This window comes from Scytonema sp. NUACC21, assembly GCF_054684315.1.
Genome location: NZ_BAAFZH010000092.1, coordinates 115,343 through 172,798 on the forward strand (window position 1 = coordinate 115,343; position 57,456 = coordinate 172,798).

General features: G+C 41.6%; 44 protein-coding genes and 4 pseudogenes (1 of these 48 running past the window's edge). 23 read left to right on the plus strand and 25 right to left on the minus strand.

Annotated elements, in window-relative coordinates; all coding sequences use genetic code 11:
- A protein-coding gene (locus tag ACYRY3_RS25675) for a ferrochelatase (RefSeq protein ID WP_460204456.1) crosses the window boundary here: on the minus strand, positions 1 to 910 show its 5' portion. Its footprint begins 206 nt before the window's first position; 910 of the gene's 1,116 nt are visible here — the first part of the coding sequence; the start codon lies at positions 908 to 910; its stop codon lies beyond the left edge, outside the window.
- Positions 911 to 1,180: 270 nt separating this feature from the next.
- On the opposite strand from ACYRY3_RS25675, the gene ACYRY3_RS25680 reads away from it, so the two are divergent.
- The 6 genes and pseudogenes from ACYRY3_RS25680 to ACYRY3_RS25705 all read left to right on the plus strand — a co-directional run bounded on the left by ACYRY3_RS25680 (position 1,181) and on the right by ACYRY3_RS25705 (position 6,663).
- Positions 1,181 to 1,756 carry a hypothetical protein gene (locus ACYRY3_RS25680; protein ID WP_460204457.1) on the plus strand — a complete coding sequence of 192 codons (576 nt, stop codon included), beginning with the start codon at positions 1,181 to 1,183 and terminating at the stop codon, positions 1,754 to 1,756.
- A gap of 115 nt (positions 1,757 to 1,871) precedes the next feature.
- Positions 1,872 to 3,134 carry an MFS transporter gene (locus ACYRY3_RS25685; protein ID WP_460204458.1) on the plus strand — a complete coding sequence of 421 codons (1,263 nt, stop codon included), beginning with the start codon at positions 1,872 to 1,874 and terminating at the stop codon, positions 3,132 to 3,134.
- 131 nt (positions 3,135 to 3,265) lie between these two features.
- Positions 3,266 to 4,747 (plus strand): annotated as a pseudogene (gene ilvB, locus ACYRY3_RS25690) (biosynthetic-type acetolactate synthase large subunit); the annotation flags it as partial.
- Between the two features lie 217 nt (positions 4,748 to 4,964).
- Positions 4,965 to 5,186, plus strand: a complete 222-nt coding sequence (locus ACYRY3_RS25695) for a hypothetical protein (RefSeq protein ID WP_460204459.1) — start codon at positions 4,965 to 4,967, stop codon at positions 5,184 to 5,186.
- 199 nt (positions 5,187 to 5,385) lie between these two features.
- A complete protein-coding gene (locus ACYRY3_RS25700; protein ID WP_460204460.1) occupies positions 5,386 to 6,054 on the plus strand; it encodes a Fe2+-dependent dioxygenase in 669 nt (222 codons plus the stop codon).
- Between the two features lie 33 nt (positions 6,055 to 6,087).
- Positions 6,088 to 6,663: a PepSY domain-containing protein gene (locus ACYRY3_RS25705; protein WP_460204461.1), complete on the plus strand. Its 576-nt coding sequence runs from the start codon at positions 6,088 to 6,090 to the stop codon at positions 6,661 to 6,663.
- Positions 6,664 to 6,667: 4 nt separating this feature from the next.
- Here the strand turns inward: ACYRY3_RS25705 and ACYRY3_RS25710 are convergent, their stop codons facing one another.
- Positions 6,668 to 7,564 (minus strand): YihY/virulence factor BrkB family protein, encoded by an 897-nt coding sequence (locus ACYRY3_RS25710; RefSeq protein ID WP_460204462.1) that lies wholly within the window; start codon positions 7,562 to 7,564, stop codon positions 6,668 to 6,670.
- A gap of 437 nt (positions 7,565 to 8,001) precedes the next feature.
- Positions 8,002 to 10,254, minus strand: coding sequence for a CHAT domain-containing protein (locus tag ACYRY3_RS25715; RefSeq protein ID WP_460204463.1), 2,253 nt, complete (start codon positions 10,252 to 10,254; stop codon positions 8,002 to 8,004).
- A gap of 226 nt (positions 10,255 to 10,480) precedes the next feature.
- Between ACYRY3_RS25715 and ACYRY3_RS25720 the strand changes: the two genes are divergently transcribed.
- On the plus strand, positions 10,481 to 10,666 hold the full coding sequence (locus tag ACYRY3_RS25720; RefSeq protein WP_460204464.1) for a hypothetical protein: 186 nt from the start codon (positions 10,481 to 10,483) through the stop codon (positions 10,664 to 10,666).
- Positions 10,667 to 11,033: 367 nt separating this feature from the next.
- Here the strand turns inward: ACYRY3_RS25720 and ACYRY3_RS25725 are convergent.
- Positions 11,034 to 11,174: pseudogene (locus ACYRY3_RS25725) on the minus strand (ArsR family transcriptional regulator); the annotation flags it as partial.
- A gap of 129 nt (positions 11,175 to 11,303) precedes the next feature.
- Between ACYRY3_RS25725 and ACYRY3_RS25730 the strand changes: the two are divergent.
- Positions 11,304 to 12,317, plus strand: coding sequence for a M23 family metallopeptidase (locus ACYRY3_RS25730; RefSeq protein ID WP_460204465.1), 1,014 nt, complete (start codon positions 11,304 to 11,306; stop codon positions 12,315 to 12,317).
- Positions 12,318 to 12,481: 164 nt separating this feature from the next.
- A complete protein-coding gene (locus tag ACYRY3_RS25735; protein ID WP_460204466.1) occupies positions 12,482 to 13,201 on the plus strand; it encodes a hypothetical protein in 720 nt (239 codons plus the stop codon).
- Positions 13,202 to 13,262: 61 nt separating this feature from the next.
- On the opposite strand, the gene ACYRY3_RS25740 is transcribed toward ACYRY3_RS25735, so the two are convergent.
- From ACYRY3_RS25740 to ACYRY3_RS25750, 3 genes are all read right to left on the minus strand, one after another.
- Complete coding sequence (locus ACYRY3_RS25740) at positions 13,263 to 13,634, minus strand: hypothetical protein (RefSeq protein WP_460204467.1); 372 nt, start codon at positions 13,632 to 13,634, stop codon at positions 13,263 to 13,265.
- A 750-nt stretch (positions 13,635 to 14,384) separates the two neighbouring features.
- Entirely contained in the window at positions 14,385 to 15,629 is a 1,245-nt protein-coding gene (locus ACYRY3_RS25745; RefSeq protein WP_460204468.1) for a cytochrome P450, read from the minus strand.
- Between the two features lie 138 nt (positions 15,630 to 15,767).
- Complete coding sequence (locus tag ACYRY3_RS25750) at positions 15,768 to 17,612, minus strand: WD40 repeat domain-containing protein (RefSeq protein WP_460204469.1); 1,845 nt, start codon at positions 17,610 to 17,612, stop codon at positions 15,768 to 15,770.
- A 264-nt stretch (positions 17,613 to 17,876) separates the two neighbouring features.
- Between ACYRY3_RS25750 and ACYRY3_RS25755 the strand changes: the two genes are divergently transcribed.
- Entirely contained in the window at positions 17,877 to 18,170 is a 294-nt protein-coding gene (locus ACYRY3_RS25755) for a hypothetical protein (RefSeq protein WP_460204470.1), read from the plus strand.
- Between the two features lie 75 nt (positions 18,171 to 18,245).
- On the opposite strand, the gene ACYRY3_RS25760 is transcribed toward ACYRY3_RS25755, so the two are convergent.
- The gene (locus ACYRY3_RS25760; RefSeq protein ID WP_460204471.1) at positions 18,246 to 19,226 is read right to left on the minus strand and encodes a methyltransferase domain-containing protein; all 981 of its coding nucleotides are present in this window, start codon (positions 19,224 to 19,226) and stop codon (positions 18,246 to 18,248) included.
- A gap of 16 nt (positions 19,227 to 19,242) precedes the next feature.
- Positions 19,243 to 19,482, minus strand: a complete 240-nt coding sequence (locus ACYRY3_RS25765; RefSeq protein ID WP_460204472.1) for a hypothetical protein — start codon at positions 19,480 to 19,482, stop codon at positions 19,243 to 19,245.
- Between the two features lie 402 nt (positions 19,483 to 19,884).
- Here ACYRY3_RS25765 and ACYRY3_RS25770 point away from each other — a divergent pair, with 402 nt between their 5' ends.
- Positions 19,885 to 20,460: a phosphotransferase enzyme family protein gene (locus ACYRY3_RS25770; protein ID WP_460204473.1), complete on the plus strand. Its 576-nt coding sequence runs from the start codon at positions 19,885 to 19,887 to the stop codon at positions 20,458 to 20,460.
- 189 nt (positions 20,461 to 20,649) lie between these two features.
- Here ACYRY3_RS25770 and ACYRY3_RS25775 read toward each other — a convergent pair whose 3' ends face one another.
- The 3 genes from ACYRY3_RS25775 to ACYRY3_RS25785 all read right to left on the minus strand — a co-directional run bounded on the left by ACYRY3_RS25775 (position 20,650) and on the right by ACYRY3_RS25785 (position 23,972).
- A complete protein-coding gene (locus ACYRY3_RS25775; RefSeq protein ID WP_460204474.1) occupies positions 20,650 to 21,084 on the minus strand; it encodes an Hsp20/alpha crystallin family protein in 435 nt (144 codons plus the stop codon).
- Between the two features lie 489 nt (positions 21,085 to 21,573).
- On the minus strand, positions 21,574 to 21,831 hold the full coding sequence (locus tag ACYRY3_RS25780; RefSeq protein WP_460204475.1) for a helix-turn-helix domain-containing protein: 258 nt from the start codon (positions 21,829 to 21,831) through the stop codon (positions 21,574 to 21,576).
- Between the two features lie 746 nt (positions 21,832 to 22,577).
- The gene (locus ACYRY3_RS25785) at positions 22,578 to 23,972 is read right to left on the minus strand and encodes an amidase (RefSeq protein ID WP_460204476.1); all 1,395 of its coding nucleotides are present in this window, start codon (positions 23,970 to 23,972) and stop codon (positions 22,578 to 22,580) included.
- Between the two features lie 213 nt (positions 23,973 to 24,185).
- Here ACYRY3_RS25785 and ACYRY3_RS25790 point away from each other — a divergent pair, with 213 nt between their 5' ends.
- The gene (locus ACYRY3_RS25790) at positions 24,186 to 25,043 is read left to right on the plus strand and encodes an oxygenase MpaB family protein (RefSeq protein ID WP_460204477.1); all 858 of its coding nucleotides are present in this window, start codon (positions 24,186 to 24,188) and stop codon (positions 25,041 to 25,043) included.
- A 311-nt stretch (positions 25,044 to 25,354) separates the two neighbouring features.
- Here the strand turns inward: ACYRY3_RS25790 and ACYRY3_RS25795 are convergent, their stop codons facing one another.
- The 5 genes from ACYRY3_RS25795 to trpS all read right to left on the minus strand — a co-directional run bounded on the left by ACYRY3_RS25795 (position 25,355) and on the right by trpS (position 30,370).
- Positions 25,355 to 25,663: a hypothetical protein gene (locus ACYRY3_RS25795; RefSeq protein ID WP_460204478.1), complete on the minus strand. Its 309-nt coding sequence runs from the start codon at positions 25,661 to 25,663 to the stop codon at positions 25,355 to 25,357.
- A gap of 3 nt (positions 25,664 to 25,666) precedes the next feature.
- Positions 25,667 to 26,779 (minus strand): AAA family ATPase, encoded by a 1,113-nt coding sequence (locus ACYRY3_RS25800; protein WP_460204479.1) that lies wholly within the window; start codon positions 26,777 to 26,779, stop codon positions 25,667 to 25,669.
- Positions 26,776 to 27,915: a DUF262 domain-containing protein gene (locus ACYRY3_RS25805; protein ID WP_460204480.1), complete on the minus strand. Its 1,140-nt coding sequence runs from the start codon at positions 27,913 to 27,915 to the stop codon at positions 26,776 to 26,778. Before ACYRY3_RS25805 ends, ACYRY3_RS25800 begins: the two co-directional genes overlap by 4 nt.
- Positions 27,916 to 28,358: 443 nt before the next feature.
- Positions 28,359 to 29,285, minus strand: coding sequence for a methylenetetrahydrofolate reductase (locus tag ACYRY3_RS25810; protein ID WP_460204481.1), 927 nt, complete (start codon positions 29,283 to 29,285; stop codon positions 28,359 to 28,361).
- Between the two features lie 74 nt (positions 29,286 to 29,359).
- Positions 29,360 to 30,370 carry a tryptophan--tRNA ligase gene (trpS, locus tag ACYRY3_RS25815; RefSeq protein WP_460204482.1) on the minus strand — a complete coding sequence of 337 codons (1,011 nt, stop codon included), beginning with the start codon at positions 30,368 to 30,370 and terminating at the stop codon, positions 29,360 to 29,362.
- 65 nt (positions 30,371 to 30,435) lie between these two features.
- Here trpS and ACYRY3_RS25820 point away from each other — a divergent pair, with 65 nt between their 5' ends.
- Positions 30,436 to 30,696 carry a hypothetical protein gene (locus tag ACYRY3_RS25820; RefSeq protein WP_460204483.1) on the plus strand — a complete coding sequence of 87 codons (261 nt, stop codon included), beginning with the start codon at positions 30,436 to 30,438 and terminating at the stop codon, positions 30,694 to 30,696.
- A 91-nt stretch (positions 30,697 to 30,787) separates the two neighbouring features.
- Here the strand turns inward: ACYRY3_RS25820 and ACYRY3_RS25825 are convergent.
- Positions 30,788 to 32,845: pseudogene (locus ACYRY3_RS25825) on the minus strand (CHASE2 domain-containing protein); the annotation flags it as partial.
- 1 nt (position 32,846) lies between these two features.
- Between ACYRY3_RS25825 and ACYRY3_RS25830 the strand changes: the two are divergent.
- Positions 32,847 to 35,219, plus strand: a complete 2,373-nt coding sequence (locus tag ACYRY3_RS25830; protein WP_460204484.1) for a CHAT domain-containing protein — start codon at positions 32,847 to 32,849, stop codon at positions 35,217 to 35,219.
- A 7-nt stretch (positions 35,220 to 35,226) separates the two neighbouring features.
- Here ACYRY3_RS25830 and ACYRY3_RS25835 read toward each other — a convergent pair whose 3' ends face one another.
- Positions 35,227 to 37,476: an ABC transporter substrate-binding protein gene (locus ACYRY3_RS25835; RefSeq protein ID WP_460204485.1), complete on the minus strand. Its 2,250-nt coding sequence runs from the start codon at positions 37,474 to 37,476 to the stop codon at positions 35,227 to 35,229.
- Positions 37,477 to 38,565: 1,089 nt separating this feature from the next.
- Between ACYRY3_RS25835 and ACYRY3_RS25840 the strand changes: the two genes are divergently transcribed.
- The 7 genes and pseudogenes from ACYRY3_RS25840 (at position 38,566) to ACYRY3_RS25870 (ending at position 44,240) form a co-directional block, all read left to right on the plus strand.
- Positions 38,566 to 39,864 carry a histidine phosphatase family protein gene (locus tag ACYRY3_RS25840; RefSeq protein WP_460204486.1) on the plus strand — a complete coding sequence of 433 codons (1,299 nt, stop codon included), beginning with the start codon at positions 38,566 to 38,568 and terminating at the stop codon, positions 39,862 to 39,864.
- Positions 39,852 to 40,568 (plus strand): annotated as a pseudogene (locus ACYRY3_RS25845) (sigma-70 family RNA polymerase sigma factor); the annotation flags it as partial. The gene ACYRY3_RS25840 and the pseudogene ACYRY3_RS25845, both read left to right, overlap by 13 nt.
- 133 nt (positions 40,569 to 40,701) lie before the next feature.
- Positions 40,702 to 41,202 carry an N-acetyltransferase family protein gene (locus ACYRY3_RS25850; RefSeq protein ID WP_460204487.1) on the plus strand — a complete coding sequence of 167 codons (501 nt, stop codon included), beginning with the start codon at positions 40,702 to 40,704 and terminating at the stop codon, positions 41,200 to 41,202.
- 169 nt (positions 41,203 to 41,371) lie between these two features.
- Positions 41,372 to 41,707, plus strand: a complete 336-nt coding sequence (gene petJ / locus ACYRY3_RS25855) for a cytochrome c6 PetJ (RefSeq protein ID WP_460204488.1) — start codon at positions 41,372 to 41,374, stop codon at positions 41,705 to 41,707.
- 541 nt (positions 41,708 to 42,248) lie between these two features.
- Entirely contained in the window at positions 42,249 to 42,662 is a 414-nt protein-coding gene (gene msrB / locus ACYRY3_RS25860) for a peptide-methionine (R)-S-oxide reductase MsrB (protein WP_460204489.1), read from the plus strand.
- 517 nt (positions 42,663 to 43,179) lie between these two features.
- On the plus strand, positions 43,180 to 43,614 hold the full coding sequence (locus ACYRY3_RS25865; protein WP_460204490.1) for a hypothetical protein: 435 nt from the start codon (positions 43,180 to 43,182) through the stop codon (positions 43,612 to 43,614).
- Between the two features lie 272 nt (positions 43,615 to 43,886).
- Positions 43,887 to 44,240 (plus strand): hypothetical protein, encoded by a 354-nt coding sequence (locus tag ACYRY3_RS25870; protein WP_460204491.1) that lies wholly within the window; start codon positions 43,887 to 43,889, stop codon positions 44,238 to 44,240.
- Positions 44,241 to 44,405: 165 nt separating this feature from the next.
- Here the strand turns inward: ACYRY3_RS25870 and modB are convergent, their stop codons facing one another.
- The 3 genes from modB to modA all read right to left on the minus strand — a co-directional run bounded on the left by modB (position 44,406) and on the right by modA (position 48,663).
- Positions 44,406 to 46,223 (minus strand): molybdate ABC transporter permease subunit, encoded by a 1,818-nt coding sequence (gene modB / locus ACYRY3_RS25875; RefSeq protein WP_460204492.1) that lies wholly within the window; start codon positions 46,221 to 46,223, stop codon positions 44,406 to 44,408.
- Between the two features lie 136 nt (positions 46,224 to 46,359).
- A complete protein-coding gene (gene iscB, locus ACYRY3_RS25880; protein WP_460204493.1) occupies positions 46,360 to 47,634 on the minus strand; it encodes an RNA-guided endonuclease IscB in 1,275 nt (424 codons plus the stop codon).
- A 183-nt stretch (positions 47,635 to 47,817) separates the two neighbouring features.
- Positions 47,818 to 48,663 carry a molybdate ABC transporter substrate-binding protein gene (modA, locus tag ACYRY3_RS25885; protein WP_460204494.1) on the minus strand — a complete coding sequence of 282 codons (846 nt, stop codon included), beginning with the start codon at positions 48,661 to 48,663 and terminating at the stop codon, positions 47,818 to 47,820.
- Between the two features lie 98 nt (positions 48,664 to 48,761).
- Here modA and ACYRY3_RS25890 point away from each other — a divergent pair, with 98 nt between their 5' ends.
- Positions 48,762 to 49,211, plus strand: a complete 450-nt coding sequence (locus ACYRY3_RS25890) for a TOBE domain-containing protein (RefSeq protein ID WP_460204495.1) — start codon at positions 48,762 to 48,764, stop codon at positions 49,209 to 49,211.
- A gap of 446 nt (positions 49,212 to 49,657) precedes the next feature.
- On the opposite strand, the gene ACYRY3_RS25895 is transcribed toward ACYRY3_RS25890, so the two are convergent.
- On the minus strand, positions 49,658 to 49,879 hold the full coding sequence (locus tag ACYRY3_RS25895; protein WP_460204496.1) for a hypothetical protein: 222 nt from the start codon (positions 49,877 to 49,879) through the stop codon (positions 49,658 to 49,660).
- 121 nt (positions 49,880 to 50,000) lie between these two features.
- On the opposite strand from ACYRY3_RS25895, the gene ACYRY3_RS25900 reads away from it, so the two are divergent.
- Entirely contained in the window at positions 50,001 to 52,247 is a 2,247-nt protein-coding gene (locus ACYRY3_RS25900; protein ID WP_460204497.1) for a hypothetical protein, read from the plus strand.
- Between the two features lie 350 nt (positions 52,248 to 52,597).
- On the opposite strand, the gene ACYRY3_RS25905 is transcribed toward ACYRY3_RS25900, so the two are convergent.
- A complete protein-coding gene (locus ACYRY3_RS25905) occupies positions 52,598 to 54,925 on the minus strand; it encodes an NB-ARC domain-containing protein (RefSeq protein ID WP_460204498.1) in 2,328 nt (775 codons plus the stop codon).
- A 1,115-nt stretch (positions 54,926 to 56,040) separates the two neighbouring features.
- A complete protein-coding gene (locus ACYRY3_RS25910; RefSeq protein ID WP_460204499.1) occupies positions 56,041 to 57,045 on the minus strand; it encodes a zinc-dependent alcohol dehydrogenase family protein in 1,005 nt (334 codons plus the stop codon).
- Positions 57,046 to 57,456: the final 411 nt, after the last annotated feature.

The window sequence follows — 57,456 nt, forward strand, 5'->3', positions numbered from 1 at the left end:
AGGTTTCGTGGTTTTCTGTTGCAAAACCAATCGGCATGAATACGATCGCTTTCGCACCCAATTGAATCAAGTTATTAGCTGCCTGTTCGACGTTTGGCTGCGTCCATTCAATTAAGGGGGTATCGTGGTTAAGCCAACCCACAGAGATGAGGGGGTAGCGGTTGATCAGGCGATCGCGAACTAGGTCGTAGAGTGCTTGACTTTCGGTAATCCCGGAGGTAAAGCCTTTGGCTTTATGGGGACAACCGTGGTTCATTAGTATGATACCGATTTGAGAAGGTAAGTAGGCATTGACTAAATCTGCACCAATTTTTTCTTCAACAAGATGTGCCAACAAATCAATGTAGGTTGGTTCGTTGTAGAAAGAGGGGATATAGCGCTGCCCTTTGACCCAATGTTCGTTACCATCTGCCATTTTGGCTAAAGCATTGTTGACTTGCTCAATGGCAATACCGCTAGTGAAGATAGAATCAACAACTAGCAATGGGTAAATGAGTATTTTGTCAAAACCTTGGTTTTTAATTTCCGCAAGGACTTGATGGGGTAGGAACGGGGCGCAGAAGTTGAAAGCTTTGAAGACTTTAACTCCTTCTCCCCACTTAGCTTGCAGGTGTTCCTCAATCCCAGCGCGTTGTTTTTCAAAAATGGAGTTATGTGGGGAAATGAAATCATGGTGTTGGTGTCCCCACTCATGACGGTCAAATAACGCCAAAAGCTTTGCTAGAGGTGGATAAACCCAAGTCGGTACTGGTGCAAATTTTGCCGTAAGTAAGTTTAAAGCCTGTTCGTTATAGTTAGCGAAATCCTCGTAACTTTCAACTTCGCCGTAGCCCATAAGCAATACAGCGACTCGTTGTCGATCTGACGCTTCCCCGTGTGATTTTTGTAGTTTTTCCGGCGTGGCAACCACAATAAATTCCTCAATACAACTTCAAGAGTGTGGTTTTTCTTACTTGTAACATTTTATCCTATCCGGGGGGATAGGATAAAAAAGTTAATTTTAGCAGTGCTTCTCAAGATATACTCCATATCCTTCTATGGAAATACACAAGCAAGCGGCTTTGGTGCGATGCACAATGATTATCAGCGATTTGCAGATTTTACCAGCGAAAAGTGTTAGATTTATAACAATTTATGTTGCGAATTAACAAATTACACAAGCTGCTACTCCAATAGATAAATGAGTATAATCCTTTGCCCAGGAATTCACGAGCCAGGTTTAACTCAAAGCTTTGTATCGGCGTGGCTAGATCGTCAAGCCCGTTATGGAGCAACAGATCGGAAAATAGGAGATATACTGGTTTTTCCAACCAACGGCTGTTTAAGTTTATCAGCACTTCACATATTTAAATTTTTACACGAATCCTTAGGGAATAGGCTAGAATCGCCAGTTGTATTCATTAGCTTTAGTGCCGGTGCAGTTGGGGCAATACTTGCCGCTCATATGTGGCAAATATTCGGAGGTCATGTTAAAGCTTTTATTGCTATAGATGGATGGGGAGTCCCTCTTTTTGGCAATTTTCCTATCTATCGGATGAGCCACGATTACTTCACTCATTGGAGTTCTTGTTTACTTGGCAGTGGTCACAGTAACTTTTATGCAGACCCATCTGTTGACCATTTAGAAATGTGGCGGTCTCCACAAACTGTTCACGGCTATTGGGTGGATTCATCTACCGGGGACTTTCTTCCCAAAGAACGCTTGAGTGCATTTGAGTTCTTACATCTGCTTGTGAAGCGTTGTGAAGAAAATTAGTCCGGAAAACAGATTTGCTATGCGGGAGTGAGAAATGATGGAGTACGGGCAACCTTCACTCCCTCACTGAGACACTCCTCACTTCCTTCAATCACTATCTCAAAATTTCTTTCTGATGTTTCCAACTGAACCCGCTGCTGTCAATACTGGGTTTGCCGCCCTGCTAAAAAACCGTAGTTTTATGCTTCTGTGGATTGGACAGTTGTTGTCCCAGCTAGCAGATAAAGTCTTGTTGGTTTTATTAGTTGCCCTGCTAAAGAATTATCAACCTCCTTTAGGATTGGCAGAAAACTCCATGTACTCCACTTTGATGGTGGCATTTACAATACCAGCGATTTTATTTGGTTCAGCTGGTGGCATCTTTGTTGACCGTTTGCCGAAAAAACTCATTTTGATTGGATCGGACGTTGTACGGGGACTCATGATATTGTTGATTCCCCTTTTGCCACGAGAGTTCCTGCTTTTATTGATCGTGACCTTCGCTATTTCGACTGTGACACAATTTTTTGCGCCAGCCGAACAAGCTGCCATTCCTCTTTTGGTCAATCGCGAGAATTTAATGGCAGCAAATGCGCTGTTTAGTAGCACAATGATGGGAGCGATGATTGTTGGCTTTGCGATCGGGGAACCAATGTTGAGTTTGGCTAAAGCCTTGATTGGAGAAGAGTACGGTCAAGAATTGACTGTTTGCGCGTTGTATCTGCTTTCTGGTGCCCTGATGCAGCCAATTCACTTCAAGGAATATCAACCAACAGCAGACCAGGAAAAGCATATCAATCCTTGGACTGACTTTAAGCAGGGCTTACGCTACCTTAAGAAAAATCGCTTGGTATTAAATGCCATGCTGCAGCTTGTCGGGTTATATTGCGTGTTTGCAGCGTTAACGGTACTGGCAATTAGGTTAGCAAAAGAGTTTGGTTTGCAAGAAAAACAGTTTGGCTTTTTTTTAGCGGCAGCTGGAGTTGGTATTGTATTGGGTGCAGCAATTTTGGGTCATTGGTGCGATAAATTGCACGGTAAGCCCTTACCGCTCATTGGATTTTTGATGATGGCGCTGGTGTTGGGAGTATTTACTTTTACTAATAGTTTAGCTTTGGCTCTAGGGCTTTGTGCCATCTTAGGTATAGGGGGCGCTCTGATTGGGGTGCCCATGCAAACTCTGATTCAGCAACATACTCCACCAGCAATGCATGGGAAAGTGTTTGGTTTCCAAAATCACGCTGTCAATATTGCTCTTTCGGCACCATTGGCAGTCACTGGACCAATAACAGACGTTTTGGGCTTGCGGGTAACGCTGGTAATTATGAGTATATTAGTCGCTGCTGTGGGAATTTGGACTTGGCACAACACCCGTCGGGTTTTGGAAAATGTACTCTGAAAATCAAGAATCTTTGACTATTTTGATGATTTAGTTAAAAAATCTGTCATTTCTGGATGAAGATTTGATTTAAAATGAAACATTAAATACTACAATCAAGCATTGTTTTCGCTATCCTGTGAGGTTTGGCTGTGCGTTCACCAAGTGTCTCCAAAGGAGATTCGCTTTCCCCAATTAGTCTTCCGCAAATAGAAAATCAAACAGATTCAAAGGTTTCTAAATCGTCAGTGGCACCAAAGCGTGTAACTGGTGGTGGTGCGCTGCTTGACAGTCTCAAGCGTCACGGCGTCGAGTATATTTTCGGTTATCCTGGTGGTGCGATTCTGCCGATTTACGATGATTTGTATAAAGCAGAAGTTGAAGGTCGCGGGATCAAGCATATCCTAGTGAGACACGAACAAGGTGCAGCACACGCTGCAGATGGCTATGCTCGTGCAACGGGAAAGGTAGGGATATGCTTTGGAACTTCTGGTCCTGGGGCAACCAATTTGGTCACGGGCATTGCCACTGCTTATATGGATTCTATCCCTATGATTATTGTTACCGGGCAGGTACCACGTCCGGCAATTGGCACAGATGCCTTTCAGGAAACTGATATTTATGGAATTACCCTACCAATCGTCAAGCACTCCTATGTCGTGCGCGATCCCAGAGACATGGCACGCGTTGTTGCTGAAGCATTCCACATTGCCAGCACTGGACGCCCCGGACCTGTTTTGATTGATGTACCCAAAGATGTTGCTTTAGAGCAATTTGACTATGTTCCTGTAGAACCGGGTTCGGTCAAATTACCAGGGTATCGTCCCACAATTAAGGGCAACCCAAAACAAATCCATGCAGCAATTCAGTTAATTCGTGAAAGTCGGCGTCCTTTGCTGTATGTAGGTGGGGGTGCGATCGCTTCGGGGGCACAACAAGAAATTAAACGCTTTGCAGAGTTATTCAACATTCCCCTGACTACGACATTAATGGGACTGGGTGTTTTTGACGAACACCATCCCCTCTCCTTGGGAATGTTGGGGATGCACGGGACTGCCTGTGCAAACTTTGCTGTCACTGACTGTGACTTGCTGATTGCTGTGGGAGCACGATTTGACGATCGCGTTACGGGCAAGTTAGATGAATTTGCCTCCCGCGCAAAAGTCATTCACATCGACATCGATCCAGCAGAAGTGGGTAAGAACCGCGTTCCCGAGGTGCCCATCGTTGGCGACGTAAAGTTGGTATTGCAAGATTTATTGCGTCGGTGCAAAGAAGGCGGCTCACCCAACCAAACCCAAGATTGGTTAAATCTGATCAACCGGTGGAAAGAAGAGTATCCTCTAGAAGTGCCCCGTCATCCTGACAGCATCTCACCTCAAGAGGTCATAGTAGAAGTTAGTCGCCAAGCACCCGAGGCAATTTACACCACAGATGTAGGTCAACATCAAATGTGGTCAGCACAATTTCTTAAGACTGGTCCCCGACGCTGGATTTCCAGTGCCGGTTTGGGAACAATGGGTTTTGGTGTCCCCGCAGCAATGGGCGCAAAAGTTGCTTTCCCCGACAAACAAGTCATCTGTATTAGCGGTGATGCCAGTTTCCAGATGAACTTGCAAGAATTGGGAACGCTAGACCCTCTCCCCATCTCCCCCTCTCCCCATCTCCCCATCTGCCTTAATGATAAGTCTTTACCCGGACATGATATTACCCCTCCCCAGCCCAGCCCCTTATAAAGGGAGGGAACTGGATCTGCTTACTTGTTTGGAATCTTATATCATTAATAAATTGCCACTGTACTTATTAAGAAACTTCTAGCAAAACAAGTTACCGAATCAGGAGTGTATTGCAATGGGTTCCAAAAAAGCGATCGCGTTGTTTCTTTCTTTAGGTTTAGCAGCTACCATCAGTGGGTGTAATGAGGCATCTAACGGTGGCGGTGAAGGTGTTAAAAATAACCCGAACACCCAGCAGTCACCCAAACAATCCAATGAAGGTGGTGAAGGTGGTGAAGGTGGTGAAGGTGGCGAAGATGATGACAATCAAGGTGGTGAAGGTGGCGAAGGCAATTGAAGTATGAAGTATAAAGGATAAAGTATAAAATGAATAAATTGAGAGGCAAGAAAATCGGTTGGGAATTTGTTCTTAACCATCAATAAATTCAGGAGGCAGTGCCTTAGCTTTCTCTGCCGATCCTAAAGCAACTGCCATCATCTTGTATCCATCCATCAAGCCATCTTTCATACTTTATCCTTCATCCTTCATCCTTTCTATGATTCTTTGCATTGAGAATGTTCTTACAACTGATGAACTAGATTTTATTGTTGGTAAGCTCAAGAATGCTGAATTTATCGATGGTAAAACCACAGCCGGATGGCACGCTAAGCTAGTTAAGAATAACAAGCAGTTACCAAACAATGCACTTACCGAAGAAATCAGAAGTATTGTGACACGGGCACTAAAACGCAATCATCTATTCCAAGCCGCTGTCAGACCAAAAGTTATCCGTCCTATCATATTTAGTTGTTATGAACCAGGTATGTCCTACGGTTCCCATACTGATAACGCCTTGATGGGAGATGAGGTTGTCACTCGTTCTGATGTGTCATTAACTCTCTTTCTTAGCCCTGCTTCTAGTTATACAGGTGGGGAGTTGGTTATTGACACGTCTTTGGGTGAGCAAGCTTTTAAACCAGAAGCAGGTTCGATGATTGTTTATCCATCTTCAACGCTGCATCAAGTAGAAACGGTGACAGAGGGCACAAGACTTGCGGCTGTCACCTGGGTACAAAGTCTTATCCGCGATTCTGGAGAACGAGAAATTTTGTTCGATTTAGAGACTGTGCGGCAAGTTATGTTTCAGAAGTATGGGAAAACACCAGAATTTGATTTAATTAGCAAAACCCATGCCAATTTGTTGCGGAAATGGGTAGATTTGTGAATAAGGCTTATAAAAAATGATTGGAGATAATAAATGGCATTAAATTTTCGTAAGATACATAGAAAAATAGCTCCTATTGTTTTCTTGCCGCTATTAGCTAGTGCTTTAACTGGAATTGCCTATCGGGTAGGAAGAAGTTGGTTTAATATACCGAATCAATTGGCAAATTTTTTCATGGTGATTCACCAAGGAGAATATCTCGGTCAACCACTTGTACCTATTTATGTTCTCTTAGTTGGGCTGGGACTTATAGCGATGATTGTAACTGGTTTGAGTATGACCAAATTATTTGATAGCAATCGTTCTTCACCAAAAACTTCAAAGCTTAATTTCCGAAAAGTTCATCGAATTCTTGCGCCTATTGCTTTTTTACCCTTGGCTGTCAGTGCCCTAACAGGTATTATCTACAAATTGGGTAGAACCTGGTTTGGAATGCCTGGGGAACAAGCTGCACTTTTTTTAAGAATTCACCAAGGAACATATTTAGGTCCCGCTCTCAGAACATTTTACGTGCTTTTAGTTGGGTTGGGACTATTAGTCATGTCAATCACGGGTATCCGTATTAGTGGTATATTCCGCAAGCGTCCGGCTTCAAACGTCGGTAGTTAACATTCTATTGCTTAAAAAATTGACTGGCTTTGTCTGCCTTCATGGCTTTGTCAACGGTTACGTTCAACTGAGCCCCAATCAGCATGCATAAGGAGCTGAGATTGAGCCAAAGGAGTAACACAACCCCTGCGCTGAGGGTTCCATATGTCAGGTTATAATTATTAAAATAAGTTACTATATAAATGCGGAATATTTTGGAAAAGAGTTCCCATAGCAATGCAGCAATAATTGCTCCTGGTAGCAAAGGCGCTCCTTTACGCCACCGACTCGGACCAAATCGGTAGACAAAGCTAAATGCAACAGCTAGTATGACGAGTGTTAAAGCCCAACAAAAAAGATTCCAGAGCGATAACAAGCCCCATGCTGGAATTAGAGCGATCGCCAACCCAAACTTAATTAACCAATTGCTAACAAATACCAGAAACGAGGCGGACATTATTAAAATAATAGTACCAATTGTTAGACTCAGAGAAACTAATTTTGCTTTCCAAAAAGGTCGTCGTTGTTTTATGGGGATTTGATAAATCCGATCTAATGCGTTCATAGCAGCATTAAGAGCGCCGGATGCAACCCAAAGTGCTACCAGACAACTGACGAAAACAACCTTTCCACCCTGGGGCAGTCTAATTCTGTGAATAAATTCTTGAATCAGATATATAACGGGTTCAGGCGCAACACTTAGGACTTGGCGTGCTAAAAAGTCAACCTTTTCTTGAGAAATTTCTAACATCCCAATCGCTGCAAGAATTGCTATAAGGGTAGGAAACAGTGCTAACAAATTGTTGTATGCCATTTCCGCTGATAGACCAAGCAATCGTTGTTTGCCAATTTCCACAACGACCTGTTTGAGAGTTTTCAAATTGAGATAGCAAAAGAAGCGAAAAAAACGAATAGATGGCATTGTGTCAGAATTTTAAATAACAACCACAGCTTAGCGACACAACTTCCATCTCGTGTTCTATCTAACAGTAGGGTAATGCAAGCGATCGCATACCTGACAGGTGGAGTACTGTTTCAGGCCCCTTACAGGGAATTAGTTAGCGGAAAGTCTCTGAAAACTCGCAACCCTAATAGCGGTAAACAGCACAGTAGCAACTAGTTATCTGTGGTCATACGAATACGCCCTAGTAAGCTGTAGAGGAAAAACCTCTACAACTTGGCTTAAGAAATCCTCCTAGAAGTTCCTAAGACTTCAACACTTTGACAAAAGCAGTTAAAGAGCGGAACAACAGAACTAAAACCAGAAGAGTTGTAATTGCAACGCCTTCAGTCTGCAATAACTGCATCTCTCCAATACTGCATAGACTTGTTGGTACAGCTATCTCTGTCCCACTAAACTCATTGCCATTCTCCTTGAAGGACAAAGCCAGCCCAGTAATACGGTGACTGCCATCGCTTCTGCTGTAACATTTCTAGCTGCGCTTTTCTCAATGCTGCTGCTGGCATAAGACCTTCTTTTAGCATTGCCGAGTAGAATTTTTGCATTAACATCGCTGTCCCTTGGTCATTGACATTCCACAAACTAACTAAGACGCGTGGTGAACCAGCATACATAAAGCCACGCGTTAGCCCTATTAATCCTTCACCCCTAACTTCTTGACCCAATCCAGTTTCACAAGCACTCAGCACGACCAGTTCGGCTTTCAAGGAGAGATTGAATATGTCATGCAGTCGCAAAAAGCCGTTTTGGGGAGAACCTAATGCGTCTACGAGAGATAGCACAAGCCCAGATAATTCGGGATGTGCGCTGTTAAGGATTCCATGAGTTGCAAAATGTACAATGCGGTATTGCGACAAGTCAGAGCTAATTGCTTGCCCTCGATTTGCCTCAAAATCAAGTGCTTTTAAGCTGGCTGCTGTTGGCACAAGTTGCAAAATCTGTTGGGCTTCTTGGCGCGTAAAGGTTAGGCGACTAAACTTAATGCCTAATTCTCTGGCAGACCGTAAGAGCTCTTGCAGTGCTTGGGTTTGCTCATCGACACCGGCAGCGCCTGTGCCTGTCTGCTTCAAAAACTCAACTGGAGTTTTCTGCAATCGCTCATCATCTTTATTAAAGACTGGATCTGCCAGCACTGCGATTGTTTTGGGAGCAGTTCGGCGGAAAATGCGTTCTTGCCTCAGTACTGCTAAGGTAGAAGCTGAGGGTAAATAAACAATTTCATGTTTGGCAAACAGTGGTATTGTCTGTGTTCCTGATGTTCTGGGTAGAGGTAATGCTGCAAAGGGTAGATACTGTAAAGCACCGTCACTAACGATAAGCAAGCGTTTCTTGCCCAATTTATCAGCCACTGGTTGCAGGAGCGTCTGAGTGAGTTGAGCAACTACTGTAGAGCTATTGAAAGAACCAACACCAGAGTCTGCTCCTATTTCCGTGTCCGAGTTAAAGTAATAATCGGGCATTTTCAAAAGATAGTAGAACTGCTGCGCGAGGGCTTCGATGTCTGCGCGTTTGGGTAGTTCATAACTGGTGATGCTTGTTTTGGTAACAGCCCAGAGGTAACTGCGCTCTTTTCCAAGGGAGTATTCCAAAAGTAGGGTGTTTTCATCAAGTACTGAGGTTTGAATTTCTGCTAATGTCAGTGGCTTTGGTTGAGTTAGTGCTGCATAGCGCGGGCTGGTGGTGCGAATTTTTGTCTGAAGTTGCTGGTATTTTTCTAAAAGTACCTCAATATCTTTTTCTAAAGTTTGCATCTGTTGTTCGTTGTTGTGCTCGCTCAGTAGTTTTGCACGATGTTGCTCAAGTGCATCGAATTGAGAACGCAATTCGCGTTCTTGTTCCAATAAACTCGCCTTGACACCCTGACGAATGTCAACTTTAGCCTCAGCCAGGATTTCTAAAAGAGTTCGAGCACGCGTGCTTTCACTCATTTGCAATGCTAAGGCGTCGTATCCTTGTGATGGTTGCTGTTTATGTAGCTGCATCAGCAAGTCAATGTAAAACTCGTAACAATTTTGCACCGAGGCAAAGTAGGAAGTACGTTGTTTAAGACTGGTTATCTTAATGCGTGATGACTCGATAATTTTAATTGCTGCTTCAATTTGAATGCGAGCTTCATTGAGATTGCCGCGATCGCGTTCAATATTAGCGATACTGTAAAGTACTTTGGTTTGACTGGAGTAATCTCGTAAGATTGGATCGCGAAAAAGGCGCAGCGCTTTTTTATAGTACTTCAGTGCCTGCTGTTTGTCGCCTAAATCGTCGTAGGTTCTGCCAGTATAATCAAGAGTAACAGCTTCACGATCTGGACGACCGCACAATCTCCCTAGCTTCCACTCTCGAAGTGCCTTTAGAAACTTCTGAAGTGCCAGCTGTCGAGATTGTGTCGTTCCTTGCTCAAGCAGTTGTATGCCATTTGCTAACAATTTTTTGGCAGAGGTACGAGCCCCCTCGCATATACCTATCTGTACAGCAGCATTAGAAATAGAATTTAGAACAGATTGATCTAGTGCAATCTTCGTACCTTTTGCCTCAGGAGTTGCTACAACTGGCTTTGAAAACAGCATAACGCCGAGCGAGACGGTTAAACTCCAATAGACAAAACCGAAAAACCTTCGTCTTTCAGTTAAGAAGGAATTTATTTTATGAGCCATATCCCCCTTCCTGTTTACCTTTTCAGGGTTATTGGTGTACGCGGTTCATTAGGGCTACTTACTTTTCAGTAGACTGCATCGCATTTTCAAAAAATAACTGTTTTTTGTAACAAATCTTGACAGCAAAAGATTCAAGCTCATCATCACAAGAGTGGCAATTGATGCAACTCACTGAGGGGTTACTTGGCTTAGCCAGAGTTGTCTCAAGTAGTGCCAGCGATCGCATATGTGTCAATATGACGAGATGCATCTGGAAGTGCTCCCCAATGCCGGAGATTTCGAGCCAATCGTCCCCACCTCAGCCGTGTGGCCCGCAGTGCGACAGGCTGTCTTGTCTCTTGTGAAGCCCACTCCTAACTACACTCGTTTGTTTTCAGTGCCAGCATTGAATATTAATCGACCAAAGCGTTGAAGAACAGTCAACTCGCACCTGCTCCAATTCGTAATTCATGGATTTTTAATTACGAATTACGAAGAAAATTTCCCATGACAGGTGAGTCTCTGTTCTCCAGCAAACTGCTTGCAGTCAGTCTGGGAGTACGTCACAAGCGGTAACTGCATAAGTTAACTCTATTTTCACCAATAAATATCTGAAACCTCCTCTTAAGCTATACAAAGCATTAGGTAAAAATACCCTGGATGTCACAGCATTCAAGGGTTTTTATTTTAGTATGGCGATCGCTCCCCAATACTGCTTGGTTAAAAAGATTGTCTATTGAATGAACTCAAAAAATAATTTTGAAACTTACGGCAGCCTTTACCATCAGGCAATTGGCTGTCTAACTATTGGACGAATCTAAATGTTCTACCGAACAACGATACAGGTTGACAAGATGACTATCAGCCAAGGTGTAATAAACGTTTTGACTTTCCCGACGGTAGTTAACTAAACGCATTGCTTCTAATAATCGCAGTTGATGACGAAATATGACCTCTCATTTCTAATTTATATGACTTTTTCTGACTGATTGTACTTAACAGCTATGCTTTAATTCTTTTTGTAACAAGTAAAGTGCAATAGTTCAATAAGTTTGAACAATACTATCCCTATGATAAATATCTCCAAAAGTTTAATCGCGATGCCACTAACCTTTTTCGTTTTCACTGCTCCAGCAGCAGCTAGCTGTGACATGAGCAACTATACTGTGACCAACATAAATGGAACCAGGATAAATTATGGCAATACACAGTGGCCAGTTAGCAGTATCAACATATCAGATCCCTTTGGTCCAAGACGCCTAACTGAAAATTCTAATAATTATGATTTTCATAGAGGCTTAGATTTCCAAGACCAAGAAGGAGTTCCCGTTTATGCCATTGCCGATGGTACAGTGAATAGAGTTCAGGCAGATTGTACTTCTTGTGCTTTCCCAAATGGCGGAAATGTTGTTGTTATTAAGCACTCACTACCTTCAGGAGTAAACTATGTTTTAAATGGTCAGTCCTTTACCGAATATTACTCAATTTACTCTCACTTAAAAGACTTTAAAATTGACGATGTAGGAACAACTTTAACAACTGGAACAACAATTACAAAAGGGAGTCGTATAGGTAGTCTTGGTGCTACAGATGCCAACTATCCTCATTTACATTTAGAGACAAGAGTTGGTACTACTTGCTCGGCAGAATCGCAGCAGAATTCTAGTAGTTCCTGCTATCAGAGATTTGGTTCGCAGGTAATAGACCCTAGTGTTCATCCGCTCTATTTTTTAAATTATGTGAATGATGTTTACGTTGAAAATAATGCTTATGATGTTTGTGTGGCAAAAGCTCCCAATGTCAAAGTTAAATTGGAGAGCCCAAGAAATGAACTAGACTTTAATGAAATCGAAATTATTTCTGGCGGGCAAAGCAAGAAAATTAATTTTACCACGAAAGCAGGAATTAATTTAAGTAATATCGACCAAACCCCCTATGATGGAGTGACAATAATTCCACCCGATTTTAACTCTAGTAGTCCTAAATATACTATTGAATTTGATTTTGCAAATTTCACCAATTTTGACGAAATTACAGTCAGAGATATATGGGGGAATGGCAAAAAAATAGTCCCTAGACCTTAATCTTGATAGTTAAGTAAGTTGGTGTGAATAAACATAACTTGGTATTAAGGCTTATAGTGGTTAGTAGTTAGTGGGCTTGAAAACATCTCAACATTTGTTTATTGATATAGATAGGTTTATTTGCACCCACCTACTTAGTCGTTAAAGCCAACATACAAACTAATATGGATTGTTATCCACTGATTCACAAACCTAAAAGCGATCTCAGGAGCCTTCCACAGGTGCAAACCTCGGTTATTGGTGAAGGTATGTATATCCGTGCAGATGGCAACGGTTACGGACACGTCATTCTTCAGTTGGAACCGAATCAAAATGCAGATGGGTGTTTTATGTTGTGGTCAGTCACCCACGACCAAATCCCAAATTTGAATCGCGAATACTTAATTACAGAGTATTATTTGAAGGATGTTTATCAAGGGTTGTGTGAAGCGATCGCTGAAGAAGTTCAAAATTATCGCTACACGCAATATGTACCCTTTCCTTATGAAAACACAAATGTGAGAATTATAGGAGGCTCTTACCATCCCATTGATTCCAGAGCTTCCTCCTTTCAAATAGCTGCTTATATTGCTCTAGCTCGGGCAGTTTCACAGTTACCAGATAGCCCTTCATACTTGCAGGAAATTCCCAGCTTACAACCGAGACGTAAACCTCAACCAAACCTGTTAATGCCTGAATTTAACAACATTCAAGAAAAGTACCGCAATTTGCACTCCTTTTTGCAAGCCAGAAGATGGAAGAATGCTGATATTGAAACTCGCAAGCTGATGTTTGAATTGGCTGGAGGAGAATATTCGATTCGCGATGATTACTGGCTACCGTTGAAAGGGATTTTCAAAATCCCTGAAGCAGTCAGCTCTAAAATTACCAATTTTTGTAACTAGGTCTACGAAGTCAGAAGCCTACACCGACCTATTGTACGGTGTAGGTATTTCGCACCATACTCTAGTACACCAGGTTACCAGTACCGCGTAACTGCCGCAATGAATTTATGCAAGCGGGACAATCGCACCCAAATAACTGAATTGCAGCATCACTTTCCTCGTCAGTAAACTCCAACGAGGCAACATTTTGGGCTGCTTGTCCTGTGGTAACAGTTGATGCAGGTGCTTCACCGGGAGGAAGCTTCCTTTCCGAATCTCGAATGCACACAAGTTTGTTAACAGCGTGGGGGCTGATAATACAGGTACTATCATTTTGGTGTATCAATTTTTGCGTATTAGCTGCATGAGTAGGACTGATAATCCCTAATGTGGACATTAGCGATACAAAAATTGAAGAACTAGATAGTAAGTTAAGAATGAGCTTTTTGTTCATGGTCTTTCTCACAATATGTGTATGACCGCTTAGATTATTCGATTCGTTATCAAAGGTCAAGAGAATTTTCACTTGCAATAGCTAAACTGAGTTGACAATCATCACAGTAAAAAGTTTCCACCTTTTCTTTTTTTTGTAAGTTGGTATGAAAAAACTTGACAGAACAAGGTTTTGCCAAATTTTTAAATCAAGACTACCATAATTGAACTTATACCGTACTTTTTGACCTTTGTACAGCAAGGAATAAGGGTTACACATGACAGTCCATCGAAGAGGTTTTGCAGTTCTATGTTTTCTGATTCCTGAAAACCATTTGGTATTTTAAGATGGCGACTGCACTCAAAATTTATTGTTCAAAAAATAAGAAAACTCTTAATAACGGGGAACAGCCTCAACCAAAGCTTACCAATAATTAAAACCATAGGTATTTGGTTCAACAATATGGAAGAACTATAACGGAATATTTTGGTTTTTGCGCTCTCGAGTAAGGCGATTAAAGCGGTAAATGAAGTATAATTGCTGAAGATACCATGACCCATTGGCTAATTACCGGACATCTTCAGCCAACCAAAAATCGTATCTACTGTTATGTCAACGTGAGTTCGACGAAGTTAAAACAGACCTCACCCCAAACCCCTCTCCTAGGAGGAGAGGGGCTTCAAAACCTGATTCTAACCTTGTTCCTCCCCTCAACTGCTTCCACTTTAGTGCCATTGCCTGGGTAAACTAACAGCACTTTGCATAAACATCTTATCCGACCTTATCGAACTCAATATAGAGGCGGTTCAGTCCCCGCACGAGGATGTTCGGTAAGTACTGGTAATCTTCTTGTGCCAAGCGGATGTTCTTCAGTCGTTTCAGTAAACGCTCATAAGCAATCTGCATTTCTTTACGAGCAAGCATAGCGCCCAAACAATAATGAATGCCATAACCAAAAGATAGGTGGTTGCTAGCATTTTGGCGACCCACATCGAAACGCTCACCCTCTTGGAATTTTATAGGATCGCGGTTAGCAGCATCGTAGCGGAGCAGGATTAAAGACCCTGCTTTGAGCTCGACGTCTCCAAGTTTTGTATCTTGTGTTACAACTCGCCACATTCCTGCTGTCGGACTTTCCATCCTTAGAACTTCTTCAACAAAATTCTCTAGCAGGGAAAGATTGGTTTGTAACAAGTTCATTTGGTCTGGATTCTTTGCCAGCAGCAACATCCCACCCGCAAGGGCACTGGTAACAGTTTCATTGCCAGCTACTAGTATTTGCTGAATTATACTCAGCAACTCGGCAGTGTTGAGCGATCGCTCTCCGGCCACCTTTGCCTGTACCAAATCGGATATCAAATCATCCTGGGGTTGTTTTTGGCGTGACTCTATGACATCGCGAAAATAATGCTGGAAAGCAACAATATCTTTAGCACACGCGATCTTCTGCTCTCTAGAGAGTACGTGACCTAGGTTTGCAATAAAAGCATCAGACCATTGCTTGAACTGAGGCAGATCTTCCTGCGGTACACCTAATTGCTGAGCAATAACTTTGATAGGTAGAGGTACGGCAAACTCACTGACAAATTCACACTGGTTTTGAGCAATGAAATTGTCAATAAGTTCATCAACAATCTGCTGAATCAAGTCATGCATTTTGTTGATACGGGAGGAAGTGAATGCTTTATTCACCAGCGATCGGAATCGCTCGTGTTCTGGTGGATCTGCAGTAAGCAGAGTGTTCATCTGAGGCCACCCTTGAGCATAGATTTGCTGCAATTCATCATCCTGTTCTTCTTGACCAACTAGTAAAGTAGAGAAATTGCTAGAAAAGATTTTTGTATCCTTAAGAACTTCGATCGCCAAATCATAGCGCGTCACGAGAAAGAGCGAAGTGTCAGGTTTGGGACTGGGTAACTCCATAATTGGTGCTTGCTCCCGTGCCAGCTTGTAGAATTCATAAGGGCAAACAAGCACTTCAGGGTCAAAGAAGTTGTAGTCCGACAATTGCTTCATGTTTTTATTGATACTCAGGAATGATGGTTTGTTTTGAATCACTATGCAGTCGGCATCATTTTAACATCCAATGTCAGCATTGAAATTATCGTGGACTTTCAAGATAGGATGGATGCAATAGCATAGAGCGTGCGATATTTACTCCTCTTCAATTGCTCCTAACGCTTTAAGCGTTGCTTTCTCAGCTTCTGTACAACCTTTAATGCCTTTAATATTCATGCCCTCATAAGGTCTTTCACTTCTTAGTGTTTTGAGGCATAAGCCCGATTCAATATTCCAAAATTTAATTGTCTCGTCCCTACTCCCGCTAGCAAGAATCTGAGCTTTTGGACTAAAGATTGCTGAAGTTACTGCATGAGTATGACCATGCAAAGTTTTAATGCACTCACCGCTATCCACATCCCACAATTTGATTTTTTGGTCATCACTTGTACTTATAAGAATGCGACCGAAATCTGTAAAACTGACAGATCGTACCCTGTCATCATGTTGCAAAATTTTAATACATTCACCAGTATTTACATTCCATAACCTTACAGTTGCGTCTTCACTCCCACTGGCAATGATAGTACCATCATGATTAAAAGACACTGAATACACGTAATCTGTATGCCCCTGTAAAGTTTTCAAACACTCAATATTCCGAAAATCCCAAAGCATGATTGTTGCCTCACCACTACCGGTAGCAATGATAGTACCATCCGGACTAAAAGCAATTGAGAATACCTGCTTAAGATACTTCTGTATAATACCTATACATTGACCAGTTTCTACTTCCCAAAGTCTTACAGTTTTATCACCACTTGCACTGGCAAGTATAGTACCGTCCGGACTGAAAGCAACTGAATTTATCCAATCATTATGTCCCTGCAAAATTTTTAAACATTTTCCAGTTCTTATATCCCATAACCTTACTGTTTTATCAGAACTACCACTGGCAAGAGTTGTACCATTGGGATCGTAAGCTACTGAGATGACAAAACTGCCATGCCCCTGTAAAGTATTCAAACATTCTCCAGTTGTCACATCCCATAGTCGTACTTTATGGTCATAGCTACCACTGGCAAGAGTGTGACCGGAAGAAGAGAAGCTGACTGAGTTTACCCAAGCTATATTACCTTGTAAAGTTTTTAGGCACTCAGCTGTGGTAATGTCCCACAACCTTACTGTTTTGTCATCCCCACCACTGATAAGAGTTTTTCCTTTGGGATGAAATGCTATTGAACGAACCCAAGCCATATGACCGTGCAAGGTCTTTAGGCATTGACCTGTATCCAGAAATGACTGCGATTGCGCTAACTCAATAAAATCAGGTGCCAACGCTCCCAATTCTGCCGCAAATTTATAAGCAACAAAAAACTCCAATAGCGAACGATGGGCAAGAGCTATAGCCTGACAGTTGTTTTCCACTGCAGTCAATACAGCTGGCAGTGCTGGGTAATTTTGAGAAGCCAGCCTTGCCATCTCGGTACGAATTCCTTCAAGAGTTGGCAGCCTGTCTAATTGTTCGATAATAGCTGCAATTCTTTTGTGCAAAGAACTAATTTGCTGGCTCATTAGTGCGTCAGATGGCGTGCGACTGCGCTTGGCAACTTCAATAAAGACCGTCGCAAATGCTGCTACTTCTCGAATAATGTCAAGCCCCAGGGTTTTGATTTCATCCCCTAAAGCATAGGCATCAACAAATGTATCGACTTCCGATAGGAGGATTGAAGGGTTGTTGTGGTCTAAGACTTTGCGAAAGGCTTGTTTTATTTGTTCGTGGCGGAAAAGTTCCAGAAATGGCTTGGGTTTTCCAACACCGTACTCTACTAAGGCGTAGGCGTAAACCCCACTAAAATCAGCAGGCGGGTGTTCGGGAGCGAGATTAAATTGATTTAGTAATTTGATAACAATTTCATTACGCTGCAGCTTATCTTTAATTAGTGGGCTAGCGATGCCAGAAATTGCATTAATAATAGTGTCAAGGGTAGGTGGTATCACAGAAATATCTCGCTCGTTCCTTTAATCTACGTCTAGTAGGGTCAATTTGGGGGTAAAAAAAGCTTAAGATATAGGCGGCATTGTACGGAGTCAAAAGTAGAATTTCTCTGTAACTACATTGCTGTCTGGTATTATTCCGGATTCTACTGAGAAATTCTTCCTACAGTCATTATGTTTAAGTAATTTTAATACTTATCTGAAAGAGCGATCGCTCCAAGAGCAAAAAACCAAACTTTAATGCCTGACAATATCTACCCCAAATGATTGAGCCGAGATGCAATACGCGATCGCAGTTTTACATTGAATTATACTTTGACACAAACACAGGTGTCTGGCGCACAGGTCACACCAGTTGAGGATTTTGACTCCAGTGAGTTAATGGTCATGCCCGAACAATGGAGAAGAGAACTTTACCAAGCCGCCCTAGAAGTAGATGCCGATAAGATAGTTCAACTTATCGAGCAAATTGGGCCAACTCATCAAGCCTTGTCCCAGAAGCTGACAGAACTTGTGCAGAATTTCTGCTTTGACGAAATTCTCGAACTACTGCACACTTAAATTTAGCGTTAGCTCCCCGAAATTTTCCCACTCGATTGTTGAGGCAGTGTATGATTATTTATGAGTTATACATAACTATCGGGTAGGTGTGAGCCTCCTTGCTGCAATAGGTGAATTCGCCCGCACAGCGCGGAACATTCCAAATCGGCACAGCCCTGCACCAAACGCCAAACGCATCAGCAAAAATGTCGGCACCTCACGCACAGACTTAATGAAACCAGACAGTCCAAAACGCAGGAAGCCACTCGGTCGAACGATCCCTTGCCAGATCGAATCTAACCAAGAAGGAAGCGTTTCTTGTGTCCAGTCTGCCGCAATCACCTCCCCCTCGACTAATTCCGTTGCTGCTAAAAGCTCGGAAAATCCCTCAATGCTAGAAAAAGCTGGATGAGACCACTGATCTAGGAGTTGTTGCATTACTAGTTTCTCCCAAAAATTTAGCGGCTTTTGGCGGTCATCCCTTTGATTCCAGTCAGCTACAACCAACACTCCACCAGGTTTTAGCACCCGCATTAATTCTCTTGCAAAAACAGTTTTATCGGGCATGTGGGGACCTGCTTCGATTGACCAAACCACATCAAAACTGGCATCTGGAAACGACAATGCCATTGCATCATCAACTGCAAACTGGGCATTGAGCCCTTGAGGTGTTAGTTCCTGGGCGCGTTTCACCTGAATAGGACTGATGGTAATCCCTGTGACAGCAAACCCATAATCCCGCGCTAAAATCCGGCTGCTGCCTCCAATACCACAGCCAACATCTAAGACGGTAGTACCAGGAAGTAATTTATCTAAACCACCCCATTTAACCATTTCATGTACGAAATCAGATTTAGCAGCCAAAAAATCTTTCCTTCTTGGTGGCGAACCGTAGTGACCGAGGTGAATGTGTTCCCCCCAATAAAACTCTAGGATACCGTCAAGCGTCCATTGGTCATAGGAATTGGCGACTGTAGCTGAGGATTGATACTTGCGGGCAGTTAGGAAATAAGCCGCAATTCCAATTAGCAAAACCAGAAGCGAACTAATTATAAAATAAAGTAATAGATTTGACATTGCTGTGAAAGTTTTACTATGTAGCTAAGAGTTGATAGATTTGGGTTTGTTTATGGCTCATTTCCACTAAGACGAGCGATAGCTTCGCTACTGCCTTCGGCAGATCGCAATGGCAATCTTCCTGTAGGTTGAAATTGCGATATTTTGCACACCTTGAATCATTTCGGGTTTTTGTTTCTCTTGGGGTAGAGCCATTTTGTTTGACAAAGGGATGAATAGCAGTGCGAACTTCTCGGTAAAGATAAAATTTCAGCATGATGATTAACCGATGAAGATTAGATAATTAGGTACTGTTGCTATTAGGTATATCCTACCACAGCAATGACTAAAATTTATGAAAAAGCTTTCTTCTGAAAAGTTTACAGCAACAACTTTCATCCTTATCAGAAATGGGCATGGCAGACAAGGGCGCATTTTCCCACACAGTTATTATTGCGCTAACCGCTAGTGCTTTTGAATAAGAGCGAGATCGTATTCTATTATAAGGGGAGGGCTAGGGTGGGGTATTTTTTATAAGTGTTTACCCGAACATGATATTACACACTCTAAACAAGTCTTATAAGGTCAGAATTTAGGAAATAGTTCAAAGGAAAATCGATGGCTAGAAAGCTGGTTTATCATGTCGGTACTACTCTTGATAATTATATTTCTCACGAGGATGGCTCAACTGCATCGCCATAGCAGTCAGTGGAAATTACCACAAAATTTTGTACGCCCAATATTTGATGAAAATCGTCTCCGCACAGCATTATCAGCACTTTACCCAGCCGTATCCTATGGCTTGATTTCACCAGAGCATTATAAGATGCTGACAGTAGCAACCCAAAAGATTGAAAGCACGATGAAAACACTGGGTCAAGCACAAGATATTTGGGGCTTAATTCATGCAGACTTACATGAAAACAATTACCTATTTCACAATGAACAAATTCGACCCATTGATTTCGCTCGTTGTGGGTTTGGATACTACCTTTATGATATTGCTGAGTCAGTTCAATATTTACTGCCTCAAGTGAGATTCGCCTTTTTTGAAGGGTATCAAACTATTCGTAAATTACCCAAGCGTTACTTACAAATAGTAGAGGACTTCTTTATAATGGCAATAATATATAACTACTCCTTTCTTTTGAAGAATCCAGAAGAACATACATGGATTTCAGATGATATTCAACATATTGCTAAGAGGCACCTTCGTAAATATCTTGAAGGTGAACCGTTTTTGCTTGACTCTTAAAAAAACAAGATGTGTGCGGCATTTCGTTTGTTCTCCCCTTCAACAAAAGGTAGGTTTGAATTCATACACTGTTTTTTTTGTCAATGACTAAGTTCTATATTATGTAGAAAAAACCCCGGTAACTCTAATTAGACCGGGGTTGCTTGATAATTATTTACCTGCAAGGAATTTTATCACTTAAACAGTCAACTAAGCAGCAGGCTGTTCTAAATTCACTTTGACCACTTTGTTCTTTTCTTCTTCTTTCTTGGGCAGAGTCAGATTCAAAATACCGTCTTTGTATTCTGCCTTAACATCAGTATTCTGAATTTTTACAGGTAGGGGAATGACGCGTTGAAACTTACCATAGTGGAACTCCGTCCGTGTCGTACCTTTGTCTTCGGTCTTGTTTTGGGACTTGCGATCGCCACTAATGGAAACAGTTTTTTCTGTTACCTGAATATCTAAATCTTTAGCATCCATACCTGGGATTTCTAACTTCAGGTAAACCGCATCATCTGTTTGGGTAAGTTCAGCAGCAGGAACTTTAACAAAGTCTCTTGCAACGGGAACTCTTGTCTCTTCAAACAGACGCTGGATAGCGTTAATTTCTTCTTGCCAGGGATTGTAACGAATTAATACCATAGGTGTTATGAATAAGTAAAAATTACGTTTTTGTTTGCTTGATATTCTTATAATATTGCTTGTACGAGCGTGAGGAATTCGGCTTTAACTACCTCAAAATTGATAATAACCGAATAATAATTTATAACTGCGAATAAGTGGAGCTAACCGAATATCTTAATTCGGTAAACAAGACTTAAAAACCCTCAATTTTACTTGTGTGCTTGTCCGCTCCAGCTATCCCATGCTGCTCGCGTTACCCTTGCGATAGTTTTTTCCCTTGTAGACTCGTCCGCCTTTGAATCTGAGATAAAGACTGCTACAGCTAAGGTCATGCATTTGCACTGTCTGGTCAAGCGTGCAATGTCCTTTAAGGCTACTAATATCTTGCACCATCACCTTATTGCAAAAATCAAAGCCCAAAAAGCCGATCCCGATCGTAGGTAGGGCTAAAGCCCACCACCTCCTCCCACAAAGAAGGTGCAAGATGTCAGACTACGAAGTTCCCGCCTATTTTAGGTGTGCCTTCCTTGTCTGATTGGGAGGGTCAGCCGGTGGTGTATGGCTTGAAGGAATGTACTCAATTAGGTCAAATGGTGTAATCGTCTCACCAATTTTGGAAAGTTCGTTTATCCCCTCACTGATGCTCTCCCATCTGTCTCCACCAATTTCTGGTAACACATCAGCATTGCGTAGCGCTGACATCGCGTTAGCACTGATATTCAAAAAGCTTGCCAGCTCTTTGCCCTTGACCCGATGCCTAGCCATAATCTCACCTAATTTCCAACGAATCAAAGTTCTACTCTTAAACTCACCATTTTAACTTTACTATTTTAAGTTACATTTATGCTTATATATCTTATAGTATTAATAATATTTTTGATAAAGTAAATATTTGTTTCATTAGGCTTAAATTAAAGGATTGATTGTATAATAGGAAATGCGTAGGAGAAAGGCGATCGCTCTTCTTCAGTTCAGAACGTTAGCGGTTGTGTAATCAAAAAGTTTGCGACAAGGAAATCTTGGAAACTTTTGTGAAGGAGATCGCTTTACCTTGAGTGCTATGCAATTGCATATCTAAGGTAAAGCCGTAATCGCCCTATGGTTGGAAAAAGATTTGCGCTGGGATACAAAGCAGCGATGTAGGAAACCGTCGCCTTATATCATGTCCGGGTAAAGACTTATCATTAAGGCAGAGGGGGAGAGGGGGGGAGAGGGAGAGGGGGAGCGAGTTTTGAGCCATAGTTAGTTAGTGGTTAGTGGTTAGTGGTTGGTTGGTGGTTATGAGCTACTAACTATTCTCCACTAACTCTGAATTATGAGCTACCTCAAAGACAACGGAATAAATTTTTGGCAAATTAGGAATAGCATTAGAGCGGTCAATAACTGTTTCAAAATCTAAATATCTGCGTTAATCTAAGGTTGAACATTCTTACGGCTTCTATAATTCTAAATACCACCTCCTCTGCCATCTAATAAAGCCAAGTTGTTCAACGCTCGCTTGCATAATCCAATCATGGCAATGATGGACGATGCTGAATCCAAGGTTTTGCAGCTTCTATTTGCGCTGCTAAGCTGATAAGAGTAGCTTCTGCTGCTGGGCGTCCCATCAATTGTACGCCTATGGGTAAACCATTGCTATCAAAACCTACAGGAAGTGCGATCGCTGGTTGTCCGGTAGCATTAGCCGGAGGACAAGGTGCAATCCAGCCAATAATCTTTTGGAATGTCTCTTCAGGGGTTAAATCCGCCCATTCCCCAATGCGAATTGGTGAATGCAGGTAAACTGGCAATACAAGCACATCTACTGTGTCAAAAAATGCCACGATTTGTCGCGACACTGCTTGCATTTGGTAAACTGCTTTTAAATACTCACCGGCAGAACCGCTTCTTGCAAACAACCAGCGATTTAGTGGCTGTAGAATCTCAACAGGAAGCCCCGATGAGGCTGGCGAAGTTTGCCAAACAACTTGAAATGGTTCCACTATCCCACTAAAGTCCGGGCATTTCTCTTCAACTGCATGACCCAGTTGTTGTAGTAGCTCGACTGTTTGCAGAACGCCTTGCTTGCAGTTATCATCCGCTTCACCTATGGGGAGGATATTGGTAGAATAGGCAATTCGCAATTGACCCGGTTTTATCCCGGTAGCTGCAAGAAATGATGGATTTGGATCTGGTAACCAATATGGATCGCCAGTCACATAGCCAGACAGGACATCTAAAAGTGCAGCAGCATCTGCCACAGTACGCGCTAATGGTCCATTCATTGCAATACCATTCACGCGATCGCCCACTGGTGCATGAGTGACTCGTCCCCGTGATGGCTTGATTCCTACCAAACCACAACAAGCTGCAGGTCCCCGCACCGAACCACCCCCATCAGAACCTTGGGCGATCGCACACAATCCTGCTGCTACCGATGCTGCTGCGCCACCACTAGAACCGCCTGAGGTGTATTCTAAATTCCAGGGATTTCTTGCAGGAGGAAATCCCATCGGTTCGGTGTAAGGATATGAACCAAGTTCCGAAGTTGCTGTTTTACCCAAAAGAATAAACCCAGCATTTTTAATTCGCGTTACTACGCCATCATCATAATTAGGAATATTGTTGAGCAGTGCTGGGTTGCCATAGGTACAAGGGACACCTGCAACGGAGTTGAGGTCTTTAATAGAAATTGGCACTCCAAAAAATAGTGGCAGTTCGTTAGCACCTGCAAGCATTTCCGTTTTCGCTTTGGCATCTGCAATAGCTTGCTCTGCCATCACTGTAAAATAACTTCCCAAACGGGGATTTAACTGCTGAATGCGTTCTAAGTACAATTGTACCAATTCTAATGGCGACACTTCCCGGCGACGAATTAACTGCGCCTGTTCTAGGGCTGGGGTAAAAGCTAGATCCACTTGATTCATTGTGTTGTTTTAGAGTTTAATTGTATTTATTTTTGGCGTTTTCTATCATTTTTTTACCTCCAGTTCATTTTAGAACAGGAGACACTTGTATGTGTTTTCACCTTTACGACAAGCTACATAAGCTAAAATAGCCTTATTCCTGGTACTTGAAAGCCCGACGTGCTAATTTCGTATAAGTCTTGACAGTTTTATAAGGTATAGAGATTTATTGATATGTATCTTCATCGTTACGATATTCTTCACCGTATTCAGAAACTAGACCCACTGGAAGACCACTGTCAGATTTATCATCTCATGTTAGGCTACGAGTTTCCGTGGGATGTAACGAAAGCGTTGGAGATTGCACTCATGAAAACTTATTGCGTTCCCAGTATTTCTAAATTACTGGATAAAACTGGCGAGTTTCACTTGCGTCCGCAAAAGCGCTACGACGATACAGCAATAATTATTGTAGAGTTTTCTAAGTGGGGTTATGACAGCGAACGTGGTCGTCAAGCAATTCAACGGATGAATACCATTCACTCTCGCTTCAAGATTGATAATGCCGATTTCCTATACGTCCTTTCGACATTTATTTATGAACCCATCCGTTGGAATGTCCGTTTTGGCTGGCGGCTGATGTGCGAACAAGAACGATTAGCTACATTTTACTTTTGGCGGGAAGTGGGGAAGCGAATGCATATTCAGAATCTCCCCGAAACCTATGAAGAATTAGAACAGTATAATATTGATTACGAACGCACCCACTTTTGCTATACAGAAACAAATCGTCGAGTTGGTGAAGCTACCCGCGACTTATTTTTGAGTTGGTTTCCCAAGTGGATGTCTCCTATTTTGAAACCCGGAATCTACGCCTTACTTGAAGATGAAATGCTTGATGCCTTTGGTTTTGAACATCCTCCTCAATACCTGCGTTGGAGTCTTGAAACCAGTTTGAAAATCCGGGGTAGGTTGCTGCGTTTCTTTCCCCCTCGCAAGCATACTAACTTTTTTATTGACTCTCCAATCCGCAGTTATCCTAATGGTTATGAAATAGCTAATTTGGGACCACAAGAAAAAGTTAAAGGTTAAACATCCTCTAAGTAATTTAACCTAAAAAAATATAAAAGGTTCTAATAATATCTTACATTTACACCTATTTTCAGGTAAATAGACCACATGGAGTAGGGTGGGCGTCCTCGCCTGCCCTCTTATCCGGAACGGGCGAGGACGCCCGTACCACAAGAAAATGCTGTGCTTCATTTAGGTGAAAACTGCTGTAATTTGTTTGAGCTACTTGCTAAATCTACAACTTACCGTCTCATCGTTTCCTATCTTAAGGTACGTCCTGCGAACATTTCTTGAGCTCATGAACCAAAAGTCTTCTACTTCAAAGCTATGTCCTATATTTTACTGTTCTGAACTGCTGGATTTATAATTTCTGTTGAAAAGGGACTTTTGGTTACCAGAGTTATGATAAAACCTCGCTCTACTCGGTCTACTTCTTTATCGTTAAGCCAACGCCTTAGAGGATAGTTTGGTGCAAGTACTGTAGAGTAAAAATTATCTTTAGTACGAAGGCTAACCTTCACACCGTGAGCTTTTATTGCCTTTATAGTTTTAATCAACCCTGTCATCCATTGACGTGCTATTTCTTCATTAGGAGCGAGATTTTGTAAAGATAATTCGTTGAGTATGATATCAAAATCCACTTTCTATTCTCCCGCAGGTTCTAACAAAGCATCTAAGCTTTTTTCCCACTCGTCAAAGAAGCCATCGGGCCATTTGTCTATTCGTCCATTTCTATCAATTCTTGGTGAAACAACTTCAGTAAAAGCCTGTCTTCCTTTTTCCTGTCGTTGAAAGTAATGCAACTGAACATCTTCAGGAGGAAGTTTCCCGCCATGAACCGCAAGACGAATTCCGTTTAAAACATGGTCGCTGTGAGTTTCTATCACAACTTGAACACCACAACTGGCTGCTAGAGCTAGCAACTCACCCATTTTTGCTTGTCCTTGAGGATGTAGATGGGCTTCTGGATTTTCAATTATAATTAGCGTTCCTGGCTTAGAGGACAGTAATGTTACGATGATTGGCAAAGTGTAGCTAATCCCAAATCCAACATTTGTAGCACGATAAGGGTTGTTATCTCCGTAGGAATATTGAAGACTCATCAAATCTACATCTGGTTTAGAGGAGATTTTAATGCGTGTCCCAGGACTAACCTCTCCTATCCATGCTTCAACTTGATTAATAAGATTCCATGACTTTGCTTTTGGATGGCTCAGTTCTCCATTCGGAATATCTATATCTTGATAAATCGAAAGAAAATGTGCAGTGTATTCTCCCCTAGTACCAATTTGCCCAAGTCGTCGTACTTGATAATCTGACATTTCATTAAAAGGTCTCGGTTCAATACGCTCTGCTTGAAGGTAATGGAAGTTATTGCTGAAAAGACTTAACCTATAAACTTCTTGAGTAAGGCTTTTTGATGCAATATTTAATACATCAACCTCTCTGTCATAGTTGAAACGCCATATTCCTTCTATGCCATTTTCAAAAACAATATCAAAGCCAATAGGATCTTCTTTTCCTGCACCCTCAAAAAGTGCATCTTGAGCCGTACCAATACAAACCAAATCACCATTCAATGCTAAACCTATATCTGGTAACAACCCTTGTTGAAACGATTGACGTAGGAGCAGTAGAGATTGCAGTACAGAAGACTTGCCAGTACTGTTAAGACCTGAAAGTAGAGTAAGTGGTCTAAATTCAAGGAACTGATTTTCAAAAGGCTTGAAATTAATTAAGCGTAGTGAGCGAATCATCGTAGTACTTCCTGAATGATTTTTTCAATCGTACTAAATCTATATTCTACTTTGTTTGCAGCTTGAGATATAGATACTAAAAAATCTTTATCATTATCTACACAATTGATAAAATTATTAATTAATTCTTGCTTGCCTTTCTGGAGTTTTTCAATTTCTCGATCGCTAAGTTTACTTAAATTTACTGACCAGGCTTCAAATAAGGATTTATTAACAGGATAGTTTTTTTTATTTTTCTTAGAAATTTTACGAAACGCATTTTTTCCAAAAATGTCAAATGCTGTGTTCATTGCACTTTTAAATTTTTTCTCAATGTTCTCTAATTCTTCTTCTGATAAGTTATTTGTTTTAGACAAGGCTTTACTTAAAAAAGAATCTCTAGTTTCTTCTTTATAATCCTTATAGGAAGTCAGTGTAAAAGCTAAGAAACCAAGTACAAATTCTCGGTCATCCATACGCTTTTTTTTCGAATCACTAAGATTAATAACCTGCCGAAATTCCCGAGTTTCTGTAAGCTTAATCAAGAATTGGTTTGCCTTACCTGGATTTAAAGCATGACGCAGTTCTTGAGGAGAAAGAGGTACGCCTCCTGTGTTAATTCTCTTAAAAATGTTGTATTTGACTGCAATAGGTGTACCTTTCTCAATTAAATAGACAGTAACCTGGGTTTCCTCAATCCGACGCTGGTATCTGCGTTCCAGTTGATCGTAGGTTTTACCTTCAAGCTCTTTGAGGTACTCGAGTCCGCTTAGCTTCAGCTTCTTATCACTAACAAATTGCTTCAAGGCAGATAGCCGTTGCAAACCATCTACAACCAACCATTTATCTTCATTGGTGGCATCCATATAGAAAGCAGGTAGTGGAATCCGAATGAGGATAGATTCAATGAGTCGGCTTTTAACATCCTCCTTCCATATATTCGCTTGACGTTGAAAATCGGGTGCTAAATCTAGCGCTTGCTCATCAATTCGTCTCAGTAATTGTTCAATGGTAGGTTCTTTGGTAACAATGTTAATTTTCTCAGGATCGTATCGTAAAGTAGTGTCTTTTTCATTAACCTGTTCTTCTTCATTATCTTCTTCATCTAAAACGTCTTCATCAAGTAATTCTGTGTTCTGATTATTCAGAATTTCCATAACAGATACTCCTTTGTATTAATATTGATTCAGTTTATAGTCAGTCATAGTTGTATGTGCTCATTTAGCGAACTGAAGTTGTAAGGGCGAACGACCTTATTCCTACGAGCGTCGGCACGCAACAGGTTGGCGCAGCTTGTCCGCAGGGCTTACGTCCCTACCAATGTACTTCATTTACCTGAAAAATGCTTTCATAAGTAGCTCATGGGTTACTGTCTTTTAAAATCATAGCGTTTGTTTAAAAGTTGAATACATTTTGAGATAAGTTGCGATCGCCATTTTTTTAGAAAGTGTATCTTTTTCCAAAAAACCAACTTGCTAGCTAAAACAGTTTATGAAAAAGAAAGTGCTAAGTGTGAATAAGCACTGAGCACTCATAAAGCTTGCTATTTAGTAAGAAACAAGCAAATTTATTTGTCAGAAAAAACTAACCTTATTACCATTTAGGAAACAAGACTACTGAGTGGTGCAACCCCTGCTAAATCCAAAATTTGCGGAATCAAATCTTCACGCTTAACTGCCATCATATGGACACCATGACACAATTGACGCGCTATCTGCACTTGCTCGGCAGCAATTTTCATTCCTTCTTCAAGGGGGTCTTTTGCTTGTGCCAACCTATCAATGATGTGTTGGGGAATCTTCACACCCGGTACACAACGATTGATAAATTCTGCGTTTTTAGCTGATTTCAACAGGAAAATTCCTGCCAAAATCGGTTTATTACAGCCTGCAGCTATTGTGTCCATAAACTTTTCCAGCCGCTCAAAATCTGTAATCAACTGGCTTTGGAAGAACTGCGCCCCTGCTTCCAATTTGCGCTCAAATCGGCTTTGCAAACCCGACCAACTGCCACATTGGGGGTCAACTGCAGCACCAGCAAATAAATTCAGCGCCCCATCTGTTAGGGATTGCTCGTTGGAGTCAACACCGTGATTGAGTTTTTGAATCAGTTGCAGCAGCCGCACGGACTCCAAGTCAAATACGCCTTTAGCTTGCGGGTGGTCACCAGCTTTTACGGGGTCACCAGTCAAAGCTAGTATGTTATGGATACCCAAGGCATGAGCACCCATCAAATCGGCTTGCAAAGCAATACGGTTGCGATCGCGGCACGCAAGCTGACAAATTGGTTCGATACCGTTTTGCAGCAAAATTGTCGATGCTACTAGAGAACTCATCCGCAGTACAGCGCGGCTACCATCAGTTATGTTGACGGCATGAACCCTCCCCTTAAGGGTCGCCGCCATTGCGATGGTGTGTGTTGGATCTCCTCCTTTTGGAGGTGCGACCTCAGCGGTCACTAAGAACTCCCCTGCTTGCGCGGCTTTGCGGAATGAATTCAAGGGAGTGTTGTTCAGCGTATCCTGCATAAAATTGGGATTGATGAATTTGAGATTTTAGATTGACCATCAATCTAAAATCTAAAATCTAAAGTGTAAAATTGCTACAGTGGCATTGAGTAACCCATTGCAGTTTTTACTTGTGCGAGAGTTTGGTTGGCGACAGCCTCGGCTTTGTGTCTGCCATCCCGCAGTACGGATTCCAGATAGCCTTTATCGTCCATTATCGCCTGATACTTTTCTTGGATGACTTTTAGCGCTTCAATTGCCGTATCCGTTAACAAAGGCTTAAATTGACCCCAGCCCATATCTTGGCATTCAGCGGCAACTTCTTCCTTTGTCTTGCCTGAAAGCAGCATATATAGCGTTAATAAATTGTTACTTTCAGGACGTTCCGGATTGTCAAACTCCAAACCGCGCACGGGATCGGTTTTGCAGCGCTTAATTTTTTTGGCAATTTCGTCAGAAGAATCTAACAAATTAATGCGGCTCAAATCTGAAGGATCGGACTTCGACATTTTCTTAGTACCATCCGTCAAACTCATCACCCTTGCGCCTTCCTTACGAATCATCGGTTCTGGCAACTTGAGCACTGGTTTATCGGGTTTGGCAAACAGGTGGTTAAATCGATTCACAATATCCCGCGTCAATTCCAAATGTTGTTTTTGGTCTTCACCCACTGGTACCTTATCCGTTTGGTACAGCAGAATATCCGCAGCCATCAGTGCTGGGTAGTCCAACAAACCAGTATTAACGTTTTCTCCCTGCTTCACTGCCTTTTCTTTAAACTGGATCATATCTTCCAGCCAATTTAGGGGCGTGATGCAATTCAGCAACCAAGTCAGTTCGCTGTGGGCAGAAACGTGAGATTGTATAAAGATAGTAGAGTAGTTTAAATCAATACCACATGCAAGATAGAGAGCTGCAATGGTATAGCTATCAGACGCTAGTGTTGCTGGGTTGTGCGGTACGGTAATCGCGTGCAAATCCACCACACAAAAGAAGTTATCGTATTGATGTTGAATTTCTACCCAGTTGCGAATTGCACCTAAGTAGTTACCTAAGTGCAAATTGCCAGTTGGTTGAACGCCAGAAAAAACTCGTTGCTTACCCATTGATTTCCACTATAGTGTGCTCAAACCCCGCTTTGTAAAGTTGCGGTCACAAATCTCATTCAATTTTGACATTATACCCATCACCTTACGAGCCTTGGTCAGAGTATATCACTGGAGAAATGGGTAAAGCACCCCAACCATTTTGCGACCGATTAGCTTTTGCAGTGGAAGAAGCCCATCTCAGTATGGCATTCAAGGAGCATGCCGCACGCCCTCTTATTGAAAAAATGTCAGCATTTGAAAGGAGAAATTATGCCACAAAAATTTACCCAAATTGCCTTTACTCCAGCCGTCAAAGCCGCCCAAGAACAAAGGGGATCGCGTGAGACTTATGCCCGATTTGAACATTAGGTGGTAGATAACTCAGGAGTTGTTTTCTTAGACTCTTGGATGTTTCTGGCAAAGAACTCAAAACCCTCAACGGGTACAGCAACTACGTATGAAGACTTCAATCGCTCTTGGGGAAATAGCTGTAAAACTAATCAGAAAATGATATCCGTCAACCTCACATTGTTTGACGACTTTGGCATAGAAGTATTTTTCTTCTGTAGCTAGTTCTGTGTCAATTAATAACTTGAGCTTCAGATTACTGAAGATTTTTAAGGAATGTGGCGATCGCAGTTGCGCTCCTTTTTCTGAAAGGCTCACCAATTCCCCCTGAAAGACTGGTCCAACAGCCTGTTTGCCCTGCAAAACGGTATACTCTACAGGGAGTTTCCGCTCCAGATTAATGATTTCTTCATCGTCTAGAGGTAAGAACAGGTTATATTTACCACCAATGCCCCGGACTTCACAAATAGTTACCGGTTCTTTCATTCCCTTGGGTTCTATTTGTGATTGTGCGGTTATCTGAAGGTCAATATTAGCATCTTTCCGTGTATTTTCGGAAATCAAAATCTGTCCCCCCACAGTGTAAGTTTCAATTCGCGCCGCCAAATTAACATGACTGCCAATGACTGTATATTGGGCACGTTTTTGAGAACCAATATTTCCCGCGACAACCTCCCCTGTATTAATCCCAATTCCCATTTCAAGGGTTGGTAAATTCATTTGCTGAATTTGTGCATTTACTTGCTGCATGGCTAATTGCATCTCCACAGCACAGGCGATAGCTCGTTGGGAATCATCATTACGGCATATAGGCGCACCAAACATGACAAAGATGCCATCACCCATAAAATCGCTGATTGTACCTTTATATCGCTCAATAACATCCGTCATTGCCCCTAAATAAAGATTGAGAATCTTCACAACTTGTTCGGGTGGCAATTGTTCGGAAATAGCGGAGAATCCTCTCAGATCGGAGACAAGAACTGTAACTTTTTTCCGCTCTCCCCCCAGCTTTAAACCAGAAGGAGTTTCCAATATATTTGCAAGTATTTCATCGGTCAAATAGCGACCGATGGTTTTTCTCATTTCAGTAGCACTTTGGGCCACATACTGGGTAACCGCGATCGCCGATCCTCCTAATGCTAGCAGCGAAGGGACAACGGGAATCCACCAACCTCCTAGAAACGCCACAAAGCTACCACCAAGCAAACAGCAACCTACAAGGAAAATACTGACAACCATCAGGTTTTTCTGAGTGTTGTTGTGGCGTTGCAGCCAACACAAAGTAGCACCAACGATCGCACAAATCAAAATCAACAACCACTCTAGCGGCTCAGGCAAGCATTTAATAAGCTGACGATTATCCAAAGCCGCACTTAAAATTTGACTAATTAAATTGGCATGAATTGTTACACCCGCCATGCGTTTGGGGGAAGTCAATATGTGACTGCTGTAAGGCGTGTAAAATAGATCCTTCAAACTTTCAGCAGTTGTACCAATTAAGACCACCTTGCCTCGCAATAAATCCGGTGGAATGCGGTCTTCTTGCACATCTGAGAGAGAGATTCTGGTAAACTGTTGTATCCCTCCCCGGTAATTCAACAGCACTTGGTAGCTACCTGCATCTGCTCGAACGTAACCCCCATCATTAGCTTCAAAGGTATAAAAAACACTATTACCTAATTGCAAGTAATTGGGATTATTTTTTGCTGGTTTCTCGATAATACCTTCAGGTTTTAAGTACAATAATGCCAGTTTTAACGCAAAGCTTTCAAGAGTCTCCTCCTCGTTGACATTTAGGTACAATAACCCGCGTCGAATCTTACCATCGCCGTCTAATGGCAGGTCATTGGCTCCAATTTGCTGGCGTTGTTTCAGTATGGGTGAGGGATTAACTGCAGAACTGTCAGGAGTGTGAGAAACTTTTTGCACTCCAATTAAATTGGGTGTAGACTCAAAAACCTTGAGTAGTTCTTGATGACCGGGATGTACGGGTAAGTCACGATAGAGGTCTAAACCTATGGCTCTAGGTTGTTGTTGTTTGATTTTCTCTAAGACTTTAGCAAGCTCCCGATCGGATATGGGCCATTGACTTTGTTTGCGGATATCTGCTTCATTAATATCAACAATCGCAATACGGGTATCGGTGCAAACAGCACTGGACTATTTTCACCAAGCCCTTTTACTCAAGCAACAGATGGGAGATAAACTGGGGGAAGCGATTAGTCTCAACAACATTGGCAATGTCTACTTAGATTTAGGAGACTCGCAAAAAGCACTGAATTATTTTCAAAAATCCCTTTCCCTGAGGAAGCAGGTAGGAGACAAACGAGGAGAAGCTCGTACTCTCAATAACATTGGTTATGTCTATTTGGATTTTGGCGCACGGGAAAAAGCATTAGAATATTTCCGTCAATCTTTGCCTTTGTATCAACAAACGGGAGATAAGTCAGCAGAATCTCATACCCTCAACAATATTGGTACAGTCTACTTAGATTCAGGAGAAACGCAAAAAGCACTAAATTATTTTCAACAATCCCTAGTTCTCAAGCGATACGTAGGAGACAAAATAGGGGAAGCTGGTAGCCTGAACAACATTGGTACGGTTTATTTAAGTTTGGGAGAAAGACAAAAAGCGTTGGATTATTTCCTCCAATCCTTACCTCTATTTCAAACTGTGGAAAATAAATTAGGGTTAGCAGCGAATCTCAATAATATTGGCAGAGTGTATTTAAATTTGGGAGAACAGCAAAAAGCACTCAATTATTTCCACCAATCTTTGCCTCTATACCAACGAGTAGGAAACAGGGGAGGAGAAGCTCAAACCCTCTATAACATCGCCTTAGTGCAACGGAATCAAGGCAACCTTAACGCAGCCCTCACTCAAATCAAAACAGTCATCGACATTGTTGAAGATTTACGCACCAAAATTGACTCCCAAGAATTGCGTGTCTCCTATTTTGCTACAGTGCAGGATTATTATCAGTTCTACATTGATTTGCTCATGCAGTTGCACAAACAACAACCATCTCAAGGATATGATACTCTGGCACTGCAAATCAGCGAACGCGCCCGCGCCCGCAGTCTCTTGGAATTGCTGACAGAAGCTAAGGCGGATATTCGTCAAGCAGTGGAACCAAAGCTACTCTCCCAAGAGCGGAACTTACGGCAACAACTAGATGTTTTAGAAAAACGTCGAGTACAGCTATTAGGTGGTAACCATACTCAAGCACAGGTACAAGCTTTAGAACAAGCTCAGGAAGAACTTTTACAGCAGTATCAGCAAGTGCAGTCACAGATCCGCGCTACCAGTCCCCGTTATGCAGATCTCACTCAACCTCAACCTCTTTCGCTCCCAGAAATTCAGAAACAAGTCCTCGATGATAACACACTGCTTTTAGAATATTCTCTAGGAGAAAAACGCAGTTATCTTTGGGCAGTCACAAATAAGAAGATAACGAGTTACGAACTGCCCAAGCGTGCGGACATTGAAGATGCTGTCCAAAAGTTCCGTCAATCTATAACAACTCCGTATCTTAAGAACAGTCCATCTATAGATGCTCTCTCTGAGTTAATACTTGCACCAGTAGCCCAGCAACTGGGACAGAAACGCTTAGTCATTGTCAGCGATGGAGCTTTGCAGTACGTACCATTTGCCGCCCTGACTGCGCCCAACTCACAAAAAAGTAGCAACTACCAACCGTTACTGCTCAACCATGAAATTGTGACTCTACCCTCAGCCTCTACACTCGCTATCCTCCGACGCGAACACAAAGAACGCAAACCTGCGACTAAAACATTAGCTGTGTTAGCAGATCCTATCTTTAGTCGTGATGATGAGCGTCTCCAAGGTAAAGGACAAGTGTCTCGCCCACCAGATTCAGAAAACAATTTAGATAATCTCAGTTTAACCAGAGCAGCCAGAGACTCAGATATAAGCTTTGAGCGCTTGCCGTTTACCCGTCAAGAAGCAGAGCAAATTTTCGCCCTTGTTCCAACTAACGAAGGCAAGAAAGCTTTTGACTTTAGTGCTAATCGTACCACTGCTACTAGTAACGAGTTGAGTCAATATCGCCTGATTCATTTTGCCACTCATGGTATTCTCAACAGCAAGCATCCAGAACTATCAGGAATTGTATTATCCCTATTTAACGACAAAGGAACGCCGCAAAATGGGTTTTTGCGCTTGCACGATGTTTTTAACCTCAAACTGCAAGCAGAACTGGTGGTACTCAGCGCCTGTAAAACTGGATTGGGAGAGGAAGTTAAGGGAGAAGGATTAGTAGGATTAACCAGAGGGTTTATGTATGCCGGTAGTCCGCGAGTTTTGGTGAGCCTTTGGAGTGTGGATGACCGAGCAACATCGGAACTGATGACGATCTTTTACAAAAAGATGCTCAAAGAACGATTAACCCCTGCAGCAGCATTGCGAGCCGCACAGGTAGAAATTTGGCGGACTCAAAAATATGCTGCACCTTACTATTGGGCGGCTTTCACTTTACAAGGCGAATGGAATTAGTTCTCCATCAAGCAATAGTTCTTTGAAGTACTACCAACAGGAAAACACTCACAATTCCAATGATGGCTGGAAACGCTATTCTTCCGAATCTCATAAGTTGAACTGTATCAATATTGTAAATCTTTATGCGCTCGTTATTGCCCAGCACAACAAGCAGAAGTTGCAAGCCCAGTAATGCATAAACCACATAAAAGGCGTAATCCAGTAAAACTGTATAACCAACGCTATCTGGAAGCCGCTCAATGAGACTGATGTGATAAAAAACAACAGCTAACAATAATCCACTCACCGCTTCGATAGAGATGTGCTCGAAGGGCAAGAACATCAAGAAATAAGCAATTATCACGAAAAACAGCAGCGGTAGTAGATTCTTGACACTGAAGCTGACGACATCTCGCTTGATATGAATGCTGGCGTTGAACTGGGAATAGGGAATGTCTGAATTGGTATCAATGAGCTGTCGATTACCCAAAGTGGAACTATTAACCAGCGTGTTCTGATAAAATTGAACCCGCTCCACAATCCAACTAGTAATGCTTTTAAAAACGTTAGTTCGCTTTGCTTGCTCCAATATTCTCTTAGAATCTGCTCCCCGCATTCCCACTAGGTCTACCACATAAATGAGCTGATTGCGGGTAAGACTGGTGTTGCGAAATCGAATTTTTAGAATCTGTCGATCGAAGGGATATAACCGAAAGTCAAAGACTTCAGTGAAGTCGGCTTTCACCCGGTAGACTTTGTAGTTAACCCCATCTTTTTGACCTGCTTCAATCGGCTTGTCTAAGCTGAGTTTTTCACCCGAATCTAATCGTTCAACGCTATAGTTAGTAAATTCAATGTCATCCGCTGGCACATCTCCCTGGTAGCGAAACCAAAGGTAGAAATCAACAAGATAGCTGGATGTTTGTTCATCAATCTTGTCTAATTGGTTGATGTCCATACCAGCAAAGACAATATCGGTCTTTTGCAAGTAGCGCTCTCCAACTTTCAAGATTTCGCCGCTTTCAACCTTCTTAGCCAGATCGGGAACTACAGAGGGATCTCTCACAAGCTGAAGCTGGGTAAACGCAGAAACTAATTGCTGGCGATCGAACTGAGCGATATAGGCAGGGGATAATGCATTCCCACGCTTATCAAAGTAAACCAGACGACCGGCTCCCTCAAAAGCTGTTTCAGGGGAGGTAAATTTTTTGAGTCTTTCAATCAAAAGCGATCGCAATTGGGCTGTATTCTTACCACTAATATTCTCTTGCTTAAGTGCTTCAACCACAGCTACAGCCGCATCATAGAAGCTGGCACCAGTCCAGCCTGGTTCTCTACCATACTCTCGCTCGAAATCAGCCCTAAATTTCTGACCGCTGTCATCTAACACCCCAAAAATGACAGGAGTAACGCCTAGAAGATTTGAGGTAAAAAAGTCCTTTTGTTCCCGCTGTTTTACATCCTTGTCCAATTCTCGGATAACATCTAGGTCAGCAAAGGTGTCACCGCCAATAATCGGCAGCTTGATATTCGCTAACCTAATCTGCCGGATAAATTCAGCCGCGTCATCAAAGGCTACGGCTGCAAGCAACGCATCAGGTGCTTGATTCGCTGCAATAGATGCCTTTATACCTGTAATGACCTTCTGGAGATCTGTCTTCAGGTTTTCTTTTGTTCCCATAGCCCATTCATCCACAACGTTTCCACCCAGCTCTCGAAACGTTTGTGAAGCAGTTTCCCCAAGGTTTTTACCGTAGGCATCATCCGTATAAACCAACCCAACCTTAGAATATTTCAATATGTTCTTGGTGTAATAAGCCATCAAAACTGCCTGATCTTGGTTGGAAAAAACGGTGCGAAAGAACCAGTTGAAGTCAGCCAATCGGTCGGCAGTGGCTGAACCGCTGATCACTGGTACGTTGTATTGCTGATATGCCTTACTAGCAGCGAAAGTCACTCTACTGCCATCATGCCCGATAGCAGCAACTGCCTTCGAGCGCCCAATTTTGTCGCCAACCTGGAGCGCCACCTTTTCATCACTTTTATCATCGTAGGCAGTGACAACCAAACGCTTGCCATGAATTCCACCTGCCTGATTCACCGATTTGATATAGAGCTTAACGGCGTCAACATTATTTCGACATGTCGCTGTGTTCGCCGGACAGGCAACAGCAATGTCGATCGTCTCCTGAAAAGGATTGAAGGTGGCAAGTGTGACGGTGGTAATAAAAGCGAAGACTACAAGCAGAAACCAAAGCAGGAACTTTTTAGGCATAAAATTACAACAGTGCAGTCACAAATATATCAGGAGTTACATAACTGGCGCAAAATGGGGGAGGGACGAGGGCTGAGCGTGCAATAATTTCAATCAGACAAACACACATGGCGTAATTTCACGCTTCTCTTCGTTATTTTTGAGAAATTTTTCTAATAATTGCATCCACAATGCCATCCCCCGTAGTGATGTTACAAACATCAATTCCATTATTAACGAAGTTAATTAAAATATCATAAATCTTTGTCAAATAATCATAGGAAAAGTTTGACATAGATATTAAAAACTATTATTCTATTTTTTACAACTAAAGAACAAATACGATATGAGAGAATCTACGGAAATAATAAACCGCTCGATTTAATGCGATCGGTCACGAGCATGAAGACAATCAGTTTTGAAGAAGGTAGCAGGGAGAGGACAGGAGATTCTGACCACCTTTAGGAAGCGAGCCACTAAGAGCCCGTCGGTGTCGCTTGGTTAACAACCCGTAAAGTCCCCATTCCAGCTTTCTATTTCAGTATTTTCCCTGATTTTTTCAAAAAAGATTTCCTACGGTTTTTCAGCTATGAATTTATTTTATTGAGAATAAGCAGCCACTCCTTTACCAAGTGCAACATTTCCGTTCAAATTGTTCGTAAATGATTATCTAGTATTTCCTCTGAAGGCAAGTTTATTTATTTGCCTTTACGATATGGATTGACATTTGAACTCTCCCCGCTTTAAAAATCGAGGATTCCAAACTGTTGTTAATACGAGGGACAAGTGCCGCTTTGTAACGTTTTGTCTGGCTCAAGCAGATCTAAGAGGGCGTTTATAAATAAAAAATTAAAGAGAACCGCAATCATTACCCAAGACAGGTATTTTAAAATCAGACAGTAGTTGTATTTGAACGTGGTACCATGAGTCGAAACCCTTACCCCACAGAGATATCTGATACTAAATGGGATTTGAGCAAATCAAAAAAATGTTTAAATACAACTCGATATCTTTAATGGTCATGGTTCAAAAACAGAGCCGAGACTCTTTAAAGTTTCAGCTAACTCAAACTCAAATCGTCCATAACAATTATTTACGATATTAAACAGCATGACAATAACTAATAACTCTACCAACGTGACGGTTGGTGAAACGGGTAATTATCCAGGTCGTGCGTACTTTGTTCGACATGGTGAAAGTACGAGCAATGAACGCAACATTTTTGCGGGAGTACTGGATGTTGACCTTACAGCATTTGGTAGGCTGCAGGCACGCCGTGCAGGTGTTGACATTAAGAAAAAAGGTGTCAAGTTTGATGCAGTATACGTTTCTCACATGAGACGGGCGAGGCAAACTTGTGAAATCGCCCTTGCTGAAAGTCAGGCGCTGAAGTCACCCGATATTCCCATTCAAATCGACCATCGGATTAGTGAGAAATCCTTCGGTATTTTTGCGGGACGTAACCTGAATTTACTTCGTCTTGCCCTTGGCTATGAAGGCTTCGAGGAAATGTTGCATTCCCATAACGAAGCACCTCCGGCTGGTGAGAAGATTGCACAAGTTTACGCACGCGCTGCTTCTTTCTATGAGGAGCGAGTTGTACCACACTTGAAACGGGGTGAAACTGTTTTAGTAGTGTGTCATCAATATGTATTGGAGCCTTTAGCACTTTATTTAAGTGATTTACCACCGACTGCTTATAAACATCTAAAACTTCCTAATGGTAAGGCTTTGAGTGGCGAGGAGCTAGTCAAGTTCCGCGACAAGGAATCCGGTGGTGCCGCTGCCATGCGTAAACAGATCAACGATCTGTCAATTATGTGGGCAATTTTGATCTATGCTGCTGCTTTCTTACTGGGATGCTTGGTAAGAGCACTCATCGGCTCGGCAGGAATTCCGTCAGAGCTATTTCGAGGGATAATCGTTGCCTGTCTTGCGGCTTCAACGTTTTACACCTACCTAGATATTGACTTTGCAGCAAGTAAACGCAAAGTAACTGCATCGGCTAAGTATATAGTCTACGGGTCAATGTTGCTGCGATGGGTAGTTGGGCTACTTTTAATATTTTCGGGAATCTTGTATCAAGGTCCGGGCGATTTATACAAAGTCATGTGGGTGCTGTTTTGGATGGTTCCACCAGCCCTGACTTCCCCAGTTTTATCAGTACTCTGGGGCGGTAATCTTTACCCTTCAGCTCTCTTGTCAAGGATGCTATCAATCATCGTTCCAATTGCATTGATTGTGACATTTACCTTGGCAAGACAACTACCAATTAACTCTTCGAGCCTGCAATTTTTCTTTGTAATTCTCATTGCTGGTTTGGCAATACCAGGAGCGATCGCCCAATTTTGGCGTTCCAAATCTCCTGTTGAATCAAACCACCACAGTAAGAACTGGAACGCAAAATGATTCGCTCAAACCTGCGCTTAGTTGTATCCATTGCCAAACGATATTTAAATCGCGGAGTTCCTTTCCTGGATTTAATCCAAGAAGGAGCAATGGGATTAAACCGTGCTACAGAAAAATTCGATCCAGATAAAGGATATAAGTTTTCCACTTACGCCTACTGGTGGATCAGACAAGCGATTACACGTGCTATAGCGAATGATGCACGGACAATCCGCTTACCCATTCATATTGTTGAAAAACTGAATAAACTCAAAAAAGCGCAACGGGAACTCAAACAAAAACTTGGTCGCAACCCAACTGAGTTGGAGATGGCGGAAGCTTTGGAAATTCCTGCACCACAACTACGCCAGCTCCAACAATTACGACGTCAAGCACTTTCCCTGAACCACCGTGTTGGTAAAGAAGAAGACACGGAATTGATGGATTTACTGGAAGATGAAGATAACCAATCTCCAGAGGCAAAGATGAACGAAACCATGATGCGTCAGGAGATTTGGGAAGTATTGGGTGATGTCCTGACTCCAAGAGAAAAAGACGTTATCTCCCTCCGGTATGGCTTAGTTACCAGCGAACCCTGCACTTTGGAGGAAGTGGGCAATATGTTCAATCTCTCGCGTGAAAGAGTTCGGCAAATTCAAAGCAAAGCCATGCGAAAGCTCAGACGGCCTCACATCGCTAAACGCTTAAAGGGTTGGCTAATATGATAAGTCAAAAGTCGTAGAGACCCGTTATGGCGGGTCTGTACAAAAGTCAAAAGTCAACAAATGAAGACTCTTGACTATGTACTAATGTCTGTGGACTATGGACTATGGACTATTGACTGTGGACTATTAACGAATGATTACGAATAGCAAACTTATATTACGTTTTTCTGAGCCAACCGATTGTGATGTACTTTTTGAGTTAGTGCAGGCGCTAGCAGAATATGAAAAGTTATCTCATGCCGTTACTGGTAATGCCTTAGCGCTTCAAGAACACTTGTTTGGCTCACCAAAATACGCAGAAGCAATACTAGCAGAATATGAAGGGCAAGCTGTAGGGTTTGCCCTATTTTTTCACAATTATTCAACCTTTTTAACAAAGCCAGGAATTTATCTGGACGATTTGTTTGTTTTACCAGAATATCGTCGGCAAGGTATTGGCAAATCTCTCCTCACAAAAGTGGCTCAGATAGCTGTGGAACGGGGCTGCGGACGTTTAGAGTGGAGCGTTTTGGATTGGAATGAGCCAGCCATTGTATTTTACCGTCGTATGGGAGCAAGTATTTTGGAAGATTGGAGAATTTGCCGGGTTACTGGGGTAGGACTAATTCAGTTATCAGAGAACAGTAAAGAGTAAAGCGATAGCACTGCCGATAGAGTGTGTTAAAGCAGCGTCTCTATGAGACGCTATCGCTAATAACTGAATCAACGTTGATGTTTGACAACTTGTCTTTTGACAAGAACAGTTATAAATCTCAAAATTAGGCTGGGTATGGTGGCGTGAATTTATTGTAGAGAGAACACCCATGAGAAAGATTCTTTCAGTTTTGTTTGTAAGCGTAGCAATTTTCGCCTTTGCCTTTAATAGCCCAGCTTTCGCTACAGATGCAGTTAAAGGAGCCAAAGTTTTTAGTGCTAATTGCGCGTCTTGTCATGCGGGTGGTAAAAATTTAGTTCAAGCTCAAAAAAGCCTGAAGAAAGATGCTTTGGAGAAGTACGGAATGTATTCCCAAGAATCGATTATCGCTCAAGTCACAAACGGTAAAAATGCTATGCCCGCCTTTAAAGGTCGTCTCAAACCAGAGCAAATTGAGGATGTCACTGCATATGTTCTGGAACAAGCTGATAAAGGTTGGAAATAGAGTAGAGGATTAGGTTGATTTTCGTTGGTATAACTTATAACTTTTGTAGGGTAAACAAAATGCCCATCTTCATGGGTAAAGAGGCGAGTTAACGATACTAAGTTCGTAGTTGCTCTTGAGCGTTGCAAGCTTAATTCAAAAGGATTTCACGAACTTTATATTTCTTGACATATTGTTGTTGGTTCTCGCCTACTTACTTACGAAAAAATCAACACTCAACTGAAAACTCCAAAAACCCGGTTTCTCTAACAAACCGGGTTTGAGATTAAATGTTGGGTTGACTCATATCTTGCACCACCGTTTCCCAATCGAAAATAATAGGCCCAAAAGCTTATTATTACGTAGGTAGGGCTATGCCGCACACCCCTTTATTGAGAAGGTGCAAGATGTCACGATAGCGATATCTTAAGAATCTCCGTGGCTGTCTTCCCGGAGAGTGTCAAAGTAGTTGTCTACCATAGTAGTTGAGTTAGATAATCTTCTTAGCTAAATAACAAGATTTCAACAAGTTGGCTTTAATTTATTTGAGGTACCAGGAGCTATGACAACTTCAAAAAGCGAATTTGAAAGCAACAAAACTGAGCAAGAATGGAAGGAAATTTTAACAACAGAACAATTTCGCGTACTGCGCCAACACGGCACGGAACGCCCTCACACCAGCCCACTCAACAAGCAGTATGCCAAAGGAACTTACCTCTGCGCTGGTTGTGGTCTACCCCTATTCACATCTGATACTAAGTATAACAGTGGTACTGGTTGGCCTAGTTTCTTCAATCCGATTGAAGGTGCTATCGACACATCTGTAGATAGGTCATTATTTATGACCAGAGTAGAAGTTCATTGTCAACGTTGCGGCGGACATCTAGGTCATGTGTTTGATGACGGTCCCGAACCTACGGGTAAACGTTATTGTATCAACGGTGTTTCTCTGAACTTTACTCCAGAAGAATCATGAAATGAATTCTTTTGGTTCACGTAATACCAATTGTTTATGAAGCTGCACGCGATTTTACCCCTCCTAACCTCCCCAAAGTTCGGGGAGGTGCCATAGGCGGTGGGGTTTTTCTATGCATCTTCATAGAATCGGTATTAGCTAGATCTCCTAAACAAGTAGGGATCTAGCAGTTCGTCGAAATTAATATGGTGGAGTCTTAGAGATAAGCTAATTTATTAATTGCAAGCTAAGGGACTTCCAAATAAAAAAATACTCAAAAATTTCTTGTGGTACGTCTGTCTCAGACGTCGCAGGTGGCGGGCGAGGACGCCCACCCCAAAATATTGATTAATTTATTTCTTGGCGCTTATCTTCTGATTGCTTATTGAGAAAAATTCTTTAAAAGATATTGTAAAAAATTTTCTCTTTCAAGAGAAAGATGAATTGAACACCACAAATGGTGTTTAAAGAAGAAAGTTTAACTTCTTGCAAAGAATATACTATCGAAACTTCCATCAATATGGTGTAGAGGTGCAAAATGTTATCAGAACAAGAGGCAGCTAGCATACTTCAGTCAAACAATATGAACCCGAGCACACTTCAACTACAAGGGAAAAGAACTTTAGTAGCTAAGCTAATCAATAGTTATTCATTCATAATTAAGCGAGATGAATCAACACCTGGTTATTTGTGTGCCTGTTTAAATCATCAGAAAAGTGGAAATTTAATAACTTGGAATAGAATTGACAAAGATTCTCTTTTATTGGCTATTAAAAATGTGGAAGAATTTCTGGGACTCAAGCCAAGATGGAAAGTAGAAATCGATCGCTCAATGACTATTGTGACCGTAGCGTTTTTGTCTCTACTAATAAGTATAGGCTATACCTTTGGCAGTAAATTAGCTTATTGCAGTGCCCAGCGTCAAGATATACCGTTATCAGAACCCGAACAGCTATCAGTTATGAGTGAATAGCGATTGTCAGCGTTCGTCTTGTAACAATCTCTTAAATCATGCATTAGAGAGGAGACACTCGGTATTTCCAAGATACCGGGTTTTTAAGGTTGGTCACTCACGTTATACAAATAGGATGGAAATAAGTGCTATTACGTAATTGTAAACTTTTGATTTAGAATTTAAATTTTTAATTTGGAAATCGAAAAAAAACCTGGAGAAATTGACACTTCCTTATGGAAAAGTGCGAATGTTAGGAATAAGCTACCCCGTTTTTTAGGAGGGCTTCTTTAATGAGTAAATTCTTTCTTCCTCCTCTTCCTCCAGAGGATTTACCATCTCAAGATCTGCAACTTGATGTTTTACTTCTACGACAACTAGAAGAAACAGTTGGCAAACGCTTCTACCAAGCTTGCGGTCCCATAATGCGGATTTTGTTATCAAGTTGTCACTGGTATTTCACAATAAACGCTGGCACGCTAACTTTGCTCGTTATTTGCTATGACTTAGAAAGTTACTGGCATATCGCTAACATTGTTCCCGATATTGTTAAAAGGTTAAAACTGTTTTCTAATAGTGCCAAAATCCGTTTGTGTCCCCCAGTAGACAAAGGAATTGCCAGGGAATTTGGGATGGATGAGGTTTAGGTTTTATAAAGATTAGGGGCATTGGTGTAAATAAGTGGGTAGAATTAAATTTAACTAAGTTAAGGTCATTAGTTATTAGTCATTTGCTCGTTATAAATAACTAATAACAAAAGACAAAGGACGAACCTTACTAGTTAACTTTAGTTCTATCCACTTATTCAGTCTCTACTCCATTAACATGAGCTGTAGTGGATCTAGACGAATATACCAGGGTGATTGTTTATCTTTTAAGATTGCCCATTTCTCCTTAAACACCTCCGCTTGTAGGTGGTAATCGCTGTGATTTGCAAATGGCTGGTGTAACTTGACAAACAGCGTCATGCGGTGAGGTGTTTCGCTTGCTCTTGCTAGCCAGCAGGGAAAAGTATTTTCTTGGTTGGGATCGTTGGTAAAGATAAGATGATGGGCACGAATTCCCACATGAGTCAGCCCATCTGGAATAGATTCAACAACTTGCAGGGTACAACCCCAGTCAGTCGCCTCTACCCTTTGGGAGTCTACAGCGATAGCACGAGAAAAGTTCTTGCACCCTGTTATTCTGGCAACCCCTAAAGTGGAGGGTCGCTCAAAAATTTCATTTCTGGAACCAAGTTGCACTGTTGTTCCGTGTTCCATCACCATTAAGTTTGGACAAACTCGATAAGCCTCTTCCATGTTGTGTGTCACAAATAAGGTAACACCTTCGTAAGAGGCTAATGTTTCAATCATTTGCTGTTCCAGTTGGCTTCGCAAGTGAGTATCTAGTGCTGAAAACGGTTCATCTAAGAGCAGGGCTTGCGGTTGACTTGCCAAGGCTCTAGCCAGTGCAACTCTTTGTTGTTGACCCCCAGAGAGTTGATGGGGATAGCGCCTGCCCAATCCCTGCAATTGCACTGTGACTAGTTGGGCTTCTACTTGTTGCTTAATTGCGGACGCTGATAGTCCTTTAGGCAAGCCAAAAGCAATGTTTTGTGCCACTGTCATGTGAGGAAATAAGGCATAGTTCTGGACTAAAAATCCAACACGGCGATCGCGAGGTGGCAAATTAATGCCCCGTTCGGAATCGAACAACACCCTGTCGTTTAAAACAATCCGACCTCTTGTTGGTGTTTCTATTCCAGCAATGCAGCGCAAAATCATACTCTTGCCAGCACCCGATCCCCCTAATAATCCCAAGGGCTGGACTTCAGTGGTAAAGGATGCTGACAAATGAAATCCAGGTAAATGTTTTTCAAAGTTTACAACCAACCCTGAAGAGGACACGGGAACATGGGGAAAGCCAGAAGAGGAGAGCGAGGATAAATCTTCCCCTGCTTGCTTGCTTTCCTGCTTCCCTACTCCTCTGTTGGTTCGTGCTTCCTGCCACAAATTAACTGCAATAATCCCAGAGAGAGAAACGACCACAATCACTATTGCCCAGAACCAGGCTTCATTCATTGCTCCGCCTTCAACAGCAAAGTAGATAGCCATTGGGATAGTCTGGGTTTGTCCGGGAATATTACCAGCCAGCATCAAGGTGGCTCCGAATTCACCCAAAGCACGGGCAAAAGCCAAAGTCGTTGCTGCCAAAATTCCTGGAAGCGCTAAGGGTATGGAGATGCGCCAAAAAATTGTGCTTTCAGAAGCGCCAAGAGTTCTGGCGACCCGTAGGAGATTGGCATCAATTTGTTCAAAGGCTCCTAATGCCGTGCGGTACATCAATGGAAAGGCTACAACTGTGGCAGCGATCGCAGCGCCGTACCAAGTGAAAACGACAGAAAAGTCCAGTAAGCTCATAAACTGACCCAGTGGGCCATTCTTACCGAACAGCAATAGGAGTAGAAAGCCGACGACTGTGGGTGGCAAAATCAGGGGAGCAACGAAGATTCCCTCAATAAATGACTTTCCCTTACCTCTATATCCCAACATCCAATAGGCGGCAGCAATACCCAGGAAGAAGGTGATAAAAGTCGCAAGTAGGGAAGTTTTGAGGGATATCCAAAGAGGAGATAAATCGAGTGGCATTGTTTAAGATAATGCGCGTCGTATTTTATACTTTTTTCAACAGAAATTATTTCACCGAAAATAAAAGGGCGGAAGCCCCTGAATTTTATTCATGGGGAGGAAGCCCGTAGCTGATTTTAATCAGTGTTGAAATATCTTAGAACGCATAGGAGTAACCGTCCTTTTGATGAATCGGTGAGCAAAATCTGTGGCTAATACCCGTAATACGACCACTTTTGGTAACAATATCAAAACTCCCTGATTTACGGCACAACACTCGACCAACGTACTCGCCAACCTTCTTGCCAGTAGAGACAATGGCTTTAACAATGTCCCCAGTTTTGAATCCAAAATGGATCTGTTTGCGATCTCGATGTCTAGTTGGAAACCCATAGCGGTCAGTACCACACATTTGACGTGTCCCCCAACCAGTACACTTGATACGTAATGGTTGTTGGGTTAGCAACTGAATTGTTTCGACATCTCCAACACACGCTGCATCAATCCAGTGTTGTTTGGGCAGTTCAAGCCTTGTTCGATTGTATTTAGTTTGTCCACCCGTTCCCGTTGTGGTGAGTAGGATGTTTTTTAAGGTGTGGAATAATTCCCAACGAGTCGCATTGACTGCAGGAGCATCTTTCAATGGTTGCGTGGCTTGTCGTTTTATTTTTTCCAACCTAGAACCATCCTTTTTGAGAAACTCCTCTATAGATTTAGTTCCTTTTTTGACGTTGCATTGCTCGCACGACAAAGTTAAATTGCTGACTCGGTTACTACCTCCTTTTGCTTTTGGATATATATGCTCAATCTGAAGTGGTACACCAACTTTATCGCAGTAAGCACATTTACGCCCCCATTTCTCTAGAAGATATTCCCGTACCTCGTACCCGGCAAGTTCTCCTTGTTGATACTCAACACCGTTAATCTCTGGATTTTGCATCTTCTGAGTATCGAACTTAACCAACTCCATCGCTGTTTGAGTGATTGGCGCATAACGACAAAGCCGTTTTACCCATGTCTCGAGCGTGAGAACGCGATGCATTAACGATGGTGGCAGCCACATAGCTGGACGTTTGCGGTTATTGAAACGTGGTTGGCGATATCGAGTTTTGCGATAGCGACGGCGGCGACGTAAAGAGCGTCTAGATTCTAAAGCATCTTTAATTTGCCAACCTCGGTGTTCCAATTCTGCTGCCCAAATGACCTTATCTTGGTCAAGAATTGCAATACCTGTGAATCGACTACCTGGGTCGAGTTTAACAGTTAATGGCTTGGGGTTGGAATTGTCAACCGCTTGCTTCAAAATGATTACGAACGGGTAAACCCGATACACAGCAGCTTTTTGTTTTGTGAGTAGCTCTCTTGCCCGTGCTGGAGAGATTGGATTAAGTGGTTGTTTGTTTTGGTCGATAACGAAAACATAATTTTGCATTGCTGCATACTCCTTGCGGGTAAAGTTTGCTTCGACATTGTTTAAGGTCGGTAACTATCCAAACGACACTGGTTTATTCTCCGTAAGCCTGTTTAATCGTTCGGTTCCAGAGTTCAGGACTAGCAAGCATCCTGAAGTGGGTCTTAAACTCTTGCCTTAAACGAGTAGTCTGGTCAGGTAGAGTTAACCACCAAGCCCCTGCCTTTTAGGCATGGGGTTGGCGCTCAACGAGAGAACGCTGACAATAAATCCGTATTTGCGGAGTACAGTCTTAGCTTGATCACCAGATAAGAACTGAACAAACTCTTTAGCGGCGTCGGGATTTTTACTTCTTTTCAGCACTGCTAAGGGATAGACTATTGGTGAATGATATTTATCGTCTGTAATAACAGCTACTTTCACCTTATTGGATATTTTGGCATCGGTGGCATAAACCATACCAGCATCAGCATTTCCGCTTTCCACTGTTGCCAACACCTGACGCACGTTGTTAGCCAAAACTAACTTGGGCTTGACCTTGTCATAAATGTTTAGTTTCTTCAAGACTTGATCGGCATACTGCCCTGCAGGTACACTTCTGGGTTCACCAATAGAAATTTTCTTAACTTTGGAATCTGTTAAGCTATACAAGCTGGTGATGCCAGTAGAATTATTAGGTACAACTAAAACTAAACGGTTATTTGCCAGGTTGCTACGGGTTCCCGCAAGCAGCAATCCTTTTTGTTCTAAGGCATCCATTTGCCTTTTAGCAGCAGAGATGAAAATATCAGCGGGTGCGCCCTGCTCGATCTGTTGCTGCAATGCACCCGAAGCGCCAAAGTTATAACTCAAGTTGACGTTTGGTTTAGCTTGCTGGTATACAGACTTAATTTCCTCCAGCGCCTCTTTTAAGCTGGCGGCGGCTGATACCAGCAAGTTAGTGTTTGACTGTGCTACTACAGGAGAAGGAACAATCAACTTAAACCCAATTGCTAACAAGAGGGTGATACATGCTGCGCTAAGAAAAGTAAAAAGTTGTCTTCTTTTCATGAGAAAACACTAAGAGAGAGTTTCATTTTCACGCGTACTGACGCTTGGTAGGATCGTACCAAGATTGGAGAAAAATTACCAACCATTTTGGTAAAATTATGCCTAGAAAAGAACAAGGATGGATCACGTTTCAAACCTCAGAGGAGGAGCGAAAAATTTTAGAGCAATTTTGCCAACAGTCTCAGCGCACCAAAACAGAAATTCTGAGGGAATTGGTGCGGAGTCTCAACAGTCAGTCTCAAGCACCATCATTGCCTGCAAAACAGCAAGAGGAAAAAAACGATGCTTGGACTCTAGAGAAAGCTCCGGAAATAGAGGTTTCCAGTCAGAAGAAACCTTTGAAAGTTAGCTCTCGGAATATTCTGAAGGGAACAGTTAAACGAGTTGTTACGGGTTCCGTGAATACAGAAGTTACACTGGAGATTGTTCACAAAGTTGAGCTAACCTCGATTATTACCAGAGTGTCAGCAGATGAGTTGGAACTGGCAGAGGGCAAAGAAGCTTATGCCGTGATCAAATCTAACGATATTGCGATCGCAATGGAATAGAAAAACCTCTATTTGGAATGACATTGGGCTTTGTTGACCTATAAAAATTACCAACTTATTTGGTAATCTTTACCAACTTTATCGGTAATATTATATTTGAGAATTCTATTTACGAGATGAAAAATGCTTATATCTTGATGGTAGTAAAATTTCTCATATTTTGTACTATCGTTCCCCATCGAAAATCATAAGCTAAAAAGCTGATGATTTCGTAGGTAGGGCTACGCCGCACGTTATCTTATTAAGAAGGTGCAAGATATTAGTTCTCTTATTGAGTAGCTGATGATTTCGTAGGGTGGGCATCGCCCACCATGCCCCTATGTAGGTAGCTTTTAAATTTAGTGGCTGACTGTCGGTGAGTAGCATAGCTAGATTTTTCTGATTAAAGGGCTTAAATTTTGTGATGCTAGGACGGGCAAGATGCCCATCCCACAAAAAATTACAAGCTAAAATTTGGCTAACAGTTCATCAATCGCAGCTTTGACTTTCCGCGACTTAATGGCTCCTGTCTGCTGTAAAGATAGAAGTAAATCATGTGCTTCCTCAACTTTCTTAACTGCCTCAATAGCCATTGGCTGGCGGCTTTGTTTAATGTCTTTCAAGATCGATGAGATTCTTTTATCCATAGATAAGCAGAGTTGTACGGGTGCTGATGATTCTTTCTTCATATTTTTTATTAAACTCTCATATCTGTAGCTTCGCCGATCTATATTTGATTGCTACCAAACAAGCGTTAGGAACTTGATTAGGATTTATAGTTAGGAACTTAATCTATATATATTTTCAGCAATGGCATCTATCCCTAATTCATCTACAGAACAATTCACACAGGCTGCTAACGACTGGAATTTAACAAGGTTGTACAAAGACTTAGAATCTGCTAAGCAACAATTTGCTCCTAACAAAAAAAAGGGACTTACAGAAGTAGAAAAGTTGCATTTACGTGGATTGCTTTGTGGTTATAATCCGCAGGAAATTGCCGAAAAGCTTTACAAGAGCGCTAGAGGTCTTAATGCTTCTCTGTGTGAAACGCTGTATCGATACGTTGAACAACTGACAAAAAGACCCATTAATACTTTGAAAAACTGGAGAGAAATTTCTGAGTGGCTTGAAGAAGCTGATTATAAAATTTTGTCATCTAACTTAGTAAAAACTAAGGGTACGATCGCACAATTTAGCCAAGACGATAATAGGAATGAGTTTTTGGAAATATCTAACAATTCTGATTTCGTAGGACGAGAGGAGGCAATGTCACACCTTAACAACCTAGTTTGTGAAGGTGCAAAGGTTATTCTGATTTGTGCAGAAGGTGGTATTGGCAAAACAACTTTGGCTGAGAAATGGTTTGAGCGCCAAGGATTTGAAATCGCACAACTTTTAAAACTTTCAGTAGGAACGATTTCTCAGGATATCCAGCCAGTTGAAGATTGGGTGAGGCTTAAGCTAAAAAACTACTTTCACGAGACTCCAGAGTTGAATTTTCTTACAATGTTGGAGCAATTGAAAAGTAAGCTTCAGACTCACAAAGTAGGTGTGTTGATTGATAATCTTGAACTTACTCTGGTAAATGGAGAGTTCATTAAATATCACAAATATAGAGATTTATTAGCTATGCTCGCTGATTCAAGTGTAAAGTCTATCACACTCATTGCAAGCCGTGAACCATTGAGTGAGCCAGCAATCAAGGGTCTTCAAACTTACCATCTAAAGAGTTTGAATCTACAAAACTGGAGAGAATATTTTGAAAGTCGCAAAATTATTATAAATATTAACGATCTAAATGAGATGTGTCAAGCATATGGAGGAAATGCCGAAGCTATGTTTCTTCTTTCGGCTGATATTAATAACGAGCAATTTAGAGGAAATTTAAGTATTTATTGGAGACAAAACCGTATTAGCTTGTTAGTTAATCCTACCTTAAAAAATCTCGTTAAACATCAATTTGATCGACTACAAGAAGATAAGCCTAAAGCTTATAAACTTTTATGTCGAATAGGGTGTTACCGCTATCACTATATTAGTGTCATTCCTGAAAAAGGAATTTTTTCCTTGCTTTGCGATGAGGAAGACTACCGTGATAAACGCCAACTTATTAAATATTTGCAAAATAGAGCTTTAGTTAAGTATCACCATGATGGTTACTACTTACACCAATTTATTTGCGAAGAAGCTATAGAAAGACTTAAGCTGACTAATGAATGGAGAAAAACTAATGGTGAAGCAGGACTATTTTGGTCTGAAGTTATTGCAGAGAACTCTAAAAATTATGCTGAGCTAAACACAAAAATTTTTATTGACAGAGCTAGCAATAGTCAAGAACAAATGTATCTAAATATAGAAAATGCTGAAAAAGCTGTTCTTCAGCCTCTGAGTCAACAAGAAATGATAGCATTAGAAATTATTTATCATGCCTTGGAATTTTATGATTTAGATTCTTTAGAAGAATTAACTCAAATAACACAAGTAACAAAAAATTCATTTTTTAATTCAGTGATACAAATGATTTCTGAATACGTTGAAACTTACATAAAATTGGGTAAAATATTCCATAATTATGGAGTCAGTACATATATAGTATCAACGATCGACAAAAATTTAAGTAATATGTTGTCCTGTAGCAAAGAATTTGAGTGCTGTCAAAGAAGTTTTAGAGTTAGCCAATATTTCTTTCAAAATTCTTTATCTATTGCTCAGAGAGTTAAAAATAAAAAGCTAGTAATTGAAGCGCATTCCTCTCTAGCTGAATGTTATTATTTTCAAGGTATTAGCTTACATCAATTAGGAATTTTATTATATCAAATGTTTAAAATTCAAGAAAGTCAAAAGTTATTTGAAGAAAGTGAAACAAAGTTGGAAGAATCTTTACGAATTATTGGGCAACTGCAAGAATCTTTATATGTTTTTGAAAAATTGGAAGAATCTTTACATTTTTTATGGCAGATTACATTAAATAAACAATTTGATAAAGTCAAAGAAGCAATTTTTAGTCTAGAAATAAGTAAAAAAATTACAGTGAATTTCTGCCAACACTTTTAACTAAATTAATGTAATTTAAACCAGTAGCGCAGCAGATGTTAAAATAAGGGCTGCTAGAATTGTATGAACATTAACAACATTTGCCTGGTTAATCTGTAAAACCATAGTAGATCTAATTCCTGCTTCCTCTGTGCCTAAAACTGGAATTCAGTCGTACAGAACAACATCTCTCTGTATAATCTCTAACACTGAATTTACCCACGGATCGATCGATGCTCATAATCTTCTAACTTGAAGAATTAGTTAGAAAAATCTGGCTCAGCTATTTCCATTAACTCGGTAGATTTAAGCCATAATAAAGAACTTTTACTACTTTGCTTCCAAACCAGGAATATCGATCGCCGTTCATATCATGCCAGAGACTCAAGAAACGCTTTCATTTCCTCTGCATCTCGTGACATCCCTAGAAGATTAAAGCCATTCATTGCCTCAGTTGCATATTGGCGGGCTGCTTCTACGGTTCCCCATCTTTGTTCCCAACGAGCAAAGGAGCGTTGATAGCGAGCCAAACGCCGTTTGTTGTTATTACTCTCAGCTACAGTTAAACCTTTAGTTAAGAGTTGTTGAGCTTCATTGCTCTCGTCTTGTTCTATAGCAATATCAGCCAGCCAATTTTGAGCAGAATTGATGACTCGATACCAGTTAATTTTTGCTGCACTTTTTATCACTGCTTGAAAAAGTTCCTTTGCTCTAGCATATTCATGCTCTAAATGAAAGATTTCAGCCCGATGGTAAAGAACAGGAATTGTATAGCGGATATTTTGTCGCTCTTCAAGAGAGGCTTCTTGTACTAACCCTTCCTCTACCGTTAGCCAGCGAAGTGCATCGTGATACTTTTTTTGCCTAATTTTGAGCCTAGCTATACTTTCTGCTAAATCAGCCTGAACGCATAAGTTTGCGTGGTCGCGCAAAACCCACGTGCGTCGGAGAATTTCTTCTGCTTCTCTCAAACTTTGCTGTGTACACATCTGAATTAGTAACCCGCTTCTGCAAATTGAGAATTTTACAAAAGATGACCATTCACCACGCCGTTCCGATTGTTCAACAAGCCATTGCAGCCAATCCAAACGGTCACCCCAGTAAGCATAAAGATTTGCATAGTGATTTAAAAGCAGCCAGAAATCTCTAACTTCTTCATAGTGCTCTTGGTCTTTGCACCAGTAAAGCACTGCCCGCAGATTCCCTTGCTCTTCCTCTAATTTGTCGTAATGTATCCACTTTTCCCAATCTTCTCCCGCATTGTGTTGAACAAAATCTTGATAAAATCTGACCCAACGCCTGCGAGCATCTTTTGCGAATTCTGGGTATGCAGCTATTTCTGCTAAAACGTACTCCCGTGTTAGAGAAAGCATTTCATAGCGCCCGGTGTCTTGATTCAAATTGATTAACGAGAGTTGTTGAAGACGTGCCAAGCCTTCGTTGACAGAATCAGGAGATGCAGTGAATCCGGCAACCTCAGCTACCGCAGCAAGTATGGGAGCATCGGGAAAAATGGCAATTGACATCAGTAACTTGTGAGCTGGCTGTCCCTTAATGCTTTGTACTGATTGTTCAAAGCAAAAACGAGCCACGTCACCTGTTGCTAAGGCGAGTCTGTCTAAGACAAAGTTCAGGGAATAGCCCCTAGAAACCTGACCGATAGCATAAACAATGGCGAGGGGAATTCCCCCAGTTCGTTCATAAAGTCGCTTTGAATCCCCATCATTTATGATGACTCCTTTTTCTTCCGCTTGTTGCTGAATCAACTTCAGCCCATCATCCAAGGGTAAGTGCCTCAGAGTAATAGGAAGCAAAGCAACTCTTTCCCGTGTTGTAAGAATAACTTTCACATGAGCAGGTAAGTCATACAAGAAACTGATAACCCTTCCTGTCTCCTCGATAGTATCCATATTGTCCACAATCAGCAGTGTTCTTTGCTTGGAAAGACTTTGGCGGACACGGTCAAATTGGTCATCAAAAGGAGATTGAATGATAGCAGGATCGTTAAGGGTATGGGCTATCTCCCGAAAAATTTCACTCAGGTTCCGCTGTCCCTGCTGTCTCCGCAAAATACTATTAGGTATCAGCTCTTGTTGTTTGGCTGACGTGAAAATAATCGCTTCAAATTTGGGTGCGCTAGTAAGATTCTCACGATTGGCTTTTAAGCATAGATAGGCAGCTGCCAAAACCAATGCCGTTTTACCCACACCACCGATACCATCTACGGTGATGATATGAGCAGCATGATTGGGAGAAAGGCGTTGGAGTAGCAATTTCATTTCCGCCTCACGACCAATAAATTCTGTGTAAGTTGGTGCAGGTAGATTGTGGGGGATATTGGAGGAACTACTAGCAGGAGATATAGTAAACCCCTTGCGATAGCCATGTCTCTCCAAAATATAAATCAGGTTGTTTAACTTAACGCTTTTCTCCGGTTGTCCTGTCAAAACTTCGATGTCTCTATAGAGACTACTGACACTTGTTCTGACAACTGCATTATCTCTATGTAAGTCTTGGCTAATCTTTTTGAGGCTATACCCGCACAATAATCCCAATAACAAATCTTTTCGCGTATTATCTCTGTATCGCTTTTGCGTATTAACCTCTAAATCAGTCAGTAGACGGTTTATATCCCATTCCTTCAAAACATTACGATTCCAGCTTTTGGGTAACTTACAATCCTCTGACCAACTTGACATAAATATTACCTATAAATACTTATAACTTATTATATTTTTATAACATTTTAAAGATAAAATAATAGCAAAAAGTTAACATATTTTTGACATAGTTAATTGGCTGTTTAAAATTAATTGGTTACGATTGCAGTCAATGAACAATAAAAAAGCATTCCACTATTGGAATGCAATTAAGTGTGAGTTTAATCTCTTGTCAGATCGGTGCTAAACTTCTAGCAGTTTTACAAATTCAATCAATGTACTACTGTACTTGATATGAGTTTTGTGGAGAAGTGTCTTGGGCTGGGCAATCCAAACTTTGATTTGGTTTATAGCTATTTGCAAAAGCAAATCCACCTCCGAAAGACACTCCTGTTGTCAAAAGCACAGCAAGCAAAGTCTCTGACAAACGCAATGAAATACGAACTCTTAGTACGGAGTTCTTGTTATAATTATGGTTTTGTGGCATACTAAGATAAGCAGTCTCCTAACTGCTAATGTGATAAAACCTTCCAGCAAACCGTCGCCAAACTATTTGTTGGAATAATTACAGTAATTGCCTCCAGTATAATCAACACTGCATACTGGAGGTACTTACTATTAAGTTAACAATACAACAAATATCCGCAACGAGTCAACAAGATTTTGTACACATTTCTCTCTAAGGCTAATAGCAAAGTTTACTTTAATAGTTACGCTCTACACCATATTAGGGTAAAAATTAATAACGAGAAGATAACTCTAGAAAATAGCAATTGTTCTTCTTTGTAAATCTTCCAGGCTAATTCGATCTAGCTAATAAATTCTCTAAATCTGCTTTCACTAAGTAAGTAAGTAATAATTATTACAAAGAAGTACGGCTGAAGCCTAAGTAAAAATTTATTACTATCCTTTCAATAAGGTTGAATTTAGATAGAAATTCTAGTTTTTGAGTATGTTCCCTATATGTTAACTGGTATCTTTTGGACACCTATTCTCAATTTTCTGGTGTCACTTGTCACTAAATTCAACTTTCAATAAGGGATTTCCAAATAAAAGGCTCCCAACATTTCTTGTGGTGCGGGCTAGAAGCCCGCTATTCGTACAAGGCGGGCGAGGAAGCCCATCCTATAAGAAGGTTATCTCCGTGTTGATATTCAAACTTGAATGACGATTTTGCCGAAATGAGCACCGCTTTGCAAGTAACGGTACGCTTCTGGTGCTTCTTTAAACGGAAAGACTCGATCTATGACAGGTCGGATTTGGTGCAGCGCGATCGCTCGATTCATCGCTTCAAACATTTCCCGACTTCCCACGTATATGCCTTGCACGTCAATACTCTTTAAAAGAATCTGTATGTGATTGACATCAGCGGAACCTGCTAAAACGCCAATCAAGCTAACTCTTCCACCCACGCGAACGCTTCGCAGCGATCTGTCTAATGTTCCTGCTCCACCTACTTCTACGACTTGATCGACTCCTTCTTGCTGTGTCAACTCATACACGTTTTCGTCCCATTTGGGATAGGTCTTGTAATTAATGATTTCATTGGCTCCCATCGCTTTTGCCCGTTCCAGTTTTTCATCACTACTGGATGTGATAATGATTTTAGCTCCCAAGATTTTGGCAAATTGCAGTGCAAAGATTGACACACCGCCAGTTCCCAACAGCAAAACCGTTTCACCAGCTGCCAACCCTCCTCTAGTCACGAGTGCTTGCCATGCGGTAACGGCAGCGCAGGGTAAGGTTGCTCCTTCTTCATAGGACAAATGCTCTGGTAGCAGCACCAGCCCTTCTTCAGACAGCACTATATACTCAACCAGCATTCCGTTAATAGCCCCGCCCAAGGCTGATTTTATTTTCTGTCGGGTAAGCCTGCCTGAAATCCAGTCCTGAAAGAAGCAACCCGCAACGCGATCGCCTACCTTTACCCGTGTCACCCCTTCACCCACCGCAACCACATCACCTGCACCGTCGGATAGGGGAACGATGGGAAAGTTTTGCCCAGGATAAGCACCTTGAATGACGATTGTATCCCGATAGTTGAGAGATGTAGCTCGAACTCTAACCACAACTTGACCAAAATTGGGTTGCGGTTCTGGCAAATCCACTAACGCTAAACTACCAATCCCTGAAGCAGCCTTAATTTGATAAGCCTTCACAGTTCATTAACCTCAATTCTTTTTACGTAGCAAAAAGCTTGGCAAACACTGTATGTGACTTAAAGATTAACAAGATATTGAGGTTATTTAGAAATAATAATTGCTTAGAAAAGATTTATAAAATAAATTTTAAATGCTAAATGTAATGTTTTGTGTAGGTTGGGTAGAACGAAGTGATACCCAACAATTAAGTAGGATGATATAAATAAAGTTAACGCATGAAGACCGTCCTTAGTCTTTTGTCATTGGTCATTAGTAAGGATTTCAGGCTATTTACGTTTCGTAACACAGTTCTATTTATTTCTGTTCACCTACTTATTAAATGGAACAAAGCGATACCCAAGATTTATCGGTTGTTGGATTTTTTACAATTCAACAATTTGATGAATGTTGGGTTTCGTTCCTCAACCC

Bases quoted from the DNA above. Each gene is read 5' to 3' on its own strand.
- ACYRY3_RS25715 (WP_460204463.1), bottom strand. From the start codon at position 10,254: ATGGCTCATAAAATAAATTCCTTCTTAACTGAAAGACGAAGGTTTTTC.
- modB (WP_460204492.1), bottom strand. From the start codon at position 46,223: ATGCCACTCGATTTATCTCCTCTTTGGATATCCCTCAAAACTTCCCTA.
- ACYRY3_RS25840 (WP_460204486.1), top strand. From the start codon at position 38,566: ATGACAATAACTAATAACTCTACCAACGTGACGGTTGGTGAAACGGGT.
- ACYRY3_RS25770 (WP_460204473.1), top strand. From the start codon at position 19,885: ATGGCTCAACTGCATCGCCATAGCAGTCAGTGGAAATTACCACAAAAT.
- ACYRY3_RS25785 (WP_460204476.1), bottom strand. From the start codon at position 23,972: ATGAATCAAGTGGATCTAGCTTTTACCCCAGCCCTAGAACAGGCGCAG.
- ACYRY3_RS25775 (WP_460204474.1), bottom strand. From the start codon at position 21,084: ATGGTATTAATTCGTTACAATCCCTGGCAAGAAGAAATTAACGCTATC.
- ACYRY3_RS25805 (WP_460204480.1), bottom strand. From the start codon at position 27,915: ATGGAAATTCTGAATAATCAGAACACAGAATTACTTGATGAAGACGTT.
- ACYRY3_RS25700 (WP_460204460.1), top strand. From the start codon at position 5,386: ATGATTCTTTGCATTGAGAATGTTCTTACAACTGATGAACTAGATTTT.
- ACYRY3_RS25905 (WP_460204498.1), bottom strand. From the start codon at position 54,925: ATGTCAAGTTGGTCAGAGGATTGTAAGTTACCCAAAAGCTGGAATCGT.
- ACYRY3_RS25685 (WP_460204458.1), top strand. From the start codon at position 1,872: ATGTTTCCAACTGAACCCGCTGCTGTCAATACTGGGTTTGCCGCCCTG.
- ACYRY3_RS25780 (WP_460204475.1), bottom strand. From the start codon at position 21,831: ATGGCTAGGCATCGGGTCAAGGGCAAAGAGCTGGCAAGCTTTTTGAAT.
- ACYRY3_RS25810 (WP_460204481.1), bottom strand. From the start codon at position 29,285: ATGCAGGATACGCTGAACAACACTCCCTTGAATTCATTCCGCAAAGCC.
- iscB (WP_460204493.1), bottom strand. From the start codon at position 47,634: ATGCAAAATTATGTTTTCGTTATCGACCAAAACAAACAACCACTTAAT.
- ACYRY3_RS25895 (WP_460204496.1), bottom strand. From the start codon at position 49,879: ATGAAGAAAGAATCATCAGCACCCGTACAACTCTGCTTATCTATGGAT.
- ACYRY3_RS25865 (WP_460204490.1), top strand. From the start codon at position 43,180: ATGTTATCAGAACAAGAGGCAGCTAGCATACTTCAGTCAAACAATATG.
- ACYRY3_RS25745 (WP_460204468.1), bottom strand. From the start codon at position 15,629: ATGAAGCAATTGTCGGACTACAACTTCTTTGACCCTGAAGTGCTTGTT.
- ACYRY3_RS25800 (WP_460204479.1), bottom strand. From the start codon at position 26,779: ATGATTCGCTCACTACGCTTAATTAATTTCAAGCCTTTTGAAAATCAG.
- ACYRY3_RS25720 (WP_460204464.1), top strand. From the start codon at position 10,481: ATGTGTCAATATGACGAGATGCATCTGGAAGTGCTCCCCAATGCCGGA.
- ACYRY3_RS25850 (WP_460204487.1), top strand. From the start codon at position 40,702: ATGATTACGAATAGCAAACTTATATTACGTTTTTCTGAGCCAACCGAT.
- ACYRY3_RS25900 (WP_460204497.1), top strand. From the start codon at position 50,001: ATGGCATCTATCCCTAATTCATCTACAGAACAATTCACACAGGCTGCT.
- ACYRY3_RS25705 (WP_460204461.1), top strand. From the start codon at position 6,088: ATGGCATTAAATTTTCGTAAGATACATAGAAAAATAGCTCCTATTGTT.
- ACYRY3_RS25790 (WP_460204477.1), top strand. From the start codon at position 24,186: ATGTATCTTCATCGTTACGATATTCTTCACCGTATTCAGAAACTAGAC.
- ACYRY3_RS25740 (WP_460204467.1), bottom strand. From the start codon at position 13,634: ATGAACAAAAAGCTCATTCTTAACTTACTATCTAGTTCTTCAATTTTT.
- ACYRY3_RS25735 (WP_460204466.1), top strand. From the start codon at position 12,482: ATGGATTGTTATCCACTGATTCACAAACCTAAAAGCGATCTCAGGAGC.
- petJ (WP_460204488.1), top strand. From the start codon at position 41,372: ATGAGAAAGATTCTTTCAGTTTTGTTTGTAAGCGTAGCAATTTTCGCC.
- ACYRY3_RS25765 (WP_460204472.1), bottom strand. From the start codon at position 19,482: ATGCTGAAATTTTATCTTTACCGAGAAGTTCGCACTGCTATTCATCCC.
- modA (WP_460204494.1), bottom strand. From the start codon at position 48,663: ATGAAAAGAAGACAACTTTTTACTTTTCTTAGCGCAGCATGTATCACC.
- ACYRY3_RS25870 (WP_460204491.1), top strand. From the start codon at position 43,887: ATGAGTAAATTCTTTCTTCCTCCTCTTCCTCCAGAGGATTTACCATCT.
- ACYRY3_RS25680 (WP_460204457.1), top strand. From the start codon at position 1,181: ATGAGTATAATCCTTTGCCCAGGAATTCACGAGCCAGGTTTAACTCAA.
- ACYRY3_RS25760 (WP_460204471.1), bottom strand. From the start codon at position 19,226: ATGTCAAATCTATTACTTTATTTTATAATTAGTTCGCTTCTGGTTTTG.
- ACYRY3_RS25730 (WP_460204465.1), top strand. From the start codon at position 11,304: ATGATAAATATCTCCAAAAGTTTAATCGCGATGCCACTAACCTTTTTC.
- trpS (WP_460204482.1), bottom strand. From the start codon at position 30,370: ATGGGTAAGCAACGAGTTTTTTCTGGCGTTCAACCAACTGGCAATTTG.
- ACYRY3_RS25835 (WP_460204485.1), bottom strand. From the start codon at position 37,476: ATGCCTAAAAAGTTCCTGCTTTGGTTTCTGCTTGTAGTCTTCGCTTTT.
- msrB (WP_460204489.1), top strand. From the start codon at position 42,249: ATGACAACTTCAAAAAGCGAATTTGAAAGCAACAAAACTGAGCAAGAA.
- ACYRY3_RS25890 (WP_460204495.1), top strand. From the start codon at position 48,762: ATGCCTAGAAAAGAACAAGGATGGATCACGTTTCAAACCTCAGAGGAG.
- ACYRY3_RS25695 (WP_460204459.1), top strand. From the start codon at position 4,965: ATGGGTTCCAAAAAAGCGATCGCGTTGTTTCTTTCTTTAGGTTTAGCA.
- ACYRY3_RS25710 (WP_460204462.1), bottom strand. From the start codon at position 7,564: ATGCCATCTATTCGTTTTTTTCGCTTCTTTTGCTATCTCAATTTGAAA.